This window comes from Pantoea phytobeneficialis (assembly GCF_009728735.1).
Classification (GTDB): Bacteria; Pseudomonadota; Gammaproteobacteria; order Enterobacterales; family Enterobacteriaceae; genus Pantoea; species Pantoea phytobeneficialis.
Genome location: NZ_CP024636.1, coordinates 2,405,738 through 2,450,656, shown reverse-complemented (window position 1 = coordinate 2,450,656; position 44,919 = coordinate 2,405,738). Strand labels below are relative to the sequence as shown.

The window sequence follows — 44,919 nt, the reverse complement described above, 5'->3', positions numbered from 1 at the left end:
GAAACGCGGGCGTTCGCCCGGATGCTGGGGCTTGAGCCATGTACGACCGCAGTTCGTAGCCCGGAAAGCAATGGCATAGCAGAAAGCTTCGTGAAAACGATAAAGCGGGATTACATCAGTGTGATGCCAAAACCGGACAGCCAGGTAGCGGTGATGAACCTGGCGGAGGCGTTCAGTCATTACAACGAACATCACCCGCACAGCGCGCTGGGATATCGCTCGCCGCGGGAATATATACGCAGAAAGTTATCACAACCGTAAGAGAGAAAAGGCGTCTGGATATATAGGGTCAAATCCATACGACTAATTCATTATCATTTTCACTGCTTTTCCTAAGTGCCCATTTCGTCTCTGTGCTATTGTTTCTGTCAATGTTTTCTCTGGAAACGCACTGGATTACATTCGCTTTTTTATTTAAAGCAGTTTTCTCCCAAAAAACCGAATCAGACTCGGGTATCCTGTCATAGATATATCTACTATAATTCATGCATGGGCCTAAAATGTGTGAGACGTTCATCTCATTTGCGATCCTTGCAAGAGATGACAGTAATTGATTAGATTCTTTGAAGTTATTTGCATCTTCTATAATCAACGTGTCTGAGTATTCTAAAGGGATTGCCTTGCCTTTTTCGAATAGCCAACTGTTTATAGTTGATTTTGTATTGTTATTTGTTGTTGCTTCAGTTACTAAAAAAATTTCATCTCCATCAATATGAGAATATTCAAACATTATTTCGTTATTGTTTATATCATTGTGTTTGTGGAGAAGTCTTACACCAAAAAAATCGCTGGCTTCAAAAGTTTTTATTTCTTCTAGCATTCTTTTAACTGCAGCATCACCGTTCTTTTGCTTAAACTCTTCTCGCGCTCCATCTAATGTTAGAAGGGAGTTGTAACTCATTGAAGTATCGGGGTATTTATGTGTCATATATGACCTCATTCATTTATGGCTAAGTGGATACTTACAAGTGGCAATTAATTTATAGCGGATAAATTAACAGTGCGTTACTATTTTATTGTTAACTTGACTTGGATCGCTATTCAACTTTTTCAAGGGTAATTATATGATTTTAATTAAATTATTCGTTTTTTGCTTATGTTGAAAAGGTTATTTTCCAAATGAATATGTGTTTTAGGAAAATAAACCAGATGGTTTATGTGGGATTTTGAAAAATAAAGCGTTTAAGATTCTAACAGTAAGATAATGGAACTTAGGATTGGATAGAGCCAATTTACAGCCACGCCAGTTCGTAACTTATTGATTGTATTAAATTATAAAAGTATTCGGTCTTTTTTTATGTTCAAGTTAATGTTGCGCATTAACTAATTGAACATTATGGAAAAATCACTTCTCATTAAGTAAATGTAGCTATCCGAATCAGGGATTTATGGTCATAGCTATGCTTACATGGTCTAGCAGCCCTGGGGGACTTTGTCACTTCATACAGTCGACGGGGCGTGGATTTTTAAATGAAAGACATCATTGCGGAATTTGATTCCAAAGCAACTGAACGGAAAATAAGCACAATAGAATTGATCTTATTATTATCACTGCGTAACTGGCGAGTTTATGATTAAGATAAGTTCGCCAGTTATTTTCTGGTTTACATGACCGGCGTCAATGACGTGTCATCAATATTGACTTTTTTTGCCTTGATAAACGGTTTCTCTACAAAGTTCCATGAAGCCCATGCGAGTAGTGATGTTATGCATAGAGAAGCGATCATACTTGGATAAAGACTTAAACTTGTCTGATTTGCAATTATTTGCTGAACTGGCCAGGCATAAATGTAGGCGCCATAGGATATATCAAACTTCCCACCTATCATCGAATCTTTAAAACTCACGCCAATCGCCAGTGTAATAAACGTAATTGCCATATATCCCAGGGTGGTAATTTCTGTAGTGCCTTTCATAATATATAAGATACAGATGGAAATGATCAGTAATGTGGTTTTTATTTTCTTCTCATTCCATTTATCTATTGTCATTGAAAGCAGAGATCCAAAAAAGAAACAAATTCCGAACTTCAGCATCCAGCCTACTGATATGCTGTACCATATTGCATCCATTGCTTCTTTGTTTAATAATATATTCAGAGAAATCAATATAATGAGAAATATTGCGGGGGTTTTCCATGTGTTGCTTAAACAAAGCATGAATCCTAAAACCAGGTAGCACGCAAACTCCATACTTAATGTCCAGAGAGAGCCATTTATTGGGCCTTCGAATTTATATCCCGCAAAAACATCTGGGACGTTAACCGGTAGCATCATTGAGATTCTCATGAAATATGAGAATGCATCTGAGCTGAATATATAATTAATTGCATCTTTTTGATAAAAAGGTGCAATTATATATATCATCAAAAATGAGCACACGATAAGAGCCGGGAATATCCTTTTGACTCTTTTTGTCATGAATCCAATATAATTCGGTGTTCTTTGGAATGACTGAGTGACGAGAAATCCAGAAACAGAGAAGAAAATTGCGACTGACAATCCACCTAAGGTCAGAAGTCCCCTGAATACATGATCTGGCAGTGACATAAATGTGTGATGATGACTATATATAACCATGTAAGCAGCGAATAATCTAACGATATCAAAGCAGTTATTTCTATGCATTTCAGATGCATTCCTTATGACGTTCTTAACGTTAATACTGACTATTTCTGTAACAAAATTAGGATTAATCCTACCACTTACTCACGGGCTGTCGTAATGGTTACATCAAACTTCAAGCTACTGGCATACATAAATCGCACGTAATGCTAACGAAAAGCTTGCATTTTGTTCTCCCCTTAACTTACTGATGGGCGCTTTCTCGGGGAATGGGGCGAAATGTCCTTAATACCTGAGATGTGTAGGTCGCATCAGAATTGAAGGGTAAGTGTGGTGACTCAAGTTGAGAACACCTGTCCTGAAGCGATGAAAAGCTGCTTAGAATTGGTTTTTTTAACCAAAAAAGAAGTAGTGATGTGGATTATCTTCTTTAAATTCAATGAATTTCAACAATTTGAATGTGTTTCTTTCTGTTTGCATGAGCGATCACACCTTGCAATTCTGAACATTCACTTCGTGGCACTAAAGGCAAAATCTGTGAAGGTCTGCTAACACTGGTTGGTCTGTAAAAACAAATGTAATTATTTGTAACATCCCTCAGTTAACTTATGATCGCTTATCCAGGGAATGTCTTACTCATCGATTGGTAAATGTGTGAAGGACTGTGCCAGCACAGGCCTTGTTGTATCGCCAATCATAAATTGGTATCCGCTTTTCTCGACCGGAATAGTAAGACAATGTTCCGCACATTTGCCAGCCAGCCTTAATAAGAGAAGGGGACACTGCTGCTCGAAATCTGGCTGAAGAAACTGCGAGGCTATGCTATTTCTGAACGGGTAGCTGACGGATTATTAACCAAGTTAGCTTCTTAGTTAAGAAAATTTAAAGTTAAAGAGAGGTTTTTCTGCTTAACTGGGAGTATTCCCAAGGTTATTCTATCTTCCTTGTGATAAGGAGATTGCCATGAACTTTTTGATAGGGATTCCAGAACGTGAACCAGTATCCAATCCTGGAATGTTTGAAGTCTATAAATTGAGAGATTCTGCTGATCGTTCATGCTTGCTTGAAGTTAATGTGCTCAGTTCGAGTAATGAACAAGATAATCATCCCGAAAAATTTGTTTCGGTGAGGTCTGTCGAGATGATTGCCTATTTCATCCGTGCTGGGTACTAAGATATCGTTTACAATGGCAAATATTGAACCGCCCGCTGGGGCGGTTTTTTATTGGGGTAGATTCGACATAATCGCTTAGTTAAGCGAATAACCCTCTCTGTAAAATCAGTTGAATGATGGCATGTCACCTTGAACCAGAATTCAACGCAAGGTCGTCCTCTTGTTATTATACTTTAACATATCTACTCAATACATAGAAAATCTAAGTCAAGATGGCGATTACGGATATTTCACGAAGAAATTCAGGCGTGAGTGGACCGTTCCTGTTAGCTTGATAGTTTCCGTTTTTATTTCAGGACAACTTCTGTGTATAAACCTCATTGCCTGCTGGTTGTACTACTTCTCAGTGGCTGTGCGCTTAAGCGCTATCCGCAAGCCCCTGCGGTAACTGATAAAGAAGCCAGTACTTATGATTGCAAGGCTTTGCAGTCCGAAATTGCCAAAGCACACATGACGCAACAACAAATCGATAAAACCGGTGAATTTGATGCCCTGACGGTCATTGGGTTCGTGGGCGATTTTGGCATCGGAAACGGTATTGCTAAAGCGAAAGCAAATAGCAAAGTGAGCGCACGTCTTAAACAGCTTGAAGCACTGAAAGCGATTCGTTGCCAGGATTCTCAGACCGGCTAATCACAGCACGACATGCTCTGGCGGTCAAAAGATGGTATAAGAGTGGCGCTAAAAAATGGTTGCCTGCATACAAGGATTCTCGATGGCAAATACACAATATCTTCTCTGGGTGATGATTGGCACATTAACCCTGTTATGTGTGTTTATTTCCGCGTTGGTTGGCCGGGCAAAATCGCCACGCCTGGGATTTATTACCTTCGCGGTATTATTTATCGGTTTTATGACTGCTATTTTCTTCATCACGCGTTAGCTGATAACACATTGCCACACCTGTGGTGTGGCAAAAGTGATGTGAGTTATCGAGCGGTATGAAGTGAATTTCGGTGCTGGGCAATAAGCTGCTCAGCCAGAGGGCGATCTTCTTCATGCCGGGATATGTAGTATTCGTAAGGGTCTTTCACTCCCAGGCTTTCGACATAATCCAGATGGGCGCGTTTGATCTCACGGTTTATGTACTGCACTTCATCCAGCCCCATATCATCGGCGTAAACTGGCGCTTTACTTTTAATCTCACCAATCAAAACCTTATTGCTCTGCATGAAGTCTTCCAAATCGATTTTATAATAATCTTTCATCGGCTTACTCCTTCAAACAACCTCAGGTAAAGTCTGGCAAAAGATGCGCTGGATATGTGTCTGAAGATGCTAACCAATCTTGCGGAATTCTCAGGCAGATGTTACTGAGCGGAATGCTTTTAACTGCATGAATTATCTGATTATTACACGGCCTTTATGGGGAATGATTATGAGAATGATTGTTAATATCATTTAACTTGTTCGGAATACTCCGAAGGTTTACATTACTTCCCGTCCCTCGCAGAGCTAACACCTTTAATGAGTGCCGGAGATAAGCGCCGGAAGGGGCATTCATCAGGGCTGCAGGAAGCAGCCGCTGTTGAATTTAGTCAGGCCGACCTCTCTGATTTATCCCACCACCAGCAAATGCACCAGTCGCGCAAGGGTTTCAAGCAGCAACAGGCTGCCGATAAAAATCACCACCAGAATCCCAATAAACTGTTTCCGACTGTTCACGCTTCCTCCCCGGTGGTTACAGGCCGCCAGGCTATACTTTATGCCGTAATCACTAAACTTCCAGTAAACCAGCTTTCAGGAGACCATTATGTTTTACCAAACGGTCGATGCAAAAGCGTGGCGTAACATCTGGGTAGTCGGTGACTTACACGGATGTCGCACCCAGCTCGATTCACAGCTGATCCTGCACCAGTTTGATAAACAGCAGGATTTATTGCTTTCTGTCGGTGATTTGATCGATCGCGGGCCGGACAGTCCCGGTTGTCTTGAATTACTTAAAGAACCCTGGTTTCGCTGTGTGCGTGGAAACCACGAACAGATGGCTATCGCTGCTCTGCAAGGCAAAGATCCGATGTTATGGGTTATGAATGGTGGTGAATGGTTCTGGCAGCTACGTGGCACTGCTTTGATTGCTGCACGCCACGCGCTGAAGCAATGCGTGGAATTACCCTTGATTTTACATCTTCAGCTCGGGGATCGGGTGGTGGTGATTGCGCACGCTGATTATCCTGCCAGCCACTATGAACTGGGACAGGAGGTGGACTGGCATCAGGTGGTGTGGAGTCGCGACCGGCTGGGACGGCATCAACGGGGTAACACGATGGCGATTGATGGAGCCAGTGATTTCTACTTTGGTCATACGCCGCTGGAGCAACCGCTCAACGTTGCCAATCAACACTACATTGATACCGGTGCCGTGTTTGGCAACCGGTTGACATTGGTACAGTTGCAATAGCGGTTAGCGGAACAGACGACCGTCTCTAACCAGCTCGCGCGGATAGCTATTCTTGATGCGATTCCCGACTTTTTTTGCCAGCCCCAGCGTTTGTTGCTGGTAGGTCACCAGAACTTCATCGCGTTCAGGTAAATTTTCCGGATGGATATCCTGACCGCGATACCAGCTTTCCGCTTCCGCTTCCGTCAGTGCAAACGACAACGCGTTATCCGGTTGTGTCAGCGCAACCACGGCTTCATGCTGCCAGCGATACCCCTTGGGGAAAGTCTCCGCGAGTTTCAGGCCAATGCGTGAAAAGCGTACCTTACCCAACCAGCTTTCCAGCGCCGCCGGGAACAGCCATAGTTCTTTATCGCGTTGCCATAACTGAAGATTATCCTCCCAACGCAAACCCACTTTCGCGGCGGCTTGCTGCACTTCAGCGTTCAATTTTCTGCTGGCAGGAGAGAAGGGCAGTTTACCCACTTTATAGCTGGGTGTCGGCAATGCGGGCAGACTGGCAATTTTGCGCAGGCGAGCAACAAAGAACCCTTCGCTATCATAGATATGCGGGAATACATGCAGAAAACCTTCCGGTGTCAGCGCCTGTTCCGCCCCGGTAAACAGGCCAGCCAGAGGAACGATTTCAACCGCATCGGGATAGCGTTGCTGCAACCAGCTGATAACTTGTTGATTCTCAATCTGATTAAGGGTACAGGTCGAGTAGATTAACGTTCCACCGGGTTGTAGCGCATGAAAGGCGCTGTCGAGAAGATCGCGCTGGGTGGCGGCAATCTCTTCCGTGCTGGCGAGTGTCCAGTTGCGCAGCGCATCAGGATCTTTGCGCACCACGCCTTCACCGGAACAGGGGGCATCCAACAGGATGGCATCAAATTGTTCCGGTAACGCAGCACCAAAAACCCGGCCATCAAAGTGGGTGAGAGCGACGTTGCTGACGCCACAGCGGCTGATATTGGCATGCAAGACCTTGACCCGGCTGGCGGAATATTCATTAGCAAGGATGGCACCCTGATTGTGCATCAATGCCGCCATTTGTGTGGTTTTAGAACCCGGTGCCGCAGCAACATCCATCACCTGATGGGCATCAGGAGCCGCATCAAATAATGCCGTTACTGGCAACATTGAGCTGGCTTCCTGAATGTAGAACAATCCGCTGAGATGCTCAGCCACGCTGCCGAGCGGGAGCGATTCATCGTCGCGTTCAATCCAGAAGCCTTCTTTGCACCAGGGGATCGGCGTGAGCTGCCAACCATAATCTGAAGTTTGGGCGAGAAAATCATGCACGCTAATTTTTAACGTGTTGACGCGCAAGCTGCGACGTAAGGATTGTTGACTGATCGCGAGAAAGCGTTGCATTTCAGTCTCGTCAGACAAGCTGGTGCGCATCAGCGCAAGGAAATCTTCTGGAAAGCGTTCGGACACGGGTTTCTTCCGGGGGAAAACAAACAGAGCGCGAAGTGTAACACGCGAAAAAGAATCGGGCAGCCAGGCTGCCCGATTTGCTTACGGTTGTGCGGGGTCGGGAATTGCCGTGCCCCAATTGCGCCAGTCTTTCGGCGCTTCATCCTGTAACAGGAAATGTTTGTTGGCACCTGCCTGCGGAGCCAGTGGCACTGTTGGTGGTGTGGCAAACTGAATGCCGCCCTGAATAAATTGCTGGAAAGTACCGGTTTTCACCACACCGCCAATCAGGCCGAAATTCAGGTTGTAGCCGGATGCCAGCCAGAACACCGAGTTATTACGTACCAGATGTTGATATTTCTTACTGATGCGCAGAGCTACCTGGACACGGTCCGCCATGTTGCCCAGCGAAGTACCGGTAACGGTACCGACTTCCACGCCACGGAACAGCACCGGAGTACCGACGGAGAGCGAACCGGCTTCGGTTGCATCAACGAAGATATTCAGGCCGTTAAGATAACGGGAATCGGTGATGGTGCTGTCCTGAAGCTCGAACGTCCGTGACTGCGCCCCTTTGCCGGGATCGACGTTGACATAGGGTTGGAGCAAGGTTTCGAGGTGATTAACACCGGCTGCCGAAATCTGTGGAGATACCACGGAGAAGCGGCTGCCAATTCGGGCGAAGTCCTGCACATATTCGGGATACAGCACCGCTTTTGCCACGACCTGGTTGTTATCGGCACTGAGCGACAATGATTCGACCTGGCCGACATTGATACCGAGATAACGAATCGGCATGCCTGCGGCAAGTTTGCTGGCATCGAAAGTATGTAACGTAATCTGGCTACCCACAGCACGCGCTGCCGTTTCAGACGGGTACAGGATACGTTTAACCCCTTTGGCCGCCTGTGCCCCACTCAAATTGTCGAAGCTGATGGCGCCTTTTAACGCACGGTTCAGCGGCGAAGCTTGTACCGTCAGACCACTGCCATTTAACTGAACCTTGGCACCGCCTTCCGCCCAGAACACGCTTTCACTGGTTAACAGTTTGCGGTACTGAGGTTCAATATGTATCGAAATTTCAAATGCATCGGCGCGAGGAACCACATCTACCACTTCACCGACCTGGAATTTGCGATACAAAACCACCGAACCGGTCTGCACATCAGGCAGGCTGTTGGCGGTGAGTTTCAGGGTGGCAGGAGGCTGCTCGCCAATGATGCCTTCCTCGGCGCGTTCAGCATCGGCATACAGTGGATAGTGACTGTCCGGGTTGCCTTTCGCACCCGGAATCAGACGAATACCGCCGTCCACCCATTCACGCGCACTGGCACCGAGCACCTGCATGCCATCCAGGCCAAATTTAACGTTGATACGGCTATTGACAACAAATTTACTGTCAGCGTGTACCAGATGGCGATACTCCGGATTAATCGCCACCACAAAACTGATGCCTTGTTCATCCAACTGACGTGAAATCACCTGACCAATCTGCATGCCATAAAGCATCAGCGGTTGACCGGCATCGATGCCATAGGTCTCAGGGGCGTTCAGTTTTAAGGTCAGAACGTTAGGTTTTTGCAGCAACGATTCACTGGCTGGCAGCACACTAAAGTGGTCCTGCGGTTGGCCTTCGCCGGGGATCAATTCAAAGGTATTACCGGTCAGCAGGCTGCTGAGGTTGGTGTCAGTCAGGCTTATCTTCGGCGAACGCATCTCAATGCGTGTACCACTGCGCATCAGACCGGCAACGGAAGGATCAACGGTCAGCTCACCGGTGACTTTACCGCCAGGAAGTAGATTGAGTTTGGTTAAGGTGCCGACTTCCAGGCCTTGATACATTAATGGGGTACTGTCGGCTTTCAGGTTATCACCACTGGGTAAATCAAGGCTGACCTGCACGCCCCGCTGGCTTTGGGCCAGATCGGGATATAGCGTGTAGTTCTCATCGCTTGCCGCTTGTTGACCCTCATCCGGTGAGTCAAAGGCGATGGCACCGTTCACCAATGCCGCCAGACTCTCCAGCTTCACCTTAGCCCCGCTCAGGCTGACATCCGCATCCACGCCCGAGACGTTCCAGAAACGGCTCTGCTTTTTAACCAGGTTAATGAAACGACGCTCGATAAGTACATCTATAGTCACACCATCGGTGTTGCTATTGATGCTGTAGTCATAGACCCGGCCAACCGGGATTTTGCGGTAGTAGACCAGCGAGCCAGTATTGAGCGAACCCAGATCGGGGGCGTGCAGATGGATCAACAATTCACCGGTATTTACGCGATATTTCGGCTGCGTATCCAGCGCGGTGAAATGTTCCTGTGGATTACCGCTGCCAGGCATCATGCCAATATAGTTACCGCCCACCAGCGCATCCAGCCCGGAAACACCCGCCAGAGAGGCTTTGGGGGTGACCAGCCAGAACTGCGTGTTGTCGCGCAGCGCATCACGCATGTCGCTTTTGATACTGGCTTTGATCTGGATGCTGTGATAGTCATCACTCAGCACGATCCCCTGTACCGTACCGACTTCCACGCCCTGATAACGAATCGGCGTGCGCCCCGGCACGATGCCGTCCGCGCTTTGGAAGTTAATCGTGATGATGGTTCCGCGTTCCTGATAATTGGTCCACAGCAGCCATGCGGCAATCAGCAGGGCAATAATGGGCAATAACCAGAACGGCGAAATCTTGCGTTTGTTACGCAGATTAGCGCTAGTCGGTGTAGTCGGCGTTTCCTGTTGCATGTGCATCCCAAATCAGGCGGCTGTCAAGCCACTCAACAGCCATAATGGTCAGGATTACTGCCGCACCAAAGTAGAGCGCGGCGGGTCCCATCGTAAAAGCCAGCAGCTGATCACGGTTGACCAGCGACATGGTTAAAGAAATGACGAACAGATCGAGCATCGACCAGCGGCCGACCCAGGTTACGGCGCGCAGCAGACGGATACGGGTCTTCAGCCCCTGTTCACATTTAAAGTGGATACTGAGCAATAACGTCAGCATTACCAACACTTTGGTAAACGGCACCAGAATACTGGCAATAAATACCACGGCAGCCACCGGGATATTGCCCGAGGCCAGACCGAGAATGCCGGAGAAAATGGTATCTTCGCGCCGGGCACCATTGACGTAAACCACTGAAATCGGCAGCAGATTAGCAGGGATCAACAACACAATGGAGGCAATCAGCGACGCCCAGGATTTTTGCAGGCTATGGCGACGGCGAAAATCCAGCGGCGTGTGGCAGCGGGTGCAGCGTCCGCGATTGTCAGCCACACCGGTGTGATGGCAATTCAGGCAGACCTGCCATTGTTCGGGAGGCGAGGTCGGTACGGATTGCGGGTAATAATGTTCCCACAACTGTTCAACATTGAGGTGGATCAGGGTCAGAACGCTGAGAACCGTCAGCGCGATATAGGCCACCATGCCATAACCGACCTCCAGTGTGGCGTAATCCTGGACTTTGATTGATGCCACCGCGACACCCACCAGATAGATATCCAGCATTACCCACTCTTTTAATTTCTCCAGCATCAACAACACCGGACGCAAATTCATCCCGAGCGCATGACCGATGCCTAAATAGCTGATGCCCGCCACAAGGGTGACCGGCGCACCAATGGTGCAAAACGCCACGATCGATGCCGTCAGCACATCGCCTTGCTGCGTCATCTGAACCACGCCTTCCAACAGACTGGCGTTGATACGCATCCCAAGCAAACGGATATCCACCAGCGGCAGGGTAAAGGCGAAGGGCATCAGCACCAGCATGGTAACGGCCATAGCGGTAAGACGTGTCATTGACCAGTCAAAACCGCTCTGAATTCGGGCATTGCAACGCGGGCAGTGGGCAGCCTGATGCGATTTAACATCCGGTAAGGAAAAAAGGGTATCGCATTGCGGACAACGCTGATAACGTGCGTGGGGCAACGTCTGGCTGATAGCGTGAATTTTCATAGGGTGACGCAAGTGGCCCATCGTTTGTTACTGTTACCGGCATGTCATACAGCGCTAGCTGGCTGAGACAGCTGTCGTGGCATCAAGTTCGATCCACAGAAAGCTAAGGGTATAGTAACTAACACAATGATTCACCTTGTGAGGCTGGATTATTAGTGCTTATTTTAACAACTAAGTGACAAAGCGGCTCTGCTGTAGCTGATTATGGTTAAACAATGAACAAAAAAGCCTTTTACGAGGATTTAAATCGCGATGCTCGCGCACTGCTGGCGGGTGAAACGTCTTTCCTCGCTGCGCTGGGCAATTGCAGTGCGCTGCTATTTGAACGCCTGGAAGGCGTGAACTGGGCAGGATTTTATTTGCTGACTGAAGCGAATACGCTGGTACTGGGCCCTTTTCAGGGCAAAATTGCCTGCGTTCGAATTCCAGTCGGTAAAGGTGTTTGTGGCACGGCGATTGCAGAGGAGAAAGTGCAGCGCGTGGAAGATGTGCACGCTTTCCCTGGACATATCGCCTGTGACGCCGCCAGTAATGCGGAAATCGTGATTCCTCTGAAAGTGAATGGCACGTTAGTCGGTGTGCTGGACATCGACAGTACGGTTTATTCTCGCTTCGATAGTGAGGATGAAACGGGGCTGGTGGCCCTTACTGACGGGCTTTGCGAAGTGTTGGCGGGCAGCGATATTGAAAAATATCTTCAACTGACGCGCAGCTAATCGACTGGATCACATAGCATTTGGCGATGTTGTCATTATAATGTCGCCTGTTCATGCCTGCTCTGGTCGGCAAACCCGTTGTAATCAGGAAATTTCATGGAAAATCAACCTAAGTTGAATAGCAGTAAAGAAGTGATCGCCTTTCTGGCGGAGCGTTTTCCGCACTGCTTTAGCGCCGAAGGTGAAGCGCGTCCGCTGAAGATCGGTATCTTTCAGGATCTGGTCGAGCGTGTTCAGGGCGATATGGGCCTGAGCAAGACGCAACTGCGTTCGGCTCTGCGTCTTTATACCTCAAGCTGGCGTTACCTTTACGGCATTAAAGCAGGTGCCATCCGTGTGGATCTCGACGGCAACGCCTGTGGCGTGCTGGATGAGCAACACGTAGAACATGCGCGCAAACAGCTGGAAGAAGCGAAAGCACGCGTACAGGCACAGCGCGAACAGCAAAAAGCGAAGAAGCGTGAAGCTGGCGAAGAGACTGGCGAACCACGCCGTCCACGCAAACCGGCACCGCGTAAAGCGGCAGAAGGTGATGCGCCGCGTAAACCGCGTTCGCAAGCACCGCGTGCTGCGTCTTCTGAACGTAATGCTGCACCTCGCCCGCCGCGAGCTAAACCCATCACTGATACCTCAACTTTGCAACCCGGCCAGAATATTAAAGTTAAAGCAGGCAAAAGTGCGATGGACGCAACCATTCTTGAAATTACCAAAGATGGCGTTCGGGTACAGCTCGCTTCCGGCATGGCAATGATTGTGCGCGCAGAACATTTGCAGTTCTGAAACGGAGGCTGACCCTGGCATGAACAATATTTTTAAGATCGGTATGATCGCGGGCCTGCTACTGGCAGGCCCCAGTTTTGGCGCAGACAACATTACCCGCGCCGATCAGATTCCCCAGTTACATGAAGAACCACAGCATCCCACCGTCAGTGAACGCGTTACATCGCGCTTTACCCGTTCTCACTACCGTCAGTTCGACCTGAATCAGGATTTTTCAGCGAAAATTTTTGATCGCTACCTGAATCTGCTCGATTACAGCCACAACGTCCTGTTGGCTTCTGATATCGCACAGTTTGCTGATAAGAAGACCACCCTCGGTGATGAGCTGCGCAGCGGTAAGCTGGATGTGTTTTACGATTTATACAATCTGGCGCAGAAACGCCGCTTCGAGCGCTATCAATACGCGCTGAGTGTGCTGAATCGCCCGATGAATTTTACCGGCAACGACACCATCGACATCGATCGTGGTAAATCACCGTGGCCGAAAAGCACCGATGAGCTGAACGCGCTTTGGGATGCCAAAGTTAAATACGACGAACTGAGCCTGAAGCTGGCTGGCAAAGATGACAAAGAGATTCGTGAGACGCTGACCAAGCGTTATAACTTTGCCATTCGTCGCCTGGCGCAAAGCAACAGCGAAGACGTGTTCCAGTTGGCGATGACTGCGTTTGCGCATGAGATCGACCCGCATACTAACTATCTGTCGCCGCGTAATACCGAGCAGTTCAACACCGAAATGAGCCTGTCGCTGGAAGGCATTGGCGCGGTGTTGCAGATGGATGACGATTACACCGTGATCAACTCAATGGTCGCGGGTGGTCCGGCTGCCAAGAGCAAATCGATCAGCGTTGGCGATCGTATTGTCGGTGTCGGACAGCCAGGCAAACCGATGGAAGATGTGATCGGCTGGCGTCTGGATGACGTCGTAGCGAAGATCAAAGGACCAAAAGGCAGCAAAGTTCGCCTTGAGATCCTGCCTGCCGGTAAAGGTACCAAAACCCGTACTGTGACGCTGACGCGCGAGAAGATCCGCCTGGAAGATCGCGCGGTGAAGGGCACGGTGCATACCGTTGGTAACGAGAAAGTCGGCGTGTTGGATATCCCCGGTTTCTACGTTGGCCTGACCGATGATGTGAAAGTGCAACTGCAAAAACTGCAAAAGCAGAATGTGGATAGCATCGTCATCGACCTGCGCACCAACGGTGGCGGGGCGTTAACCGAAGCGGTCTCGCTTTCCGGCCTGTTTATTCCGAGTGGCCCGGTGGTGCAGGTACGTGACAATAATGGTCGCGTACGTGAAGACAGCGATAACGACGGCATTGTTTATTACAAAGGTCCGTTAGTGGTCCTGGTCGATCGTTTCAGTGCTTCGGCTTCTGAGATTTTTGCTGCTGCCATGCAGGACTATGGTCGCGCCCTGATTGTCGGTGAACCGACCTTCGGTAAAGGCACCGTTCAACAGTATCGCTCCCTGAACCGTATCTATGATCAGATGCTGCGTCCTGAATGGCCTGCATTAGGCTCGGTGCAGTACACCATCCAGAAGTTCTACCGCATCAACGGCGGCAGCACTCAGCGTAAAGGGGTAACCCCGGATCTGCTGATGCCAACTGGCGTGGAAGCGGCGGAAACCGGTGAGAAGTTTGAAGACAATGCCTTACCGTGGGACAGCATCAACGCGGCGACCTATACCAAAACCGGGGATATCACCGCGCTGGTACCGCAGTTGACCAAAGAACATGAGGACCGCATTGCGAAAGATCGCGAGTTCCAGTACATCATGAAAGATATTGCGCGCTTTAACGCGACCAAAGATAAACGTAATATCGTGTCACTCAATCTGGCCCAGCGCGAGAAAGAGAACCATGACGAAGATGCACTGCGTCTGGAGCGTATCAATGCACGTTATCAGGCTGAAGGTAAAGCACCGCTGAAGAGCCTTGACGATCTGCCAAAGGATTACAAAGAGCCGGATCCTTATCTGGATGAAACGGTGAAAATTGCCAACGATCTGGCGCAGCTGGAAAAATCCCAGCCGCAACCCGCAGGCAGTAAATAACCGTACGGACAGAGAATAAGCACCGCTCAATGCGGTGCTTTTTTTTTGTCTGGTGTCGGATACTTAAGTGTCGTTTTATGGGTTGGAGGATATGACGTTACTGAATGTAAAGTTATGTCTTTTTAGACACTTAAACATTAAGGTTGCTTGAAATGCTGCGTAATGACCCTAGGATGTATATCCGCGCATAAGCGCGTGCACAACTGAGGAAGATTAACGTTTATGATGCGTATTGCTCTTTTCCTGATCACCAACCTGGCGGTGATGTTGGTTTTCGGACTGATTCTCAGTCTGACAGGAATCCAGTCAAGCAGTGTTCAGGGTCTGATGATTATGGCAGGTCTGTTTGGCTTCGGCGGTGCGTTTGTTTCACTGCTGATGTCGAAATGGATGGCGTTGCGTTCGGTGGGAGGTGAAGTGATTGAACAACCTCGCAACGAGACAGAACGCTGGCTGATGGATACTGTTGGCCGCCAGGCTCAGCAGGCTGGCATTGCCATGCCGCAGGTGGCGATTTATCACGCGCCAGATATCAACGCCTTTGCGACGGGCGCGCGCCGTGATGCGTCGTTGGTCGCTGTCTCTACCGGTCTGTTGCAAAACATGAGCCGCGATGAAGCGGAAGCAGTACTGGCCCACGAAATCAGCCATATCGCCAATGGCGACATGGTTACCATGACGCTGATTCAGGGTATCGTGAACACCTTCGTGATCTTTATCTCACGTATCATTGCGCAGGTTGCATCGGGTTTTCTGTCTGGCAACCGTGATGGTGAGGAGAGCAGCAACGGTAACCCGCTGGTTTACTTCGCAGTCGCTACTGTGCTGGAACTGGTATTCGGCATTCTTGCCAGCATCATCACCATGTGGTTCTCGCGTCATCGTGAGTTCCATGCCGATGCCGGTTCAGCGAAACTGGTAGGTCGTGAGAAAATGATTGCCGCGTTACAGCGCCTGAAAACCAGCTATGAACCGCAGGAGCCGAGCAGCATGATGGCGTTCTGTATTAACGGTAAAGGTAAGTCGCTGAGCGAGCTGTTTATGTCACACCCGCCGCTGGATAAGCGTATTGAAGCGCTGCGCAGCGGTGCTTATCTGAAATAAGGCTCTTCACGTAGCGGCGCGATTCATCGTGCGGGGTTAAAGCCCCAGATCATCGCACCGCTACGATTTTATGACTCTGTCGTCTCACGCGATTGCGTCATCCGCGCCATACTTACCACCGCCGCGACAGTGGAAAATGCACCCGCCAGAATCAACGAGGCATGAGTACCGCTCACGTTAAACAGGTTAAACATCAGAGCGACCAGCGCAGCCCCACTGCTTTGCCCCAGCAGGCGTGCCGTGCCCAGCATGCCACTGGCACCTCCGCTACGGTTACGCGGCGCTGAAGAGATAATCGTGTGGTTGTTCGGTGACTGGAACAGACCAAAACCGGCACCACACAGCATCATACGCCAGATGATATCAACATCCGTTGGCTGTGCGGGGAGCAACGCCAGCAGGAACAGACCGGCCGCAAACATCGCCAGCCCCAGCCCGCCCAGCAGGCCCGCATGAACCTTGCCAATCAGACGGCCAGCAATCGGTGCAAGCACCATGGTCGCCAGCGGCCAAGGAGTCAGAAGCAGACCGGTCGCTACCTCATCGCGTCCCAGCACGTTTTGCAGAAAGAAGGGTAACGACACCATTGCCAGCATTTGCGCGCAAAAGGAGCAGATCGACGTGCAGATGGAGAGGGTGAAAATAGGGATGCGCAGTAAATCCACTGGCAGCAGTGGCACCGGCATCGCCAACTGACGACGAATAAATACCACCCCGATCAACAACAATGCAATCAGCTCACCGAGAATCAGCCAGTGATTTTGTCCCTGAGCAAAACCGCTCAATGCGGAGATTAACAGGCCAAAGAACAGCGCGTTCATCACTGCGCTCACCACATCAAATTTCTGCTGTTTGGCTTTTTGCGGATTATCAGGCAAAAAACGCAGCGCCAGCCACAATGCAATGATCCCAAGCGGTACGTTGATCAGAAACAGCCATTTCCAGCTGGCAACGGAGAGGATCGCGGCAGCGACCGTCGGCCCGGCAGCCGTTGAAACAGCGACAATGAGCGAGTTGATCGCCATCCCACGGCCAAGGAAACGCTGCGGGTAAATGATGCGTATCAATGCGGTGTTGACGCTCATTAACGCAGCACCGCCGAACCCTTGTAATACGCGAGCCAGCGTCAGCATGTTCAGCGATGAAGAGAGTGCGCAGAACAACGACGTGGCGATAAACAGCGCCAGACCCGCCTGATATACGCGTCGATAACCCAGCATATCGCCGAGGAACGACAAAGAAAGCAACGAGATAACGATGGCGATCTGGTAGGCGTTGACAATCCACACCGATTCCGCCGGGCTGGCGTGTAATTCACGCGAAATGGTGGGCAGGGCGACATTGGCAATCGCGCCATCCAGCACCGCCATCATAATACCCAGCGCGATGGTGATGATTGCGCCATAGCGTTGTGGAACCGGTAAACCATCCTGGAGTGAGCTTGCGGACATAGGGAGAATAAGTGAAGGAAGTGAATATCATCATGCTAATCAATTCTGTAGCAGAAAGCACCGCATGAAGTGACAAAAAGTATCATGGAATGTGTCGCTTAGTGCTATCGATTGCCGCTTAAGGCCTGAAGCGAATATACTGGCACTATTGTTCCGTTTTTTTTGAAACAACCTCAAAAAAGGATACGCGATGGCGAACGCTGATAACGATAAACAACCTGACTCCGTCTCATCAGTGATGAAGGTGTTTGGTATTTTGCAGGCGCTGGGTGAAGAGCGCGACCACGGCATCACAGAGCTGTCTCAACGCGTGATGATGTCTAAAAGCACCGTCTATCGCTTTTTGCAAACCATGAAGTCGCTGGGTTATGTCGCGCAGGAAGGCGAAACGGAAAAGTATTCGCTGACGCTCAAGTTATTCGAGCTGGGCGCGAAGGCGTTACAGAACGTTGATCTGATCCGCAGCGCGGATGTACAGATGCGCGAACTGTCACGCCTCACTAAAGAAACCATTCATCTTGGGGCGCTGGAAGAAGACAGCATTGTCTATATCCACAAGATCGACTCGCTCTACAACCTGCGCATGTATTCACGTATTGGTCGCCGCAACCCGCTGCATACCACCGCAATCGGCAAAGTGCTGCTGGCGTGGCGTGATCGTAGCGAAGTACAGGAAATCCTTAGCGAAGTGGAGTTTCGGCGCAGTACTGCCAACACCATCGTCAGCGCTGACGCCTTGCTTAAGGTGCTTGATCAGGTAAAAGTGCAGGGATTCGGCGAAGATAACGAGGAGCAGGAAGAGGGGTTACGTTGCATTGCCGTGCCGGTATTTGACCGTTTTGGCGTAGTGATTGCGGGCCTCAGCATCTCTTTCCCCACTATTCGTTTCTCGGAAGAGGGAAAAAACGAATATGTGGCGATGCTGCATCGAGCGGCGCGTGCCGTCTCAGAGCAAATGGGGTATCACGAATATCCGTTTTAACGCAGCAATAAACGGGCTGTTGCCAGCCCGTTTATGCAGTAATTAATTATCGATCACTTCACCGCTTTTCTTCAGTATCGGGCAGTCAGTTACGCCAACAATGCCGCTATCGGTATGCAGATATTGCGCGGTAATCATGCCTCGCGCGGTTAGATAGCTACATTGCAGGCCGAGTCCGGCTGCATTTTTATTGCTGCCGGTTAACACGCCATAGCCCGTGAATAACATCGCCAGCCAGATAACGGCGATCAGCATAATCGCCCGGATGAATAGTTTCATTTTGTCTCCATGTGATACATAACGCAGCTGTCCAGATGCTGCTGCCATCCCTATAGTAGCAGCTTGCCTCACCGGGTCGATCAGAGATAACTGAAAGGTGATGCACAGGAAAATCTGCATTCGGTGCATCCCCATTATCTTTTCCTGCCGCAAAGAGTAGAATCACCCGCTAAGTGAGAGTTTGACGTTAATCAGTAATCTGAGGCAGTTATGAATGAGTTAGCCGCAAATCCCAGCCCGTTGTTCAGTTACGCTGTGCTGGTCATCATTATCGTTGTGGCCTTTATCGCCTGGTTCTTTGTTAACCGGGCCAGCGTACGTGCCAGCGAGCAGATACAGTTGCTGGAAACACTGTTAGAAGAACAGAAAAAGCAAAATGCGCTGTTGCGCCGCCTGGCGGATGCACAGTCTGACACAGCACCGAAAGATGTAGAGGAAGAGGACGAAAAACGCGATTTTATTCGTCTGATCCCGGAGCGTTAATCGACAGATGGAGTGGTAATGGCCTGGCAAAATCCCTGGTACGATGCGGCGAAACAACACCATACGCCGCAGGGCTTTCGTAACCCGGAAGAAGAGTTAAGGCAGCCGGGGGATTTACAGCGCTGGCAGCGTGAACGTAAAGAGCAGGGATTACCCTTTCCCCCTCAGGCCGGTTATCCGGCGTTTATCAGCGACTGGTGCCAGCCAGTCGATTTGAGTGGGGAAGAGGATCGTATCTGGTGGCTCGGCCATGCTGCCTTATTACTTCGTCTGAATCAGCGTTATCTGTTGATTGATCCCGCGCTGTCACAACGCGCCTCTCCGTTTCCCTTTGCCGGTCCGCAACGCAAAACGCCGGCACCATTACGTGTGGCGCAGTTGCCACATCTGGATTATGTGCTGATTTCGCACAATCATTACGATCATCTGGATCGTCCCACGGTGAAACGCATTGCCCGACAATTTCCCGCAGCCCATTTTCTGGTGCCATTGGGCATGGGGAAGTGGTGTCAGCAGCGCGGTGTCCGGCATGTCACTGAACTGGACTGGTGGCAAAGCATTGTGCTGGGAAGTGCGCAGTTTACCGCAGTACCTGCGCGTCACTGGAGTATGCGTACCTTCTTTGATCGTAACCGTTCCTTATGGTGTGGCTGGGTGGTGCGTAATCCAGCACTCAACTTCTGGTTTGCGGGCGACAGTGGTTATAGCGATAACCTGAATCTCATCGCGCAACAACTCGGTCCGTTTAATCTGGCTGCGTTGCCAATCGGTGCCTACGCACCAAAATGGTTCATGCGTGGGCAGCACATGGACCCGGATCAGGCAGTGCAGTTATGGCAGCAAATTGGCCGTCCATTGACGATACCCATTCATTGGGGAGTCTTTGAATTGGCAGACGAATCACTGGATGAACCACCCGCAGTTCTTGCTCAGGCGTTGCTCAGCGCAAACGAGACGAGTAATGACTTCACACCGTGGAGAATAGGTGAGAGTCGGACCCTGCCGAATATTGATTCAGATTTGTCCTAACCGCATTTTGTTAAATTGAGGACGTTGGTGCGTTTTTTTAACATTTATTTGTTTTGATGTTAGAAAAAAATGAGATAACTGCCAAACAGAATGGATGCGTATATTTGGGGCAAGGGTGAATATATTTTCCTGATTTTGGTGCAAAACTATTAATAACCTGTACCTGATAAAAACAGCTGTACAAGATTCGCGCGATGCGCATATGTTGCGCCAGAAGTTAACATTTTGGTGAAATTCATTATCTATGCCATATTTGTGCAATATTTTTTGCGTATGATTATCAGTTTAAATAGCGTTGGATTGGACAAAAATCAGCCGCTGGACTACAACATTTTTTTGGCTGTAACGCTACTGATCAATAATCCTTTTTTGTGCAGGCAAGGTTACGCGAAGAAGGAAGAATGCAGGTGAAGTTTGTGCCTTCGCCAGCAATTATGTGCGACAAGTCGATAGGTGTTTAAAAATGGCTTGCCATTAATTTGCGGATATGTGATAACGATTCGTGGGTCAAACGAGGTACAGTTCTGTTTATGTATGGCATCTTCAGTAAAGAAGTTACGAGTAAAGACGTTGACGTTGAATACCGCTTCCTTGCCGAAACCTTAAATTAGTGCCTCATGCAGTAATGTCTCTGGTTTTTCTGTAAGTCTGCCTTCGGGCAATATAAACACTCTAAGGAATTTGCAAAATGGCAAAAATTAAAGGTCAGGTTAAGTGGTTCAACGAGTCTAAAGGTTTTGGTTTTATCACTCCTGCTGACGGTAGCAAAGATGTGTTCGTACACTTCTCTGCAATCCAGGGCAATGGTTTTAAAACTCTGGCCGAAGGCCAAAATGTTGAATTCGAAATCCAGGACGGCCAGAAAGGTCCGGCTGCAGTCAACGTCACTGCTATCTGATTTCGTCGCCAGGCTCGGTGTCATGCACCACTGAAACGAATCCTAAAGCCCCGGTCACTGACCGGGGCTTTTCTTTATCCTTTCTGTAAACAGATGACCAGGGTAAACTGCGCCGCGAATTGCTAACCCGGAGTTATCTATGTCTTTGATTTGCCCTCTTTGTCATCAACCTCTTCTGCTGCAAACCGCCAGCTATCGCTGCGATACCGGTCATCAGTTTGATTTGGCCAAAGAAGGGTATGTCAATCTGCTGCCGGTTCAACACAAAAGCTCGCGTCAGCCCGGCGACAGCCCGGAAATGCTGCTGGCGCGCCGCGAATTCCTCGATGCCGGATATTACCAACCATTGCGCGATCGCGTTGCTGCATGGCTGTCTCAACGTCTGCCAGCGGTATCTGCGCAGTTGCTGGATATCGGCTGTGGCGAAGGGTATTACACCGCCGAGATGGCGGCAGCATTACCACAGGCGCAAGTCTATGGTCTGGATGTGGCGAAAGCGGCGATTCGTATGGCGGCGAAACGCTACCGCGCGATAAAATTTTGCGTTGCCTCCAGCCAGCGGCTGCCGTTTGCCAATGCCTCGCTCGATGGCATCGTACGCATCTATGCCCCATGTAATGAAGAGGAATTGAGCCGTGTGGTGAAGCCTGGCGGTTATTTACTGACGGTAACCCCTGGGGCGCATCATCTGGAGCAATTTAAGGCGCTAATCTACCGTGAAGTGCAGCTACATGCGGCGGAAGAGAAGGTGTATGCGGGTTTTAATCAGGTGGCGCAGGAGAGTCTGCGCTACAGGATGACGCTCAGCAGTGTCGCAGCCACCACCTTATTGCAGATGACGCCATTTGCCTGGCGTGCGCGGGAAGAGGTGTGGCAAACCCTTGCGGCAGCCACCGCGTTTGACTGTGAAGCTGACTTTACGCTGACGCTCTGGCAACGCACCTAACGCGCGTCCACCAGCGTGTGGTAAATCTTTTCTAAATCGTCGAGTTGTTTTACCGCAATCAACAGGCGACGCTGCTCAAGCTGCATCACCAGAATGCCATCTTCGGACAGGTTCATGCTTTGAATGCGGTGATAATCAATCCAGACGCCGGCGAAAAACAGGCCGTCATTCTTCATCAGCAATTTCGGGCTACGCAGCCAGAACAACCAGAACGCCATAAAGCACAGCACCATGAGCAGGGTGGTGGTGAGTTGTGGTCCCTGATGGCTGACGTTGTTCCACAATAAAATTAGCAACAACACGATAAAGATGGCGCTGTCGATTTTATGGCGACGGCGCAGCGCAACACGCAGTTTTGTGGGACCATTACGTCGCGGCAGAATTGCCTCGTCGTAGATAGCAAACAGCAGCAGGCCAGCAATAAGCAGCGTAATCAGGGCGTCAGTCAGTGACATGATGATTCCTTAACAGAAGTGACCTCAGCGTTGACGCTCAGGTAACCCCTGTAAAACTGCCGGGGACAGAAGGGCCCCGGCAAGATTTTACAGACCGAGCAAGCCGATCCAGTAACCAAAAATACCAATCGCAAAGAAGCCAACGATAATCCACAGCGCGTTGACCTTGCGGCGCAGCAGCCACATACAGCCAAAGGTTAACAGCAGCGGAATCAGGCCCGGCATCAGTTGGTCGAGAATCGACTGAACGGTGGTAACGGTGGTTTTGCCGGTCTGGTCGGTGATGCGTGACACCACCAGCGGCACGTTCACATGCGTCCACTTGTTAACCAACGCCCCCATGACAAACAGGCCGAGAATTGACGCCCCCTCGGTCAGTTTTTGCAGGAAGCCGCCGCCCATATCGCTAACGATATCCACCCCTTTGCGATAACCATAGGCCACGCCGTAGTAACGGGTCAGCAGACGCGCAATGTTAAACAGGAGGAAAAACAGCAGCGGGCCAAGCAGACTGCCGCTCATGGCGATCCCTGCCCCGAGGGCAGCGAACACCGGACGTACCGTACCCCAGAAAATCGGGTCACCCACACCCGCCAGCGGGCCCATCAGACCGACTTTGATACCGTTTATGGCACCATCATCAATCGCTGCACCGTTAGCACGTTGTTCTTCCATCGCCATCGTCACGCCGAGCACTGGCGCTGCAACGAACGGATGGGTATTGAAGAATTCCAGATGACGTTTGATGGCTTGTTTCCGGTCATCGTTATTTTCCGGATAGAGACGGCGAATTACCGGCACCATCGAGAAGCAGAAGCCCAGCGCCTGCATACGTTCAAAGTTCCACGAACCCTGGAACAGGTTAGAGCGCAGGAACACGCCACGGACATCGCCCGGAGTGAGTTTCTTTTGAGAATGAGTAGTATCAACCATGATGTCACCTGTTCCTTAATCGAGTTCGTTGTCGAGGTCGTTTTGCGCAGGACCGGCAGCCGCAGCGCCCGCAACACGGTTATATTTCGGAGCCAACTGGATGTACAGTACCGCCATTACCACGCCAATCACGCCCAGCGCCACCAGGTTGAAGTTGGTGAATGCAGCAGTGACGAAGCCGAGGTAGAAGAACGGCATCAGGTAGCCAGCACGCATCATGTTAATGACCATTGCGTAACCGACGACCACGATCATGCCACCGGCGATGTTCAGGCCGTTGGTCACCACTTCCGGGATAGAACTCAGCAAGCTATGAACCGCGCTGGTACCGACGGAAATTGCCACGATCAATGCCGGGATTGCGATACGCATCGCCTGCAACAGCAGGGCTGAAACGTGAATCCACGAAATTGCCGACAGGTTGCCTTTCTCCGCAGCTTTATCGGCTGCGTGCTGGAAGGCCACGGTGATAGTACGAACGATGATGGTCAGTACCTGACCGGCCGCAGCCAGTGGAATGGCCAGCGCGATACCCGCACCGACACTTTGACCACCGGCAATAACCAGGATGGTTGAGATGATTGAGGCGAGGGCAGCATCCGGTGCCACAGCAGCACCAATGTTCATCCAGCCCAGCGCGATCATCTCCAGTGTACCGCCGATGATGATACCGGTTTTCATATCACCCAGTACCGCACCGATCAGAGTACAAGCCACCAACGGACGGTGGAACTGGAACTCATCAAGAATCGATCCCATCCCGGCGATACAAGCCACAATAAATATCAAAATGATTTGTAGCGAGGTTATCTCCATTGCATTTCTCCTAAGCAAAGGTCACGAAATATTCGCCCGCGCAAGCAGGCACAGATGGCGAATTACGGATTTACCTTCGCAATCAGGTCCATCATTTTCAGTTTCGGGTCGTTAGAAACTTTGCGCACTTCCAGCTCGATACCACGGTCATTGAGTTTGCGGAACGCCGCAATATCCTTCTCATCAACCGAGACCGCGTTATTAACCTGGGTTTTACCCTGACGGAACGCCATCCCGCCGATATTGACGGATTTGATAGCCACGCCCTGTTCCACAATACGTTCCACATCGGTCGGATTGGTGAACAACAACATGACGCGATCCTGACCATATTTCGGGTTGTTCCAGACGCGAATCATTTTATCGACATCAACCACATGCGCCGTGACGCCGGGCGGTGCCACCTGGGTGAGCAGCGTTTTCCGCACATGGTCATTGGCGACTTCATCGCTGACGACGATAATGCGTGTGACGTTGGTTTCTTTGGTCCAGCGGGTTGCAACCTGACCATGAATCAGACGGTCATCAATGCGGGCCAGGCCAATCTTCATATGCTCGCCGGGGGCCAGCGGTTTTTGCGGCTGCGGCGCAGCTTTGGCAACGGGGACGGCAGGTGCAGGCTCAGCCGTTTCGGTTTTCAGTGCTTTAACACCTTCGCGACCTGCTTCGACCGCGATGTGAATTAACTCCTCCAGTGAGGGATTATCATCACGTCCCATCAGGGTTTCGACCAGCATCGGAATGTTGACACCGGCAATGACATCATAATCCGGTTTATCCACCACGATGCGGCTCGCCGCGTTGAAGGGACTGCCACCCCAGGTGTCGACCAGGAACAGCACCCCCTTCGAGGTGTCCATTGTCGCCAGTCGGGCCTGATACTTTTCAATTAGCGTTTCTGCATTTTCGCCGGGCACGAAATCAATCCATCCGACATTTTCCTGCTCACCCAACAGCATCTCTGCTGTTTTAAGCAGCTGTTCTGCCGCCCAGCCATGTGTACCAATTACAATAGCAATGGTCACTTGCTACCTCCGTTCGCATGAGAGATTCTCTGGCTTCGCCGGGAATCGATGAAAATTACCGTTGTTGTTTCCTGTGGATCGCTTCGGTTTAAGATGAAGAAAAACATCAATAAATAACCTAAAACTTTCCGCTACACAGCGATAAGGTCGCGATTTATTTTAGTGAGTGAAAAAATAAATTATGTGATGCTTGTCAGTAATTCAGAGCGTAACGGTGTCTATTTGTGCTTTTATCTCCCCTTTTTTCAGGCTGTTACCGTTTGTAAATGTAAGAAAATTTTTTGACGCCGGTGATGTAACTGATACATTAACGTTCTGTTTATTATTCAGGAGTACCGGGCATTAGCTCACCTTTATGGACCGTCACCGACGTCGCTTCACCTCTTCACAGCGCCTGCTGGCGCATGCATCCACGCCTGATGGCGTAATCCAATCCGTTAACGATTTGCTGTCTCGCCGCGTGGCGCAGGCCCGTTTTCGTTCGCACGCTTCCCTGGTAAGGAGTCATTGATGGAATTTCTCTTCGACCCCTCCATCTGGGCGGGTTTGCTGACGCTTATCGTGCTGGAGATTGTTCTCGGCATCGATAACCTGGTTTTTATTGCTATCCTGGCCGACAAGCTGCCGCCAAAACAGCGCGATAAAGCGCGTCTGATCGGCCTGTCGCTGGCGTTGGTAATGCGACTTGGCCTGTTGTCACTCATCTCGTGGATGGTGACATTGACGCGACCCCTATTCAGCGTAGGCGATTTCAGCTTTTCCGGGCGCGATTTAATCCTGCTGGCCGGTGGTCTGTTCCTGTTGTTCAAGGCCACGATGGAGCTACATGAACGGCTGGAGAACCGCAATCTGGAGCATCAGGGTAACCGCAGCTATGCCAGCTTCTGGGCAGTGGTGACACAAATCGTGGTGCTGGACGCGGTGTTTTCGCTGGATGCGGTGATTACCGCCGTAGGGATGGTGAACCATCTGCCGGTGATGATGACGGCGGTAGTGATCGCGATGGGTGTGATGCTGCTGGCTTCAAAACCTTTGACCCGTTTTGTTAACGCGCATCCGACGGTGGTGGTGTTGTGTCTTAGCTTCCTGCTGATGATCGGTTTGTCGCTGGTAGCGGAAGGTTTTGGTTTCCATATTCCGAAAGGTTACCTGTATGCGGCGATTGGCTTCTCGATCCTGATCGAATTGTTTAACCAGATTGCGCGTCGTAACTTTATCCGCCATCAGGCGCATCGCCCGATGCGTGAACGCACCGCCGAAGCGATTCTGCGTCTGATGGGAGGCCGTCAGCGTAAACAGGCGGTAACGACGGAAGAGCAGGCGTTGGTGGAAGCCATGCCGCAGGAAGCCTTTAAGGACGAAGAACGTTACATGATCAACGGTGTGCTGACGCTGGCGCAACGCTCGATTCGTAGCATCATGACGCCGCGTGGTGAAATCTCTTGGGTGGATGTGGAACGTCCGGTGGATGAAATTCGCATTCAGTTGCTGGATACACCACACAGCCTGTTCCCGGTGTGCCGCGGCGAGTTGGATGAGATCATCGGCGTGGTTCGCGCCAAGGAGCTGTTGGTCGCTCTCGAGCATGGCATGGATGTGGCGACCTTTGCCGCCAACACCCCGCCGATTGTGGTGCCTGAAACACTGGACCCGATTAACCTGCTGGGCGTGTTGCGTCGGGCGAAGGGCAGCTTTGTGATCGTCACTAACGAATTCGGCGTGGTCCAGGGTTTAATCACGCCGCTTGACGTACTGGAAGCGATTGCCGGTGAGTTCCCGGACGAAGATGAAACACCGGATATCATTGCCGATGGCGAGGGCTGGTTGGTGAAGGGGGGGACGGATTTGCACTCACTGCAACAGCTGCTGGATTATCACGAATTGGTTAAAGCTGAAGACGATCATGCATCGCTGGCAGGCCTGCTGATTGATCAGAAAGGCCAATTGCCAGTGCCGGGTGAGGTGATTGATTTGCCACCGCTGCATTTCCAGATTATCGAAGCGACTGACTACCGGGTAGATTTAGTGCGGGTGACAAAGGACAAGCCGCACGAGGATGAAGAAATATAAAAATTTGGCACCTTCGGGTGCCAAATTTTTTCATTCAGTTGTAGCGGCGCGATTTATCGCGCTATTACGCGCTGAGCTGCGCCTGATGCTGTTCCAGCCAGGCCGGGAAGTCTTCAATCGGCATCGGACGCGCATAGAAATACCCCTGCAAATGGTCGACACCACGTTCGCGCAGATAATGCGCCTGTTCGGCAGTCTCCACTCCCTCCGCCACCAACGCGATGTTCAGGCGTTGCGCCAGTGAAATCACCATATCGGTAACGGTGGCGTTAATGGCATCGGTGCCAATAGCGGCGGTAAAAATCTTATCGATTTTCAGCACATCGGGTTTGAGATCTTTCAGATAGGCAAGCGAACTGTGCCCGGTCCCGAAGTCGTCAATCGCCAGACGGACGCCAATCTCATGCAACTGGGCAACTACCGCCTGATCAATCACCGGCAGCGCATCGCGTTCGGTCAACTCGACCACCAGTTTCGGTAACGGGTTGGCTGGCCACCAGATTCGTTGCAGGTCCTCAACAATCACCCGATCGTGAAAATGGCTGGCGGCAACGTTAATCGCAATATGGAAAGAAGAGCAGTGCGGCAGATTCGGTAGTTCATCTACCACTTTAGCAATCACAAAACGGGTGAGTGGTGCGATCAGATTTTGCCGTTCGGCCAGCGGAATAAACACGTCCGGAGCGATCCATCCCTGACGGGGATTGTGCCAGCGTAACAGCAGCTCGATACCGTCGCATTCGCCACTTTTGGCGTTAATCAGCGGCTGACAATAAACCATAAATTCATTTGCGGTGATGCCATAACTGATTTGCCAGTTCAGGCTCATGCGGTTGGCGGTCGCCAGCCAGACGATGTAGCCCATCAGCAGGCTAAGCAGCACCGCCAGTGGCAACTGAGACGGCAGGGTGCTCAGCGCCAGGCGTGCCGGTGACGGACCGTACAACGTAATGGTGTAGGGATAACGTAGTGATGCCTGATCGTAGGCGACTTCATCTTCTGAGGGCACCGTCGGTTCAATCAGCGGATTGCCATATTCCAGGCTTTGTCCACCCACGTTAAAAATTGCCCGTTCCACCCACGGCAGCTGCGGTTCAAGCAAATAATTGGTCATTAACTCGATATTAATGACCTGTAATAAACCATCGCGATTATCCAGCGATTTAGGCGTCCACAGCAGCAATACCGGAGAACCTTTTAACAGGTAATCGTCGGTGGTAAGCATCATGCGTTCATTATTAATCGCCAGTTCCGGGTAAGTCTGGCTGAAGGAGATATTTTGCGGGCCGTAAATACTGGAGCAGTAAAGCGTGTCGTTCTCAACCAGCAGAATCGATCTGACGGTTTGCAGCGCGGCGATTTTTTCAATGAGCGGAAAACGGACTTGCGGGCAGGGCACGCCGACCAGGCCAAGGGTGTTATTGGCAGAGACATCCAGCGGCGAAAACATGCGATCAAAACGTTCAATGGCGCGAGAGGCAAAATCCAGAGACTGTTGCTCAATACGTGACTTCTCTTCAATGTAGCGAAAAGTCAGCGTAAGAATTAAAACCAGCGCGGCGATCACTAACGCAATAAGCAATCGCTTACGGCGAAATTGACCAACAAATTGCTGGGCTATGAGCATCAGTAACCACCTTGCAAAGACTAAGAATAAAGCCAAAGAACTTCTGGGTTATCGGCATAGCGGCGGCCAGGTTTAGCACGGCTCTGGAAAAAAAGCGGTACTGAAAAAGCAGCGCGGCCAGGGAGGGCCGCGCGTAAATCACTCTATCTGGTTTAGCATGATGGAGGTAGCAGCAGTTGCATAAAATTGTTCAATCGGTGTTTTTTTGCTCACCGAAGAAAGCAACTGCATGGGGGAGTTAGTCGCACTGAACCTTGATAGCAAGGCCACCGCGCGAGGTTTCACGATATTTTGCATTCATATCTTTACCGGTCTCATACATCGTCTCAATGACTTTATCCAGTGAGACGCGCGGTTCGCTGGTACGACGAAGCGCCATGCGTGCCGCATTGATGGCTTTTACCGAGGCAATGGCATTACGTTCAATGCAAGGGACCTGCACCTGACCTGCGACCGGATCGCAGGTCAGTCCAAGGTTGTGTTCCATACCAATTTCAGCAGCGACACACACCTGTTCCGGGCTGGCGCCCAGCAACTCCGCCAGGCCGGCGGCCGCCATCGAACAGGCCACACCCACTTCTCCCTGGCATCCCACTTCAGCACCGGAAATGGAGGCATTCATTTTATACAGAATGCCAATGGCCCCGGAGGCGAGGAAATAACGGATATAAATGTCAGGCGTCACGCTTTCAATAAAGTGATCGTAATACGCCAGCACCGCTGGAACGATGCCACAGGCACCGTTGGTCGGGGCGGTGACGACGCGGCCACCTGCGGCATTCTCTTCATTGACTGCCAGCGCAAACATATTGACCCAGTCAATCACGTTCATTGGATCATTAGAATGCTTGGTGGAGGAGACCAGCAAACGGCGCAGCGAAGCCGCACGGCGCGGCACCCGCAGTGGCCCCGGCAGCACGCCTTCAGTATTCAGCCCACGATCGATACACGCCTGCATGGTCTGCCAGATGTTAGCGAAGTAGCTATGAATTTCATCGCGGCTGTGCAGCGCCAGTTCGTTCTTCAGCACCAGGCCAGACAGTGACAGGCCGCTCTGCCGACAGTGAGCAAGCAACTCTTTAGCAGAATCGAACGGGAACGGCACGGAGACTTGGTCCAGCACGGACTGACCAAAATGCTCTTCATCAACGATAAAGCCACCGCCAATGGAGTAATAGGTTTTGCTCAGAATCAGCAGGTCGCCAGCGAAAGCGAACAGTGTCAGGCCATTTTCATGCAACGACAGGTTTTCGCTACGGAACACCATGCCGCCTTCGCGGGGGAAATCAACTTCATGGGCACCGTTGGCCAGCAGCAGGCGTTCGCGTTGTTCGACATCCTGAATAAAAGCGGGAATGCTGTCGATATCAACGGTATCCGGAGCGGCACCGGCCAGACCCATAATGATCGCGATGTCAGTGTGGTGACCTTTACCCGTGAGCGACAGAGAGCCGTAAACGTCCACCGCAACACGCGTGACGTCCTGCAACTTACCCTGTTCGGCCAGCAGATCAACAAACTGTTTGCCCGCTTTCATTGGGCCGACAGTATGCGAACTGGAAGGGCCGATGCCCACTTTAAACATGTCAAAAACACTAATCACCGGTGACACTCCTCACAAAGCTTATTTTTGTACGGCTCAGGCCGTTTTATGCGGCTAATAGTAATCGCACGCGCGCAGACACGAGCAGCTTTTCGCATGAAATAAACTAATTATACAGCACAGAAATAGTTATCCATTGCAGGAGGCAAAACCGGTGCAGGAAGAAATGGCAAGCGAGGGGTACATCAACCAGGCAGGGCAATTTGCTGACCGAGCGCACGGATAATGCCTGCGGTCATGCCCCAGATAAAATAATCTTCATACCATGAGAGCCACACCTGATGCTGACGCTGGCCGCGACGTAGCGTCAGACCGCTGTAGCGACTAAGGCGCAAGGCTTCCGCCAGCGGCATGGAAAAGGCGCTTTCGACCTCATCGGGATTAATCGCCAGAGGCAACCCGGCGGGAATGATGCCGACCACCGGCGTGACGGCAAAACCGGTGCTGCTGGTTACTGCGGGCAGCACGCCAACCACCTGCACCTGATCAGGCTGGATACCTACTTCCTCCTGCGCCTCACGCAGGGCGGTAAAGATCAGCGAGTCATCGCTGGCATCCTGCATCCCACCAGGAAAAGCCACCTGACCGGCATGTTTTCGGAGCCGACTGGAACGGCGCGTCAGCAATAACCCGGGTTCTGTATCGTTAATAACAGGCACCAGCACCGCAGCGCGCCGGCCATTAACAGGCGTTTTCGCCAGTGTCACCGGCGGTTGCAACATAAAACGGCTGAGGAATTGATCCAGAGTCAGGTCGCTGTTCATTTCAGGCCAGTTCTCGCAGGCTGGGAAGAATACGATTCACTTTATGCAACGTCTCCTGATATTCAGCGGTGACGTCACTGTCGGCCACCAGCCCACCGCCCGCTGCGCAGTATAACTGCTGGTTTTCGGCGACAAGTGTGCGGATGGTGATGCTGGTATCCATGCGGCCACACAGGCTGATATAACCGATGCTCCCGCACCAGGCATTGCGGCGATGTGGTTCCAGCTCCTCAATGATCTCCATGGCGCGGATCTTCGGCGCGCCGGTAATGGAGCCCCCGGGAAAACAGGCACGCAGCAGATCAGTGGCGGCAAGCTGCGCGGGCAGCCTTGCTCGCACGGTACTCACCAGATGATGCACCGCCGGGAACGGTTCGACGACAAATAACTCAGGTACGCTGACGCTGCCAGGTTCGGCAACGCGCCCGATATCATTGCGCAGCAGATCGACAATCATCAAATTTTCTGCGCGATCTTTCTCGGCATGCGCCAGCTCTTCTGCCTGCTGACGGTCGGCGTGAGGATCGGCCAGGCGTGGGCGCGTGCCTTTGATTGGCCGGGTTTCAATTTCCTGCTGATGCAGGGAAAGAAAGCGTTCCGGTGACAAGCTGAGAATCACGCTGTGCGGCAGCCGGAGAAAGGCGCTGAAGGGAGCGCGATTGGCCGCATTCAGATGCTGAAAAGCCTGCCACTCATCACCGCGATAGCTGGCCTGAAAGCGCTGGGCCAGATTAACCTGGTAGCAATCACCTGCCTGAATATAGGCCTGCACAGCGGCAAAACGTTGGGCGTAGTCGTCGTAACTCAGATTGGATTGCCAGTCACTGGTTAGCGCAAAGGGTTGTTGAGCGGGGGCGTTTTGCGCTTGCAGCCATTGCCAGCGCGCGTCGGCATCATCCAGTGACACCAGCGTCAGGCGACATAATTGATGGTCAGCGATTAACGCCCAGTCATAAATGCCGACCGCCATATCCGGGGTAATGAGATCGGACTTCGCCAGCTGAGGTAAGGTTTCGAAACGACGCCCCAGGTCATAACCAAATAATCCCAGCGCGCCGCCCTGAAAAGGCAGGTCAGGATTAAAAGCGGGCTGAACTCCGAGTGCATCGCACTGCTGCTGGAGTAGCGTCAGCGGATCATTCGGGCTGGTCTGGATATGGTCTTGCTGAACGATTTCCGTTACGTCACCCCGGGTCACCAGGGTTACACGCGGATCGGCGGTCATAATATCAAAGCGGTTATCAGCATGATCGGCCTGGCCCGACGTCAACAGCATTGCCCAGGGCTGATGAGCAAGGGTGGAAAACAGGTGCGTCAGCGTATCCGGCGTATAATTGAGAGCGAGGGTTTTTACGATCATGAGACAAATCAGATAACAGCAACAAAGACCTAAGCCTGACACATTTTTTTGTTGCTGGCACCTGTTTGTTCCGCATGGAATAATGCGTCCCCTTTTTCCCAGGAGCGAGTCATGTTTACAGGTCTTCCGGCATTATCTCACGAACAGCAGCAGCAGGCGGTTGAACGTATTCAGGAACTGATGGCAGGGGGTATGGCCAGCGGCCAGGCGATTGCGCAGGTCGCGCATGAAATTCGTCAGAGTCATCAGGGAGAACAAATTCGGGCGCGCTTTGAAGACGACGAAGAGGACGTCTGACGCCCGAATCAGTTTACAAGGCGGCGATGATCTTAATTTCGACTTTATATTTCGGATTCATCAAACCGGCCTGCACGGTGCAACGCACCGGTGCATTGCCCGGTGACACCCAGGCATCCCAGGCGCGGTTCATCGCCGGGAAATCAGCTTTATCGACGAGGAAAATAGTCGCGTCGAGAATTTTGCTTTTGTCTGAACCTACACGGGTCAGAATGGCGTCGATCACGGCCAGCGCGTTGGCGGTTTGTGCCTCTGCATCCTCATCAAGATTCTCTGGCACGCTGGTGTAGTACACCGTCTGGTTATGAATAACAGCTTCCGACATACGGTGTTCTGGATCAATACGCGTAATGGTCATGATTTTCTCCTTATTTATCGCAGCGCTAGCCTGCCATAACCGCAGCCAGGTTGTCATCTGTTGTGGTCGCATGAATAGAATCCTGACATAATTACAGTACTTTTTTGAATTTTCGGTGAGGATGTGTGGCAGACGATTTTGCAGCTGACGGCGCGCTGGCGCAGGCGATTCCCGGCTTTAAACCGCGTGAAGCGCAGCGCGAGATGGCGCAGGCTGTCGCAGAGGCGGTAAAAAGTGGCGGTGAGCTGGTGGTGGAGGCCGGTACCGGCACCGGTAAAACCTATGCTTATCTTGCACCCGCGCTGCGTGCTGACAAAAAAGTGATCATCTCCACTGGTTCCAAAGCGTTACAGGATCAGCTGTATAATCGCGATCTACCCACCGTTGCCCGTGCGCTCAAGTTCAAAGGCAAAACCGCCTTGCTGAAAGGCCGCTCCAACTATCTCTGTCTGGAACGGATGGAACAGCAAACCCAGAGCGGCGGGGATCTCAACGCCCAGGCGCTGGGCGATTTGATTACGTTGCGCGGCTGGTCATCGGAAACCATTGATGGCGATATCAGCAGCTGTGCCGGTGTGGCAGAAGACAGCCCGGTGTGGCCTTATGTCACCAGCACCAACGACAACTGTCTGGGCAGTGATTGCCCGCTGTACAAAGATTGTTTTGTGGTGAAAGCCCGCAAACGGGCAATGGACGCTGATGTGGTGGTGGTGAATCACCATTTGTTCCTCGCTGATCTGGTGGTAAAAGAAGGGGGCTTTGGGGAACTGATTCCCGAGGCCGATGTGATGATTTTCGATGAAGCCCATCAGCTGCCGGATATCGCCAGCCAATATTTCGGCCAGCAACTCTCCAGCCGCCAACTCCTCGATTTAGTCAAAGACATCATTATTGCCTACCGTACTGAAGTGCGTGATGTGCAGCAGTTGCAGAAATCCGCCGACCGCCTGGCGCAATGCACCCAGGATTTCCGCCTGACATTGGGAGAACCCGGCTTTCGCGGCAACCTGCGCGACTTGCTGAGCGATAATAACGTGATGCGCATGCTGACCTTGTTGGATGATGCACTCGAACTCTGTTACGACGTGATTAAGTTATCGCTGGGGCGTTCTGCATTGCTGGATGCCGCCTTTGAGCGCGCCGCCCTGTATCGTACCCGCCTGAAACGCTTACGTGCCATTGATGAACCGGGCTTCAGCTATTGGTATGAATGCTCCAGCCGTCATTTTACCCTCGCGCTGACGCCGCTCTCGGTTGCCGAACGTTTCCGCGAAGTGATGGACAATCGCAAAGCAGCCTGGGTCTTCACCTCTGCTACCCTGGCGGTGAATGAGCAGATGAGCCATTTCTCGAGCCGGTTGGGTGTGGATAAAGCAAAAACGCTGATCCTCAACAGCCCGTTTGATTATGCGCGCCAGGCGCTGTTGTGCGTACCGCGCCATCTGCCGGAGCCAAATCGTCCCGGTGGCGCGCGCCGGTTGGCACAGATGATGAAGCCGTTGATTGATGCCAACAAAGGCCGCTGCTTCTTTTTATGTACCTCGCATATGATGATGCGTGAACTGGCGGCGGAATTTCGTGCCTCCATGACCATACCGGTGCTGCTACAGGGCGAAACCAGTAAAGGTCAGCTGTTGAAACAATTCCTTGAGGCAGGCAATGCCTTGCTGGTGGCAACCAGCAGCTTCTGGGAAGGCGTGGATGTGCGGGGCGATGCGTTGTCACTGGTGATCATCGATAAACTGCCGTTTACTTCACCGGAGGATCCGTTGTTGAAAGCCCGCATGGAGGATTGTCGTCTGCGCGGCGGTGAGCCGTTTAACGATGTGCAGTTACCCGATGCGGTAATTACCCTCAAACAGGGGGTAGGCCGTCTGATCCGTGATACCGACGATCGTGGTGTGCTGGTGATTTGCGATCAGCGCCTGGTGTCTCGCCCCTATGGCGCGCTGTTCCTCAACAGTTTGCCGCCTACCCCGCGCACCCGCGATCTTGACCGCGCCATTCGTTTTGTCCGCGAGCAGGAGAGTCACTAATTTGTGTCAGCCTGTGTTAAGATGCGCGCCATTTTGAATCTCCCGAGGTTGTTATGTCCGCCCGAATTTTAGCCCTGGACACGGCGACAGAAGCCTGTTCTGCCGCGCTGCTGAATCAACAACAGCTTGATTCCCGTTTCGAAATCGCTCCGCGTGACCATACTCAACGTATTCTGCCGCTGGTACAGGCGTTGTTGCAGGCGCAACAACTTGAGCTGACGGCGCTGGATGCGCTGGCGTTTGGACGCGGGCCGGGCAGTTTTACCGGCGTGCGTATCGGCATCGGTATCGCCCAGGGGCTGGCGCTGGGGGCGAATCTGCCAATGATTGGCGTCTCCTCGTTAGCCACCATGGCGCAAGGCGCCTGGCGACTGAGCGGCGCAACGCGTGTGCTGGCGGCGATCGATGCACGCATGGGCGAAGTCTATTGGGCGGAGTATCAACGCGATGCGAACGGCGAGTGGCACGGCGAAGAAACCGAAGCCGTGCTGTCACCGGAAGCCGCTCAGACGCGTATTGCCAGCCTGAGCGGTGAGTGGACCACGGTTGGCACCGGTTGGCAGGCGTATCCGCAGCTGTTAACCACGCCCGGTGCGCATCTGATCGCCAGCGAAGTCCAGTTACCTGCTGCTGAAGATATGCTGCCGTTGGCGCTTGCGGCCTGGCAACGGGGAGAAACGGTAGCGGTAGAACACGCCGAGCCCGTATATCTGCGCAATGAAGTGGCATGGAAAAAATTGCCGGGACGTTAAGGGACCGCGCAACTTATCGCTACGCTCTCAGTCTAATCTGAGAAATAACAGGAGAAGTGCTATGCCAATGAGTCGTAAAGGGATGTCTGGCGCTCTGTTAGCCTGCGTGCTGTTGATCAGCGGTTGTGTTTCGGTGCCGGATGCCATTAAAGGGAGTTCACAGCTTCCACAGCAAGATCTATTACGCGTGATGAATGCGCCGCAGCTCTATGTCGGCCAGGAGTCGCGCTTCGGCGGTAAAGTGGTAAACGTCACCAATCTTAATGGTCTGACGCGCCTCGAAATTGCCACCCAACCATTGGATGACAGCGCCCGACCACGTCTTGGTTCGGCATCGGTCGGTCGTATTTTTGCCGATATTCACGGCTTCGTTGATCCGACCGATGTGAAAAACCAGTACGTTACCGTGCTGGGCAATATCAAAGGGACAGAAAAAGGGACGATCGGCCAGGCCAGCTATAATTTTGTGGTTATCGATGTAAGAGGTTATCAGCGCTGGCATTTAACGCAGCAGGTTATGACGCCACCGCAGCCTATCGATCCCTGGATTTTCTACGGACCGACACGCCATCATCCAGGCTATTGGGGACCCAACCCTTACTGGGGCATGTCCAATAGTGGTCCGGCACAGGTAGAAACCATCCTGACTGAATAAGTTATTTTTAATCAGTTATTTACGGCCCGATCGCGGCGCACGCGAACGGGCCTTTTTATTGAGTGCGCAAACGAAGCGCGAAATTTAGTGATGAGCCTCGCAACCTGAACAGGTCGACACCGGCAAACTGGTACAATCAGTTAAAATATTGTTAACAACACTGATGGCAGAGGCTGCGATGGCTACGCAACAAGAATCTCGGGGTGAATCTTTGACTAAGGTTTGGCTGAAACGCTATCCGCCGGATGTCCCAGCGGAAATTACTGCGGACCGTTATACCTCTTTGATCGATCTATTTGAGCATGCAGCAACGCGTTATGCCGATCAGGTCGCTTTCGTAAACATGGGTCAACCGATGACCTATCGTCAGCTGGACCAGCAAAGTCGTGCTTTCGCTGCCTGGTTACAACAGGGGTTGAAGCTTAAAGCCGGTGACCGGGTTGCGCTGATGATGCCTAATCTGCTGCAATATCCGGTGGCGCTGTTTGGCGTGCTGCGTGCAGGCATGGTGGTAGTGAATGTTAACCCACTCTACACACCACGCGAGTTAAAGCATCAACTTAACGACAGCGGTGCCAGTGCGATTGTCATCGTCTCGAATTTTGCGCACACCTTAGAAAAAGTCGTGGCCGAGACTCAGGTTAAACATGTGATGTTAACGCGCATGGGCGATCAACTGGCCCCCATCAAAGGAACGCTGGTTAATTTTGTTGTTCGCTATGTGAAGAAGTTGGTGCCGAAATACCATCTGCCAGGTGCCGTTTCTTTTCGTCTGGCGTTGCAGCAGGGGGAGCAACTGACTTATCAACGCCCTGATGTGACCAATGATGACCTGGCGTTTCTGCAATATACCGGTGGTACCACCGGGGTAGCGAAAGGCGCAATGCTGACGCACGGCAATATGCAGGCCAACCTCGAACAGGCGAAAGCCACCTATGGCAAGCTGCTGCGTCCGGGACAGGAGTGCGTGGTCACCGCCTTGCCGCTGTACCATATTTTTGCTCTGACGGTTAACTGTCTGCTGTTCCTCGATCTGGGCGGCCAGAACCTGTTGATCACCAATCCGCGCGACATCCCGGGTTTTGTCAGGGAGCTGGCTAAGTTCCCGTTCACCGCGATTACCGGTGTGAATACCCTGTTCAACGCGCTGCTCAACGATGCCAACTTTAATAAGCTGGATTTCTCCACCCTGCGGATGTCGGCGGGCGGCGGTATGGCGGTGCAAAAAGCCGTGGCTGAACGCTGGGAGAAACTGACCGGCCACTATCTGCTGGAAGGCTACGGTTTGACCGAGTGTTCACCGTTGGTGTCGGTGAATCCTTATGACATCACCTGCCATACCGGAAGCATCGGTTTACCGGTACCTTCTACCGATGTGCGTATCGTCGATGAAGATGAACATGATGTCCTGCCGGGTGAGCCGGGAGAGCTTTGCGTACGCGGCCCGCAAGTGATGGTCGGTTACTGGCAACGCCCGGAAGCTACCGAAGAAGTGCTAAAAAATGGCTGGCTGCATACCGGTGATATTGTTACCGTGGACAGCGAAGGCTTTATCCGCATCGTCGATCGCAAAAAAGACATGATTCTGGTGTCGGGCTTTAACGTGTATCCTAATGAGATCGAAGATGTGCTGATGCAGCATGAGAAAGTGCGAGAGGCCGCCGCGATTGGCGTACCGAGCGATCTTTCCGGTGAAGCGGTGAAAGTGTGTATCGTGAAGAAAGATCCCACCTTAACCAAAGAAGAAGTGCTGGATCACTGTCGCCGTCAGCTAACCGGCTACAAGGTGCCGAAGATTATCGAGTTTCGCGACGAGTTGCCTAAGACTAATGTCGGCAAGATTTTACGTCGTGAGTTGCGCGATGAGGTGAAGCGGGAAGGGTAAGTGTGCGCACCTCGCTCAAAGGTTAACGCCGGCAAAGTCCGGCGTTTTTATTGCTTTTAACATGGAGCGCTGCACGAAGTATGTTGCAGCGAAAACATAACGTGAATTATTCCCTGATCGACCAAAATGACCAACTGGCGGCGGTATGTGACAAAGCACGGCAGCATAGCGCTGTGGCGCTGGATACCGAATTTGTTCGCACCCGTACTTACTATCCGCAGTTGGGCCTGATCCAGCTGTTTGATGGCGAGCAATTGGTCCTGATCGATCCTCTCAACATTAGCGACTGGTCACCGTTTATTGCGTTATTGCGTGATACCCAGGTAACCAAATTCCTGCACGCGGGTGGTGAAGATCTCGAAGTGTTTCTGCATCGTTTTCGCTGCCTGCCGGATCCGATGGTCGATACCCAAATTCTGGCGGCTTTTGCCGGGCAGCCTCTGTCGTGGGGTTTTGCCGCGATGGTGATGCACTTTAATCAGATCGAGCTGGATAAAAGTGAAGCGCGCACTGACTGGCTGGCGCGTCCGCTGACGGCGCGCCAGTGTGAATATGCGGCGGCGGATGTCGCTTACCTGCTGCCGATAGCCCATCAACTGGTGGCGCAAACGGAAGCGGCAGGCAACATGGCCGCAGCGCTGAGCGAATGTGACACCTTATGCCAGCGTCGTCTGGATGTGCTGGTGCCTGAAGATGCCTGGCGTGATATCACCAATGCCTGGCAACTGCGCCCGCGTCAGTTGGCGGCTTTGCAGCGTCTTGCGGCGTGGCGGCTGAATATCGCGCGGCAGAAAGATATGGCGGTGAACTTCGTGGTGCGCGAAGAGAACTTGTGGAAAGTGGCGCGTTTTATGCCCGGCAGTCTCGGTGAACTGGATCATCTGGGCCTGAATGGCCATGAAATCCGCTTCCACGGTAAAGCGCTGGTGGCGATGGTGGCCGAAGCGCAAGCGCAGGATGAAAGCACGTTGCCGCAACCGCTGGGGAATCTGATTGATCACCCGGAATACAAGCAGACCTTCAAAGCCATCAAAGCGTTGGTCCAGCAGGTGAGCGAAGAGACGGGTTTTAGCCAGGAGTTGCTGGCTTCACGTCGTCAGATCAATCAGGTGTTGAGCGTGCATTGGGGGTTGAAAAATGCCTCACGCACACCGGAATTAATCGCAGGCTGGCGTGGCGATTTGTTCAAGGCGCGCATCGACGAGATTTTGCAGACGCACTAAATCCAGTATTTTCCCCTGCAAACAACGCAGGGGAAAATCAGGAGACCGCTAGCGTCATTTGGTGACTTCTTCCGTCTCCGGTAGCGTAACGTTCAGCTCCAGAATCGAGATATCATCTCCTTTCTGATCCAGCTGAACGGTCACCATATCTGGGTCAATCTTCACATACTTGCAAATCACTTCCAGAATGTCGCGCTTGAGCTGCGGCAGGTAGTGGGGCTCACTGTCGCCCCTTCTGCGTTCAGCCACAATAATTTGCAGCCTTTCCTTGGCTATGTTGGCTGTGTTCTTCTTACGGGATAAAAAGAAATCAAGTAATGCCATTGGTTATCCCCCGAACAGGCGTTTCAGGAAACCCTTCTTCTCTTCTTCAATAAAGCGGAAGGGGCGTTCTTCGCCAAGCAGGCGGTCTACGGTATCAGCATAGGCTTTACCGGCATCTGAGGTCGCGTCAAGGATCACCGGTTCGCCCTGGTTAGAGGCGCGCAGTACCGATTGGTCTTCAGGAATGACGCCGACCAATGGAATACGCAGGATATCCAGTACGTCTTCCATGCTCAACATATCACCACGACTGACGCGGCCCGGGTTGTAACGGGTCAGCAGCAGGTGTTCTTTCACGGCATCCTGGCCATTCTCTGCACGGCGAGATTTTGAGGCGATGATGCCAAGAATACGGTCGGAGTCACGTACTGAAGAGACTTCCGGGTTAGTAGTAATAATCGCTTCGTCGGCAAAATAGAGCGCCATCAGCGCACCGGTTTCGATACCGGCCGGCGAGTCACAAACGATAAAATCGAACTCCATGGTCGCCAGATCGTTCAGTACTTTCTCAACGCCTTCGCGGGTCAGGGCATCTTTGTCACGGGTTTGCGACGCAGGCAGGATGTAGAGTTGCTCGGTACGCTTATCTTTAATCAGCGCCTGGTTCAGTGTGGCATCGCCCTGAATAACGTTGACGAAGTCATAAACCACACGGCGTTCACAGCCCATGATCAGGTCGAGGTTACGCAGACCGATGTCAAAATCGATAACCACGGTTTTTTTGCCTTTCTGCGCGAGTCCAGTGGCGATGGCCGCGCTTGACGTGGTCTTGCCAACGCCCCCTTTACCGGATGTAACTACAATGATGCGTGCCATAAATGTTGATTTCCTTAACGAAAGAAAAGGGGCCTAATTAAGTGTCTGAATGGTGAGCGCGCCCTCTTTGAGGCACAGGCGCGCAGCTTTACCAAAAAATTCTGCCGGGATCTGATCCATGATCCAGTACTCCCCGGCAATCGAGACCAACTCTGCGGCGAGGTTGGTGCAAAAAATCTGGCAGTCACGGTCACCGCTGGCACCCGCCAGCGCGCGGCCGCGCATCATGCCGTAAATGTGGATGTTGCCATCGGCAACTAATTCAGCACCGGCGCTGACGCTGCTGGTGACGATTAAATCGGCATTGCGGGCATAGATCTGCTGGCCTGAACGTACTGGCGTATTGATGATGCGGGTTTTATTGACGGTCTCAGCCACAACAGGGGCGGCGACGGCTTCAGCAACCGGCGTTTCAGTGCGCTTTTTGCTCTCTTTACCTTCAGACAGCACCGGTAAACCGGCGCGCGCAATCATCTTTTTCAGCGCATCATCTTTACAACCGCTGACGCCAACGATACGCAATCCGGTTGCGCTGACGGCTTGTTGCATCTGTTTCCAGTTGATGTCGCCGTTCAATGCCGACACATTGAGCACCACGGGCGCATTTTTCAGAAAGCCAGGCGCCTGGTCGATTTTGTCCTGCAACGCCTGACGAATCACCTCAGGTTGCGAATGGTGCAGATGAACGACTGACAGGGTAAAACTGCTTCCCTTGAATTCGATTGGCATTTGCGACATCTGTCCTGACTCGTCCTGTTTTCACTACCAGGTGATGAATGCCGATAAAATCGTCATTAACACCACTCGGTCAATATTCGAAGTTCAGCAAGCATGTTATAGTTACTGCTATATTCAGGCAAGTGACGCCATCAGTTAATTCGAGTAAAAAATATGTTTTGTGTGATCTACAGAAGCCCGCAACGCGACCAGACTTATCTTTATGTTGAAAAAAAAGACGATTTTTCCCGCGTGCCGGAAGAATTGCTGCGGGGCTTTGGTAAACCTCAGCTGGCAATGGTGCTGTCACTGGAAAAACGCGGCAAACTGGCTAATGCAGACATCAATAAAGTAAAGCAGGCATTGAGCGATCAGGGCTATTATTTACAATTGCCGCCCCCGCTGGAAAGTCTGCTGAACATACATCTTCAGCAAGGCAAAAAAGATTAATTCGGATTCATCTGTAAATATATCCAGATTTAATCATCTGTATGGATAGCTTTATTTATTTGCCTGCGCTAAATCCCTTATTGCAGACAATATAGTGAATCTGATTAACGTCTTTTGACAATTTCCGCACAGTCCGCAGTCGCAAACCAGCTTAATATATTGACCCTCAGTGCCACGTTCCGGCACTGAAGCAAACACAACGCGCCAGCAGGGCTGGCGTCATACGCAAACTAAAGCAGGGGAATAGCATGTATCAGCATCGTAACTGGCAGGGCGCTTTGTTGGATTACCCGGCCAGTAAAGTGGTCTGTGTTGGCAGCAACTATGCTAAGCACATTAAGGAGATGGGAAGTGCAACGCCAACCGAGCCGGTGGTGTTCATCAAGCCTGAAACCGCGCTGTGCGATCTGCGTCAGCCACTGTCGATTCCAGGGAATTTCGGTGAAGTCCACCACGAAGTTGAACTGGCGGTGCTGATTGGTGCCACGCTGAAGCAGGCGAGTGAAGAGCATGTGGCGAAAGCCATCGCGGGTTACGGTGTGGCGCTGGATTTGACGTTGCGTGATGTCCAGGCTGGTCTGAAAAAAGCGGGACAGCCGTGGGAAAAATCGAAAGGTTTTGATAACTCTTGCCCGCTGTCTGGGTTTATCCCGGCCGCTGAATTCAGCGGCAATCCACAGGATACCGAACTGAAACTGGTGGTGAATGGCGAAGTTCGCCAGCATGGCACCACCGCAGATATGATCCACAAAATTCTGCCGTTGATTGCCTATATGAGCCAGTATTTCACGCTGCGTGCGGGCGATGTGGTACTTACCGGCACCCCAGAGGGTGTGGGCCCGATGCGTTCTGGTGACAAACTTGAAATCTCGCTGGCCGGTCACGGTATTACGACGCGCGTGCTGTAAAACTTGCATCACCGCACCTGAACCTTTATAAGGTGCGGTCTTTACGTTAATCCGGACCGCCATCATGACTGATCACCCTTTCTGGCAAACAAAACGCCTTGACCAAATGGACGACGCAGAGTGGGAATCGCTGTGCGACGGCTGTGGGCAGTGCTGCCTGAATAAATTGCAGGATGCGGATACCGATGAAATTTACTTCACTAACGTCGCCTGCAATCAGCTAAACATTAAAACCTGCCAGTGTCGCAATTACGAACGGCGGTTTGAATATGAAGAAGACTGCATCAAGCTGACACGCGAAAATCTGACCACTTTCAATTGGCTGCCGCGTACCTGTGCGTATCGTTTGCTCGGTGAAGGGAAGACATTACCCGCCTGGCATCCGCTGGTTGCAGGTTCCAAGAAAGCCATGCATGCACAACGCATTTCAGTGCGTTACATCGCGGTGCGGGAGAGTGAAGTGCGGGATTGGGAAGATCACATCATCGATCGGCCAGACCGTAACGGTTAAAAAAACAGGCAGCTCAGGCTGCCTGTTTTCATTTGTTAACGGCCAAACAAATCACGACGTTTGGCTTTGAACGGCTGTGCAATCAGCACCAGCAGGCCAACTACCAGATAAGCCGCAAAAATGACGATCATCCACTGCGGCATGCTCCAGCCAAGGAAACTCCAGTCAATGGCGGCGCAGTCACCCCGCGCCACGAACACGGCAGGCAACCATTTATCCAGTGGCAGCCAGGTCGGGAAACGCGCGGCAAAATCACAGGTGACAAAGGGATTCGGATGGAGTTGGATCATGGTGTGTTCATAAGAGAGGCGAACTCCCTGAATCGCACTGTACAGCCAGATGACAATCGCAGCCCAACGCAACGGGGTTTTCGGCGCAATGGCTCCGACAATACCCGCACCCATCACGCCAAACAGTGCGCAACGCTCATAAATACACATCACACAGGGCTGTAATCCCATGACGTGTTGGAAAAAGAGCGCAGTCAGTTCGAGAGCCAGTGCCGTCAGTGCCAACAATAACCAGGCTCCGCGTCCTCGCGAACATTGGTTCAAATATCGCAACATATTGCCTTTCCTGTAGCCATTAATGTTTCGCAGTGTAAACCAAAAGCGTGACCATGCCAGCCCGGACGCAGGAAAAAATCATGTATAAAAATGACTTATCCTGATCCAGGCCAAAAAACCTCAGAGTTGTGTGGTGCTAAGCCAACCTTGCTGGATGAAATAATCACTCATTGGTACCAGCAATTCATTGATGCAGAAAAATCCCACCAGTGACAGCACCAGGGTAAACGGCAGCGCCATCCACACCATGCGGCCATATGAGAGACGAATCAGCGGTGCCAGTGCTGAGGTCAACAAAAACAGGAAGGCTGCCTGACCATTCGGGGTAGCAACTGAGGGTAAATTCGTGCCGGTATTGGTGGCGACCGCCAACAGTTCAAACTGACGCAAATCAATCGCACCACTCTGGAAGGCATGTTTCGCTTCGTTGATATACACCGAGCCGACAAACACATTATCCGAGATGGATGACAGCAAACCATTAAACACATAAAACCAACTGAGTTGCGAGGCCGGGTCGGCCTGCAACACAAAATGGATCAGTGGCT

General features: G+C 51.6%; 47 protein-coding genes (1 of these 47 running past the window's edge). 25 read left to right on the top strand and 22 right to left on the bottom strand.

Annotation, left to right across the window (positions count from 1 at the left end; genetic code table 11):
- The coding region (locus CTZ24_RS11415) for an integrase core domain-containing protein (protein ID WP_208723573.1) at positions 1–261 on the top strand (261 nt) is incomplete at its 5' end.
- A gap of 28 nt (positions 262–289) precedes the next feature.
- Here CTZ24_RS11415 and CTZ24_RS11410 read toward each other — a convergent pair.
- Both CTZ24_RS11410 and CTZ24_RS11405 read right to left on the bottom strand, forming a co-directional pair.
- The gene (locus CTZ24_RS11410) at positions 290–928 is read right to left on the bottom strand and encodes a hypothetical protein (RefSeq protein ID WP_208723572.1); all 639 of its coding nucleotides are present in this window, start codon (positions 926–928) and stop codon (positions 290–292) included.
- Positions 929–1,604: 676 nt separating this feature from the next.
- Entirely contained in the window at positions 1,605–2,627 is a 1,023-nt protein-coding gene (locus CTZ24_RS11405) for an acyltransferase family protein (RefSeq protein ID WP_208723571.1), read from the bottom strand.
- 900 nt (positions 2,628–3,527) lie between these two features.
- Between CTZ24_RS11405 and CTZ24_RS11400 the strand changes: the two genes are divergently transcribed.
- The 3 genes from CTZ24_RS11400 (at position 3,528) to CTZ24_RS11390 (ending at position 4,620) form a co-directional block, all read left to right on the top strand.
- Positions 3,528–3,737 (top strand): hypothetical protein, encoded by a 210-nt coding sequence (locus CTZ24_RS11400; RefSeq protein WP_208723570.1) that lies wholly within the window; start codon positions 3,528–3,530, stop codon positions 3,735–3,737.
- A gap of 306 nt (positions 3,738–4,043) precedes the next feature.
- Positions 4,044–4,370: a hypothetical protein gene (locus CTZ24_RS11395; protein ID WP_208723569.1), complete on the top strand. Its 327-nt coding sequence runs from the start codon at positions 4,044–4,046 to the stop codon at positions 4,368–4,370.
- A gap of 82 nt (positions 4,371–4,452) precedes the next feature.
- On the top strand, positions 4,453–4,620 hold the full coding sequence (locus CTZ24_RS11390) for a hypothetical protein (protein WP_021182986.1): 168 nt from the start codon (positions 4,453–4,455) through the stop codon (positions 4,618–4,620).
- Between the two features lie 46 nt (positions 4,621–4,666).
- Here CTZ24_RS11390 and CTZ24_RS11385 read toward each other — a convergent pair whose 3' ends face one another.
- Positions 4,667–4,945 (bottom strand): hypothetical protein, encoded by a 279-nt coding sequence (locus tag CTZ24_RS11385; RefSeq protein ID WP_208723568.1) that lies wholly within the window; start codon positions 4,943–4,945, stop codon positions 4,667–4,669.
- A gap of 544 nt (positions 4,946–5,489) precedes the next feature.
- Here CTZ24_RS11385 and CTZ24_RS11380 point away from each other — a divergent pair.
- Entirely contained in the window at positions 5,490–6,137 is a 648-nt protein-coding gene (locus CTZ24_RS11380; RefSeq protein ID WP_021182988.1) for a metallophosphoesterase, read from the top strand.
- A 3-nt stretch (positions 6,138–6,140) separates the two neighbouring features.
- Here the strand turns inward: CTZ24_RS11380 and rsmF are convergent, their stop codons facing one another.
- From rsmF to yebS, 3 genes are all read right to left on the bottom strand, one after another.
- On the bottom strand, positions 6,141–7,559 hold the full coding sequence (gene rsmF, locus CTZ24_RS11375) for a 16S rRNA (cytosine(1407)-C(5))-methyltransferase RsmF (protein WP_208723567.1): 1,419 nt from the start codon (positions 7,557–7,559) through the stop codon (positions 6,141–6,143).
- 81 nt (positions 7,560–7,640) lie between these two features.
- Positions 7,641–10,280: a PqiB family protein gene (locus CTZ24_RS11370; protein WP_208723566.1), complete on the bottom strand. Its 2,640-nt coding sequence runs from the start codon at positions 10,278–10,280 to the stop codon at positions 7,641–7,643.
- The gene (gene yebS / locus CTZ24_RS11365; RefSeq protein ID WP_208723565.1) at positions 10,249–11,493 is read right to left on the bottom strand and encodes a paraquat-inducible protein A; all 1,245 of its coding nucleotides are present in this window, start codon (positions 11,491–11,493) and stop codon (positions 10,249–10,251) included. Before yebS ends, CTZ24_RS11370 begins: the two co-directional genes overlap by 32 nt.
- Positions 11,494–11,708: 215 nt before the next feature.
- Between yebS and CTZ24_RS11360 the strand changes: the two genes are divergently transcribed.
- From CTZ24_RS11360 to htpX, 4 genes are all read left to right on the top strand, one after another.
- The gene (locus CTZ24_RS11360) at positions 11,709–12,209 is read left to right on the top strand and encodes a GAF domain-containing protein (protein ID WP_021182990.1); all 501 of its coding nucleotides are present in this window, start codon (positions 11,709–11,711) and stop codon (positions 12,207–12,209) included.
- A gap of 96 nt (positions 12,210–12,305) precedes the next feature.
- Entirely contained in the window at positions 12,306–12,989 is a 684-nt protein-coding gene (proQ, locus tag CTZ24_RS11355) for an RNA chaperone ProQ (protein WP_021182991.1), read from the top strand.
- Between the two features lie 19 nt (positions 12,990–13,008).
- Positions 13,009–15,048, top strand: a complete 2,040-nt coding sequence (gene prc, locus CTZ24_RS11350) for a carboxy terminal-processing peptidase (RefSeq protein WP_021182992.1) — start codon at positions 13,009–13,011, stop codon at positions 15,046–15,048.
- Between the two features lie 222 nt (positions 15,049–15,270).
- Positions 15,271–16,152 carry a protease HtpX gene (htpX, locus tag CTZ24_RS11345; protein ID WP_021182993.1) on the top strand — a complete coding sequence of 294 codons (882 nt, stop codon included), beginning with the start codon at positions 15,271–15,273 and terminating at the stop codon, positions 16,150–16,152.
- A 68-nt stretch (positions 16,153–16,220) separates the two neighbouring features.
- Here htpX and CTZ24_RS11340 read toward each other — a convergent pair whose 3' ends face one another.
- Positions 16,221–17,603: an MFS transporter gene (locus CTZ24_RS11340; RefSeq protein ID WP_208723564.1), complete on the bottom strand. Its 1,383-nt coding sequence runs from the start codon at positions 17,601–17,603 to the stop codon at positions 16,221–16,223.
- Positions 17,604–17,793: 190 nt separating this feature from the next.
- Between CTZ24_RS11340 and kdgR the strand changes: the two genes are divergently transcribed.
- Positions 17,794–18,585, top strand: coding sequence for a DNA-binding transcriptional regulator KdgR (kdgR, locus tag CTZ24_RS11335; RefSeq protein ID WP_021182995.1), 792 nt, complete (start codon positions 17,794–17,796; stop codon positions 18,583–18,585).
- Between the two features lie 42 nt (positions 18,586–18,627).
- Here kdgR and CTZ24_RS11330 read toward each other — a convergent pair whose 3' ends face one another.
- Positions 18,628–18,864: a YobH family protein gene (locus CTZ24_RS11330; RefSeq protein ID WP_021182996.1), complete on the bottom strand. Its 237-nt coding sequence runs from the start codon at positions 18,862–18,864 to the stop codon at positions 18,628–18,630.
- 210 nt (positions 18,865–19,074) lie between these two features.
- Here CTZ24_RS11330 and CTZ24_RS11325 point away from each other — a divergent pair, with 210 nt between their 5' ends.
- The 5 genes from CTZ24_RS11325 to rlmA all read left to right on the top strand — a co-directional run bounded on the left by CTZ24_RS11325 (position 19,075) and on the right by rlmA (position 22,220).
- Entirely contained in the window at positions 19,075–19,347 is a 273-nt protein-coding gene (locus tag CTZ24_RS11325; RefSeq protein ID WP_208723563.1) for a YebO family protein, read from the top strand.
- Between the two features lie 18 nt (positions 19,348–19,365).
- Positions 19,366–20,376: an MBL fold metallo-hydrolase gene (locus tag CTZ24_RS11320; RefSeq protein WP_208723562.1), complete on the top strand. Its 1,011-nt coding sequence runs from the start codon at positions 19,366–19,368 to the stop codon at positions 20,374–20,376.
- 530 nt (positions 20,377–20,906) lie between these two features.
- A complete protein-coding gene (locus CTZ24_RS26900; RefSeq protein WP_139810977.1) occupies positions 20,907–20,987 on the top strand; it encodes a DUF2627 domain-containing protein in 81 nt (26 codons plus the stop codon).
- Positions 20,988–21,064: 77 nt separating this feature from the next.
- The gene (cspE, locus tag CTZ24_RS11310; protein WP_001062678.1) at positions 21,065–21,274 is read left to right on the top strand and encodes a transcription antiterminator/RNA stability regulator CspE; all 210 of its coding nucleotides are present in this window, start codon (positions 21,065–21,067) and stop codon (positions 21,272–21,274) included.
- 139 nt (positions 21,275–21,413) lie between these two features.
- Complete coding sequence (gene rlmA, locus CTZ24_RS11305; RefSeq protein ID WP_208723561.1) at positions 21,414–22,220, top strand: 23S rRNA (guanine(745)-N(1))-methyltransferase; 807 nt, start codon at positions 21,414–21,416, stop codon at positions 22,218–22,220.
- Here rlmA and CTZ24_RS11300 read toward each other — a convergent pair.
- From CTZ24_RS11300 to manX, 4 genes are all read right to left on the bottom strand, one after another.
- On the bottom strand, positions 22,217–22,675 hold the full coding sequence (locus tag CTZ24_RS11300; protein ID WP_021183001.1) for a DUF986 family protein: 459 nt from the start codon (positions 22,673–22,675) through the stop codon (positions 22,217–22,219). The genes rlmA and CTZ24_RS11300 overlap by 4 nt on opposite strands.
- A gap of 87 nt (positions 22,676–22,762) precedes the next feature.
- Positions 22,763–23,608 (bottom strand): PTS mannose transporter subunit IID, encoded by an 846-nt coding sequence (locus CTZ24_RS11295; protein WP_021183002.1) that lies wholly within the window; start codon positions 23,606–23,608, stop codon positions 22,763–22,765.
- Between the two features lie 15 nt (positions 23,609–23,623).
- Positions 23,624–24,424 carry a PTS mannose/fructose/sorbose transporter subunit IIC gene (locus CTZ24_RS11290; protein ID WP_021183003.1) on the bottom strand — a complete coding sequence of 267 codons (801 nt, stop codon included), beginning with the start codon at positions 24,422–24,424 and terminating at the stop codon, positions 23,624–23,626.
- Positions 24,425–24,486: 62 nt separating this feature from the next.
- Positions 24,487–25,449 carry a PTS mannose transporter subunit IIAB gene (gene manX, locus CTZ24_RS11285; protein WP_208723560.1) on the bottom strand — a complete coding sequence of 321 codons (963 nt, stop codon included), beginning with the start codon at positions 25,447–25,449 and terminating at the stop codon, positions 24,487–24,489.
- 510 nt (positions 25,450–25,959) lie between these two features.
- Between manX and CTZ24_RS11280 the strand changes: the two genes are divergently transcribed.
- The gene (locus CTZ24_RS11280) at positions 25,960–27,519 is read left to right on the top strand and encodes a TerC family protein (protein ID WP_208723559.1); all 1,560 of its coding nucleotides are present in this window, start codon (positions 25,960–25,962) and stop codon (positions 27,517–27,519) included.
- A gap of 64 nt (positions 27,520–27,583) precedes the next feature.
- Here the strand turns inward: CTZ24_RS11280 and pdeD are convergent, their stop codons facing one another.
- The 4 genes from pdeD to pabB all read right to left on the bottom strand — a co-directional run bounded on the left by pdeD (position 27,584) and on the right by pabB (position 32,873).
- On the bottom strand, positions 27,584–29,146 hold the full coding sequence (gene pdeD, locus CTZ24_RS11275) for a cyclic di-3',5'-guanosine monophosphate phosphodiesterase PdeD (protein ID WP_021183007.1): 1,563 nt from the start codon (positions 29,144–29,146) through the stop codon (positions 27,584–27,586).
- Positions 29,147–29,384: 238 nt separating this feature from the next.
- Positions 29,385–30,749, bottom strand: a complete 1,365-nt coding sequence (locus CTZ24_RS11270; protein WP_208723558.1) for an L-serine ammonia-lyase — start codon at positions 30,747–30,749, stop codon at positions 29,385–29,387.
- Positions 30,750–30,934: 185 nt separating this feature from the next.
- Positions 30,935–31,513 carry a CoA pyrophosphatase gene (locus tag CTZ24_RS11265; RefSeq protein ID WP_208723557.1) on the bottom strand — a complete coding sequence of 193 codons (579 nt, stop codon included), beginning with the start codon at positions 31,511–31,513 and terminating at the stop codon, positions 30,935–30,937.
- A gap of 1 nt (position 31,514) precedes the next feature.
- On the bottom strand, positions 31,515–32,873 hold the full coding sequence (gene pabB, locus CTZ24_RS11260; protein WP_021183010.1) for an aminodeoxychorismate synthase component 1: 1,359 nt from the start codon (positions 32,871–32,873) through the stop codon (positions 31,515–31,517).
- A gap of 111 nt (positions 32,874–32,984) precedes the next feature.
- Between pabB and CTZ24_RS11255 the strand changes: the two genes are divergently transcribed.
- Positions 32,985–33,170, top strand: a complete 186-nt coding sequence (locus tag CTZ24_RS11255) for a YoaH family protein (RefSeq protein ID WP_021183011.1) — start codon at positions 32,985–32,987, stop codon at positions 33,168–33,170.
- Between the two features lie 13 nt (positions 33,171–33,183).
- On the opposite strand, the gene CTZ24_RS11250 is transcribed toward CTZ24_RS11255, so the two are convergent.
- Entirely contained in the window at positions 33,184–33,528 is a 345-nt protein-coding gene (locus CTZ24_RS11250; protein ID WP_021183012.1) for a RidA family protein, read from the bottom strand.
- 125 nt (positions 33,529–33,653) lie between these two features.
- Between CTZ24_RS11250 and yoaA the strand changes: the two genes are divergently transcribed.
- The 5 genes from yoaA (at position 33,654) to rnd (ending at position 40,079) form a co-directional block, all read left to right on the top strand.
- Positions 33,654–35,564: a DNA repair helicase YoaA gene (yoaA, locus tag CTZ24_RS11245; RefSeq protein WP_208723556.1), complete on the top strand. Its 1,911-nt coding sequence runs from the start codon at positions 33,654–33,656 to the stop codon at positions 35,562–35,564.
- Between the two features lie 53 nt (positions 35,565–35,617).
- The gene (gene tsaB, locus CTZ24_RS11240; protein ID WP_208723555.1) at positions 35,618–36,316 is read left to right on the top strand and encodes a tRNA (adenosine(37)-N6)-threonylcarbamoyltransferase complex dimerization subunit type 1 TsaB; all 699 of its coding nucleotides are present in this window, start codon (positions 35,618–35,620) and stop codon (positions 36,314–36,316) included.
- A gap of 61 nt (positions 36,317–36,377) precedes the next feature.
- Positions 36,378–36,971, top strand: coding sequence for a Slp family lipoprotein (locus tag CTZ24_RS11235; RefSeq protein WP_208723554.1), 594 nt, complete (start codon positions 36,378–36,380; stop codon positions 36,969–36,971).
- Positions 36,972–37,182: 211 nt separating this feature from the next.
- Positions 37,183–38,856 (top strand): long-chain-fatty-acid--CoA ligase FadD, encoded by a 1,674-nt coding sequence (gene fadD, locus CTZ24_RS11230; protein WP_208723553.1) that lies wholly within the window; start codon positions 37,183–37,185, stop codon positions 38,854–38,856.
- 101 nt (positions 38,857–38,957) lie between these two features.
- Positions 38,958–40,079 carry a ribonuclease D gene (gene rnd, locus CTZ24_RS11225; protein ID WP_208725543.1) on the top strand — a complete coding sequence of 374 codons (1,122 nt, stop codon included), beginning with the start codon at positions 38,958–38,960 and terminating at the stop codon, positions 40,077–40,079.
- Between the two features lie 54 nt (positions 40,080–40,133).
- Here the strand turns inward: rnd and minE are convergent, their stop codons facing one another.
- Genes minE through minC form a run of 3 tightly spaced genes read right to left on the bottom strand, consistent with a single transcriptional unit; the run spans position 40,134 to position 41,957 of the window.
- Positions 40,134–40,403, bottom strand: a complete 270-nt coding sequence (gene minE / locus CTZ24_RS11220; RefSeq protein WP_013509389.1) for a cell division topological specificity factor MinE — start codon at positions 40,401–40,403, stop codon at positions 40,134–40,136.
- A gap of 3 nt (positions 40,404–40,406) precedes the next feature.
- Positions 40,407–41,219 carry a septum site-determining protein MinD gene (gene minD, locus CTZ24_RS11215; RefSeq protein WP_021183019.1) on the bottom strand — a complete coding sequence of 271 codons (813 nt, stop codon included), beginning with the start codon at positions 41,217–41,219 and terminating at the stop codon, positions 40,407–40,409.
- Positions 41,220–41,252: 33 nt separating this feature from the next.
- Positions 41,253–41,957 (bottom strand): septum site-determining protein MinC, encoded by a 705-nt coding sequence (gene minC, locus CTZ24_RS11210; RefSeq protein WP_208723552.1) that lies wholly within the window; start codon positions 41,955–41,957, stop codon positions 41,253–41,255.
- A gap of 153 nt (positions 41,958–42,110) precedes the next feature.
- On the opposite strand from minC, the gene CTZ24_RS11205 reads away from it, so the two are divergent.
- From CTZ24_RS11205 to ycgN, 3 genes are all read left to right on the top strand, one after another.
- The gene (locus tag CTZ24_RS11205; protein ID WP_208723551.1) at positions 42,111–42,386 is read left to right on the top strand and encodes a YcgL domain-containing protein; all 276 of its coding nucleotides are present in this window, start codon (positions 42,111–42,113) and stop codon (positions 42,384–42,386) included.
- Between the two features lie 248 nt (positions 42,387–42,634).
- Complete coding sequence (locus CTZ24_RS11200) at positions 42,635–43,294, top strand: fumarylacetoacetate hydrolase family protein (protein ID WP_021183022.1); 660 nt, start codon at positions 42,635–42,637, stop codon at positions 43,292–43,294.
- Positions 43,295–43,358: 64 nt separating this feature from the next.
- Positions 43,359–43,805 (top strand): cysteine cluster protein YcgN, encoded by a 447-nt coding sequence (gene ycgN / locus CTZ24_RS11195; RefSeq protein WP_021183023.1) that lies wholly within the window; start codon positions 43,359–43,361, stop codon positions 43,803–43,805.
- Positions 43,806–43,840: 35 nt separating this feature from the next.
- Here the strand turns inward: ycgN and dsbB are convergent, their stop codons facing one another.
- Complete coding sequence (gene dsbB / locus CTZ24_RS11190) at positions 43,841–44,371, bottom strand: disulfide bond formation protein DsbB (RefSeq protein WP_208723550.1); 531 nt, start codon at positions 44,369–44,371, stop codon at positions 43,841–43,843.
- A 120-nt stretch (positions 44,372–44,491) separates the two neighbouring features.
- Positions 44,492–44,919, bottom strand: the final stretch of a protein-coding gene (gene nhaB, locus CTZ24_RS11185) for a sodium/proton antiporter NhaB (protein WP_208723549.1). It continues 1,102 nt past the right edge of the window; the window shows 428 of its 1,530 coding nt (coding positions 1,103–1,530); the start codon falls outside the window, past its right edge; the stop codon is at positions 44,492–44,494.

What these genes read in the sequence shown, in the direction of transcription:
- CTZ24_RS11410 (WP_208723572.1), bottom strand. Translation starts at nt 928, where the DNA reads ATGACACATAAATACCCCGATACTTCAATGAGTTACAACTCCCTTCTA.
- CTZ24_RS11405 (WP_208723571.1), bottom strand. Translation starts at nt 2,627, where the DNA reads ATGCATAGAAATAACTGCTTTGATATCGTTAGATTATTCGCTGCTTAC.
- CTZ24_RS11400 (WP_208723570.1), top strand. Translation starts at nt 3,528, where the DNA reads ATGAACTTTTTGATAGGGATTCCAGAACGTGAACCAGTATCCAATCCT.
- CTZ24_RS11390 (WP_021182986.1), top strand. Translation starts at nt 4,453, where the DNA reads ATGGCAAATACACAATATCTTCTCTGGGTGATGATTGGCACATTAACC.
- CTZ24_RS11385 (WP_208723568.1), bottom strand. Translation starts at nt 4,945, where the DNA reads ATGAAAGATTATTATAAAATCGATTTGGAAGACTTCATGCAGAGCAAT.
- CTZ24_RS11380 (WP_021182988.1), top strand. Translation starts at nt 5,490, where the DNA reads ATGTTTTACCAAACGGTCGATGCAAAAGCGTGGCGTAACATCTGGGTA.
- CTZ24_RS11370 (WP_208723566.1), bottom strand. Translation starts at nt 10,280, where the DNA reads ATGCAACAGGAAACGCCGACTACACCGACTAGCGCTAATCTGCGTAAC.
- yebS (WP_208723565.1), bottom strand. Translation starts at nt 11,493, where the DNA reads ATGAAAATTCACGCTATCAGCCAGACGTTGCCCCACGCACGTTATCAG.
- CTZ24_RS11360 (WP_021182990.1), top strand. Translation starts at nt 11,709, where the DNA reads ATGAACAAAAAAGCCTTTTACGAGGATTTAAATCGCGATGCTCGCGCA.
- proQ (WP_021182991.1), top strand. Translation starts at nt 12,306, where the DNA reads ATGGAAAATCAACCTAAGTTGAATAGCAGTAAAGAAGTGATCGCCTTT.
- prc (WP_021182992.1), top strand. Translation starts at nt 13,009, where the DNA reads ATGAACAATATTTTTAAGATCGGTATGATCGCGGGCCTGCTACTGGCA.
- htpX (WP_021182993.1), top strand. Translation starts at nt 15,271, where the DNA reads ATGATGCGTATTGCTCTTTTCCTGATCACCAACCTGGCGGTGATGTTG.
- CTZ24_RS11340 (WP_208723564.1), bottom strand. Translation starts at nt 17,603, where the DNA reads ATGTCCGCAAGCTCACTCCAGGATGGTTTACCGGTTCCACAACGCTAT.
- kdgR (WP_021182995.1), top strand. Translation starts at nt 17,794, where the DNA reads ATGGCGAACGCTGATAACGATAAACAACCTGACTCCGTCTCATCAGTG.
- CTZ24_RS11330 (WP_021182996.1), bottom strand. Translation starts at nt 18,864, where the DNA reads ATGAAACTATTCATCCGGGCGATTATGCTGATCGCCGTTATCTGGCTG.
- CTZ24_RS11325 (WP_208723563.1), top strand. Translation starts at nt 19,075, where the DNA reads ATGAATGAGTTAGCCGCAAATCCCAGCCCGTTGTTCAGTTACGCTGTG.
- CTZ24_RS11320 (WP_208723562.1), top strand. Translation starts at nt 19,366, where the DNA reads ATGGCCTGGCAAAATCCCTGGTACGATGCGGCGAAACAACACCATACG.
- CTZ24_RS26900 (WP_139810977.1), top strand. Translation starts at nt 20,907, where the DNA reads ATGTATGGCATCTTCAGTAAAGAAGTTACGAGTAAAGACGTTGACGTT.
- cspE (WP_001062678.1), top strand. Translation starts at nt 21,065, where the DNA reads ATGGCAAAAATTAAAGGTCAGGTTAAGTGGTTCAACGAGTCTAAAGGT.
- rlmA (WP_208723561.1), top strand. Translation starts at nt 21,414, where the DNA reads ATGTCTTTGATTTGCCCTCTTTGTCATCAACCTCTTCTGCTGCAAACC.
- CTZ24_RS11300 (WP_021183001.1), bottom strand. Translation starts at nt 22,675, where the DNA reads ATGTCACTGACTGACGCCCTGATTACGCTGCTTATTGCTGGCCTGCTG.
- CTZ24_RS11295 (WP_021183002.1), bottom strand. Translation starts at nt 23,608, where the DNA reads ATGGTTGATACTACTCATTCTCAAAAGAAACTCACTCCGGGCGATGTC.
- CTZ24_RS11290 (WP_021183003.1), bottom strand. Translation starts at nt 24,424, where the DNA reads ATGGAGATAACCTCGCTACAAATCATTTTGATATTTATTGTGGCTTGT.
- CTZ24_RS11280 (WP_208723559.1), top strand. Translation starts at nt 25,960, where the DNA reads ATGGAATTTCTCTTCGACCCCTCCATCTGGGCGGGTTTGCTGACGCTT.
- pdeD (WP_021183007.1), bottom strand. Translation starts at nt 29,146, where the DNA reads ATGCTCATAGCCCAGCAATTTGTTGGTCAATTTCGCCGTAAGCGATTG.
- CTZ24_RS11265 (WP_208723557.1), bottom strand. Translation starts at nt 31,513, where the DNA reads ATGAACAGCGACCTGACTCTGGATCAATTCCTCAGCCGTTTTATGTTG.
- pabB (WP_021183010.1), bottom strand. Translation starts at nt 32,873, where the DNA reads ATGATCGTAAAAACCCTCGCTCTCAATTATACGCCGGATACGCTGACG.
- CTZ24_RS11255 (WP_021183011.1), top strand. Translation starts at nt 32,985, where the DNA reads ATGTTTACAGGTCTTCCGGCATTATCTCACGAACAGCAGCAGCAGGCG.
- CTZ24_RS11250 (WP_021183012.1), bottom strand. Translation starts at nt 33,528, where the DNA reads ATGACCATTACGCGTATTGATCCAGAACACCGTATGTCGGAAGCTGTT.
- tsaB (WP_208723555.1), top strand. Translation starts at nt 35,618, where the DNA reads ATGTCCGCCCGAATTTTAGCCCTGGACACGGCGACAGAAGCCTGTTCT.
- CTZ24_RS11235 (WP_208723554.1), top strand. Translation starts at nt 36,378, where the DNA reads ATGCCAATGAGTCGTAAAGGGATGTCTGGCGCTCTGTTAGCCTGCGTG.
- minE (WP_013509389.1), bottom strand. Translation starts at nt 40,403, where the DNA reads ATGGCATTACTTGATTTCTTTTTATCCCGTAAGAAGAACACAGCCAAC.
- minD (WP_021183019.1), bottom strand. Translation starts at nt 41,219, where the DNA reads ATGGCACGCATCATTGTAGTTACATCCGGTAAAGGGGGCGTTGGCAAG.
- minC (WP_208723552.1), bottom strand. Translation starts at nt 41,957, where the DNA reads ATGTCGCAAATGCCAATCGAATTCAAGGGAAGCAGTTTTACCCTGTCA.
- CTZ24_RS11205 (WP_208723551.1), top strand. Translation starts at nt 42,111, where the DNA reads ATGTTTTGTGTGATCTACAGAAGCCCGCAACGCGACCAGACTTATCTT.
- CTZ24_RS11200 (WP_021183022.1), top strand. Translation starts at nt 42,635, where the DNA reads ATGTATCAGCATCGTAACTGGCAGGGCGCTTTGTTGGATTACCCGGCC.
- ycgN (WP_021183023.1), top strand. Translation starts at nt 43,359, where the DNA reads ATGACTGATCACCCTTTCTGGCAAACAAAACGCCTTGACCAAATGGAC.
- dsbB (WP_208723550.1), bottom strand. Translation starts at nt 44,371, where the DNA reads ATGTTGCGATATTTGAACCAATGTTCGCGAGGACGCGGAGCCTGGTTA.